The following is a 54,731-nucleotide window of genomic DNA, read 5'->3' as shown; positions in this document are numbered from 1 at the left end:
GGCGGAGGAGCTGGTGGCGCGGGCGGCGGTGTCCATCGACAACGCCCGCCGGTACACCCGTGAGCACAGCATGGCCGTCACCCTCCAGCGCAGCCTGCTGCCGCGGTCCCTGCCCGAGCAGGGCGCCCTGGAGATCGCCTACCGCTATCTGCCGGCCCAGGCCGGGGTCGGCGGCGACTGGTTCGACGTGCTGCCGCTGTCGGGGGCCCGGGTGGCGCTCGTCGTCGGGGACGTGGTGGGGCACGGGCTGCACGCGGCGGCGACGATGGGCCGGCTGCGGACGGCCGTGCACAATTTCTCGGCGCTCGACCTGCCGCCGGACGAACTCCTCGGCCTGCTGGACGAGCTGGTGGGGCGGCTCGACCAGGACGAGACCGCGGTGGCGGGCGGGGCCGTGGTGACGGGCGCGACCTGCCTGTACGCGATCTACGACCCGGTGTCCCGGCGGTGCACCCTGGCCCGGGCCGGCCATCCGCCGCCCGCGCTGGTGCGCCCGGACGGCACGGTGGAGTTCCCGGAGGTACCCGCGGGTCCGCCGCTGGGCCTGGGCGGGCTGCCGTTCGAGACGGCGGAGCTGGAGCTGGCGGAGGGCAGCCGGCTGGTGCTGTACACCGACGGTCTGGTGGAGGACCGGGAGCGGGACATCGACGAGGGGCTCGCCCTGCTGGGCGACGCCCTGCGCCGGACGCCGGACGCCTCCGCGGAGGAGACCTGCCGGGCGGTGCTGGACCGGCTGCCGGCCAGGCCGAGCGACGACGTGGCGCTGATCGTGGCCCGCACCCGGGTGCTGGACGGGGACCGGGTCGCGCAGTGGCAGGTGCCGACCGATCCGGCGGCGGTGGCGCGGGTGCGGTCCTCGGTGACCGGGCGGCTGGCCGACTGGGGCCTTCAGGAGCTGGCGTTCACGACGGAGCTGATCCTGAGCGAGCTGGTCACCAACGCCATCCGCTACGGGCGCGGCCCGATCGGGGTACGGCTGCTGCGCGACCGCACGCTGATCTGCGAGGTCTCCGACCGCAGCACCACCTCGCCGCATCTGCGGTACGCGGCGAGCACCGACGAGGGCGGCCGGGGCCTGTTCCTGGTCGCGCAGCTCGCCGAACGCTGGGGTACCCGGTACACCCCGCACGGCAAGGTGATCTGGGCGGAACAGCCGCTGCCGTGAGGCGCGGAGAGCTGTCCGGGCGGGGTCCCGGGGACGGCGAGGGCCCGGCGGACGACACCGCCGCCTCCACCGCGTTCGCCACGGCCGTGGCCGGCGCGTGGCCGCGCGGTGACCGCGTGCGGGTGCGGTCCGCCGGGCCCGTCCCGGGTTCCCCGGTACGCCCGGGCGAAGACGCCGTCAGCCGCCGCCGAGGCGGGAGCGCAGGAGCTGCTTGCCCAGTTCGGCGCCCTTGCGGCTGTCGGACTGGGCCTTGCGGAACAGCTCCGCGACCTCGTTGTCCTTGTCCCGTTCGGCGTCCTGGACGTACTGCTCCAGCCGCAGGGCGTTGCTCAGGCACGCCTCGACGTACCAGATGAGGTTGTAGTCCTTGTCCCGGGTGCCGGTGACGTCGCCGGTCTCGCTGGTGCTGGTCATGCGGGGTCTCCTCCCTCTGTCGAGACTCGGGGCGATTCCGCTGTGGGAGCCCCCGGGTACCCGTGCGGCCTGCGGGCACACCGGGCGATCCCGGCCGGGTGCCGTCACTCGTCGATCACGGCGCCGAAGCGGGACGCGTGCGCCGCGGCGCCGAGGTCGGCCGCGCCGTAGGACCAGGAGCCCTCGGCGAGCGGGCCGTCGCCGCTCGCCGGGAGCAGCCAGACGGCGCCGTCGCCGGCGTTCTCGCCGGGGGCGGCGGCCAGCAGTTCGGCGCGGCCGTCGCCGTCGGTGTCCACGAGGCGGACCTGCGTGCCCCAGGCGTCGTCGGCCTCGGCGGTGCCGGGGACGTGGGCGGTGTTCTGGTCGAAGGAGCGGGCGTTGGTGCCGGTGAGGCCGGTGCGGGAGCCGCGCAGCAGCCAGACGGCGCCGGCGTCGGCGACGGTGCCGACGTCCTCGCCGGGCGCGCCGACCGCCACGTCCGCGTAGCCGTCGCCGTCCACGTCGGCGGCGGACAGGTCGGCGCCCCACGCGTCGCCCTGTTCGGCGGTGCCGGGGACGCCCGGGGAGTTCTGCGACCACCACTGCGGGGCGGTGCCGGGGCCCTGGGTGCCGGCCGGGCCGTCCGCGCCGCCGTAGTAGACGCCGACCAGGCCGCCGGGGGCGTCCGCGTCGCCGCCGGTCTCGTCGGCGGCGCCGAGCTGGCCGAGGACGAGGTCGTCGTAGCCGTCGCCGTCGAGGTCGCCGGAGGCGGAGCCGAGACCGCCGTGCAGGTCGCGCCGGTAGGCGAGGCCCTCGGGGCCGCCCGCGTAGTACGCCGACCAGCCCTTGGTGTAGTCGTCGTCGGGGCTGTAGCCGGAGACGACCAGGTCGGCGAAGCCGTCGCGGTCGTAGTCGCCGGTGGTGACGTAGCCGGGCTGGAGCCGGTGACCGGTGGAGTGCGGGGCGCCGACCCGCCGCAGGACGCCCGCGTGCCAGGTGAACGCGGTGAGGCCGACGTTCTGGTCGACGGCCGCCAGCTGGTCGGAGTCGACGTCGCCGGTGAACCGGGCGGCGGCCACCGCGAGGCCGAAGCGGGCGCCGGCGGTGGGCCGGGCGGCGGTGACCGAGGCGTTCGGTCCGGCGCCGAGGCCCTGCTGCGAGCCGTACAGGACGGTGACCCGGCCGGCGTCGGCGACGGTGCCCTCGTCCTCGCCGGGCGCGCCGATCACCGCGTCGTCGTAGCCGTCGCCGTCCAGGTCGCCGGTGGCGACGGCCTGGCCGAAGTCGTCCCAGGACTCGGAGGTGCCGGGCACGCCCCGGGTGGACTGGCTGATGACCTTCACCCGCCCCCTGGGGACGGTGGTGGCGCTGCCGATGCCGTTCGGGGCGCCGTACTGCACGGTGACGTAGCCGGCGCCCTCCTTGCCGTCGACGGTGCCCTCGGGAACGCCGGTGAGCAGGTCGGTGTAGCCGTCGCCGTCGAAGTCGCTGTTGCGGTCGGCGGCCGAGGTACCGCCGGGGACGCCCGCGAACGCGGCCGCCGCGGCGAGGACGCCGGCCGAGGCCAGCAGCAGGAAGGAGGCCGCCGCGACGGCGGCGGAGCCCGCGGTGCGGCGCGTGTTGATGGTCATGTCCCTTACCCCCGGAGGTGAGTGATGGTCCGTCAGCCGAGTGGTCGGTGCCGGTGCAGGGTTCGACCCGGCGGGGGCGGGGGTGGTTGTGAGGCGCGGACCGGCTGTGACACGGCGGTGACAGCCGTTGCCGCGCCGGGACGAACGGCCGGTTCAGCCGAGCGCGCGGTCCAGGTTGAACGCGGCGCTGATCAGGGACAGATGGGTGAACGCCTGCGGGAAGTTGCCCTGTTGCTCGCCGGTGCGGCCGATCTCCTCGGCGTACAGGCCGAGGTGGTTGGCGTAGGTGAGCATCTTCTCGAAGGCCAGCCGCGCCTCGTCGAGCCGGCCGGCCCGGACCAGCGCCTCGACGTACCAGAACGAGCAGATGGAGAAGGTGCCCTCGTCGCCGCGGAGGCCGTCGGGGCTGACCTTGGGGTCGTAGCGGTAGACGAGGGAGTCGGAGACGAGGTCCTCGGTGAGGGCGTCCAGGGTGGACAGCCACTTGGGGTCGGTGGGGGCGATGAACTTGGCGAGGGGCATCATCAGCACGGAGGCGTCGAGGACGTCGGCGCCCTCGTACTGGACGAAGGCGCCCCGGCGTTCGGACCAGCCGCGGTCCATGATCCGCCGGTAGACGGCGTCCCGGGCCTGGCGCCAGCGGCGGTGGTCGGCGGGCAGGCCGCGGTGGTTGGCGAGGCGGATGGCCCGTTCGATGGCGACCCAGCACATCAGCCGCGAGTACAGGAAGGTCTTGCGTCCGCCGCGGGTCTCCCAGACGCCCTCGTCGGGCTGGTCCCAGTGATCGCACAGCCAGTCGACGAGGTGGCACAGGTCGTCCCACTGCCCGCTGGAGATGGGCTGGGCCCACTTGTCGTAGAGGTAGACGGAGTCGATCAGCGCGCCGTAGATGTCCAGCTGGAGCTGGTCGGCGGCGGCGTTGCCGACCCGGACCGGCGCGGAGCCGAGGTGTCCCTCCAGGTGGGGCAGCTCGCGTTCGGGCAGGTCGGCGCGGCCGTCGATGCCGTACATGACCTGAAGCGGGCCCGAGGCGGCGCCGTCGCCGGGGCTGATGTGCGTGGTCAGGAACCTCATGAAGGCCTCGGCCTCGCCACTGAACCCGAGCCGGAGCAGGGCGTAGACGGCGAAGGCGGCGTCGCGGACCCACACATAGCGGTAGTCCCAGTTGCGTTCGCCGCCGAGCTGCTCGGGCAGGCTGGTGGTGGGCGCGGCGACGATGGCGCCGGTGGGAGCGTAGGTGAGCAGTTTCAGGGTGAGCGCCGAGCGGTGCACCATCTCGCGCCAGCGGCCCCGGTAGCGGGACTGGTGCAGCCACCGGCGCCAGTAGGCCACGGTGGCGTTGAACTCGTGCTCCGCCTCGGCGTGGGCGCAGCCGCGGGGCGGCACCCGCGCGCCGAGCTGGTCGAGGGCGAACACCGCCGTCTCGCCCTCGCCCAGCTTGAACTCGGCCCACGCGTCCCGGCCGTCGCTCTCCATGCCGACGGTCGAGGTGAGCGCCAGGGACAGGGCGGGGGACTCGAAGAAGACCATGCCGTCCACGGTGCGCAGGGTGTGCGGGGCGGCGCCGTAGTCGAAGCGCGGGGCGATCAGGGCGCGGAAGGGGACGGTGCCGCGGACGCACACCACGCGCCGGATCAGCCGGTGCCGGGTCACCTCCAGGGTCTCGTCGCAGCCGACCGGCATGAAGTCCTGCACCTCGCCGACACCCTCGTCGGTGAAGAAGCGGGTGATCAGCACGTTGGTGTCGGGGAAGTAGAACTGCTTGGTGCGCGCGGGCACGGCGGCGGCCAGTTCGTAGCGTCCGCCGCGCTCGGCGTCGAGGATCGCCGCGAAGACGCTCGGGGAGTCGAAGGAGGGGCAGCAGTACCAGTCGATCGTGCCGTCGGTGCCGACCAGGGCGACGCTGCGCAGATCGCCGATGAGGCCGTGGTCGGCGATGGGCAGGTAGCGGGGCCGGGGCCCGGGGGTGTCCTCGGCGAACGGCGTCGCGGCCATCGGCGGCCTCCCGGTGAGCGATTGCGGTGCGTTGTCCCCGTCTGCGGGTGTCACGGGTGTCCGCCGGCGCCTTCCCGGCCGCCGGGTGCCTTCCCCGGCCGCGGGACGGGTCCCGGCCGATGTCGTCGTCCCGCACACGGGATGTTCTCCAGCTTAGGAGCGAGTGGTTTCGCGTGGCGCGGGAACGCGCTCCGCACCCGCTCCACGGCGTCCTCCGGATGCAGGGTGCGCCGGGGCGGGCAATGGTGAGAGTGTGCCCCGTTCGGAGGCACCGGCACGGATGCGGTCATCCGGACCGAGGAGGAGGCATCATGTCGGCATCCACACCCGAAGAGTCCCGTGCGTCGGACGACGTCTGCACCCCGGACGCCCTGCTCCACTCCGCGCCCCCCGGGGACGTCTCCCCGGAGGACCTGGTGATGGCGGCGGGCAGGGACGTCACACCGAAGACCCTCGACTGGGCGCGTCGCAAGCTGGAGTCGGAGGGCCCGGCGGCCATCGAGAGGCTGCTGCCCTAGGGCGGTCCGGGGTTTCGACGCGAGAGGGACGGGCCGGCGGGCCGGGTGCGAGTGGCGCCCGGCCCGCGCTGTCCGGCGAACCGGCGCCGCCGCAGACGGTCGCTTCCGTGGACAGGGGCGGAGATCGAAACGGGAGGGCGCCGGGTTCTCGGCACCGCTGCCGCAGGTGACGCGCCCGCGCGCGGAGGGCGGGGGTGGTGGCCGGGCTCCGCACGCACCTGCACCGGGACCACGCGGAGGCCACCGCCCCCGCCCGCGCCCTGCTTCCCGGCGCGCCGGTCCTGCGCCCCGGGTCACTCGGCGGCGACGACCACGAAAATCCCGGGCTGCTCAAGGCCGACGGCGAAGTCGGCGCGCGGAATCCGCCCCGGCGCACGATGGCGTCCGGGGGGACGACCACCATCGGGCCGCTCACCATCGCCGCCGTGCCCTCGGGCGACGACATCGGCGACCCGCAGGTCTCGTGGATCGTCGAGGCCGGCGGCAAGGGCGTGATCCACCTGGGCGGCAGCATGTTCCACGGCTACTGGTGGCGTGCCGCGCACCGGTACGGCCCGTTCGACGCCGTCCTGACCCCCTTCGCCGGACCGCCCTGTGCTTCCCGCACTGCGTGCCGCCGCGCCCGTGCCCCGGCGCCCTGGGCGTCCGGCAGGCAGCCGTGGCCGTGCGGCTGCTCGGGGCGGGGGCCGTACTGCCGGTCCACTGCGACGGCTTCCCCATCGACGGCGTCCACCACACGGAGCCCGCGGAGCTGTCCCGCCTTCTCGACGCGGCGGCCGACGGACGGTGACGTCCGCGCCGGACGGCCGGTGGGCTCAGGGTTCCCGCTCGACCACGTGGACCGCCGCCTCCTCGGCGCCCGCCGCTCCGCCGTCGATGCCGACGTCGCGGGCGACCTCTTCCTTGGTGGTGTCGGTGTGGGTGCCCTCGTCCGGGGCGACCAGGCGGCCCGCGCGGGAGGTGCCGGCCTCGGGGTCGAGGGGTTCGCCCTCGCCGCCGGGCAGGTCGCCGATCTCGTCGCCGGGCGGCGCCGTGACGTCCGGGACCTCCTGGCCGAGGCGTTCGTCCAGGGTCTCCCCCTCGTGCTGCTCGGCGGCGGTGGTGCCGTGCTTGGTGACGCCCAGGGGCCGCTCGGGCGGGGAGTAGCCCTCGTCGAGGATGTCGTCGTAGGTGCGCTCGCCGACCGCGTCCTGCAGGTCCAGCGGTCCGGCGTCCTCCTGTTCCTCGTTGCTGCCGGTCGGCTGGTAGGCGTCGTCCGCCATGGGGGTCTGCTCGGACTGCTGGTCGCTCATGGTCGCCTCCTGAGGATTTTCACGGGCTGTCCCGGTCCGCGTTTCCCCCGGCCGGAGCCTTAATCCCGTGGACATCCCGTCGGCATCCCGTCGGCCGTCGGTCCCGGCGGCCGGCCGCCTTGCCGGGCATCGGTCACGCCGCGCATCGGTCACGCCGGAGATCGGCCTCGCCGGCCCTGATCCGCTCCTGCCGCGTCGGGAGCCGCGGACGCGGTGCCGGGGCCGGGCGGGTGGGCCCGGCCCGAGCGGGGAGGAGGCGGAGCCGGATCAGGGGCGGCCGCCGGGGAGGAGGGTCCCGCGGGCACCCCCCACCCTGGCGCCATCCTTCCGTACTTGCAATTCATATGCAGGTAGTATGCAGGTAAAGGAGACCACCGGGCTTCCCCGTGGGGAGGGAAAGAGGACCGGGGAGAACTGTCGGCCGTCACAGGTCCTTGCGCCGCACCAGCACCCCGAGCACCAGCAGACCGGGCAGCAGCGGCAGCCAGACCGTGAGCAGCCGGTAGCCGAGCACCGCGGATGCCGCGCCGGCGCCGGGGGTGCCGGCGGCGGTCAGGGCGAGGGCCAGCGCGGCGTCCAGCGAGCCGAGCCCGCCCGGGGTGGGCAGCAGGGCGGCGGCGCTGCTCGCGGCGACGTACAGCAGCGCCACCTGGAGCGGGGCGAGCGGCAGGCCGACGGCCCGGGTGACGGCGATGAGGACCAGCGCGTGCAGCACGGCGAAGGCCAGGGAGCCGCCCCACAGGGCCGCCGCGCGGGCCGGGCGGGCGTGCAGGGCGCGGATGTCGGCGACGACGGTGGCGAGCACCCGCCGGCACCGCGACCACCAGGGCATGAGCAGCAACAGCACGAGCAGGACGGCCACACCCGCGGCGGCGGCGACCGTGACCGGGGACGGCCGGGGCAGCCGCAGCAGCCCGGGGCAGGCCGGGGCGAGCAGGGCGATCAGCGCCAGGCGGACGACGGCGCCTGCGGCGGCCTTGACGGCGAGCGCGCCGGCCGCACGCCCGGCGGGCAGCCCGCAGCGCATCAGGAAGCGCAGGTTCACCGCGCCCGCGCCGATCCCCGCGGGCAGCAGGTGGTTGGCGGCGGAGGCGGCGAACTGGGCGGCGAGCAGCCGGGGGCCGGGCAGCCGCCGCACGACGGCGCCCTGCTGGGCGAGCGCGGAGGCCGCCCAGGTGCCCACGGCCGCCACCGCGCCGGTCAGCAGCCAGCCGTGGTCGGCGACCGCCAGCCGCCCGGCCCCGCTCTCCACCGCGGGCCAGTGCCGGCGGGCCAGGTAGAGCGCGCCGAGGAGCACGGCGAGGCAGCCGACGGCGTGCCAGTAGGCGCGCCGTCGGCCGAGGGCGGTGGTGAGGCCGGCCGGCGAGGTCATGAGCCGGCGCCCGGGACGACGTAGTACAGCCGGACCGCGCCGACGGCCGCGGAGGTCCAGCCGCGGGCGTAGCCGGGCGGCGTGGCCCCGGGCGGCACCAGCGCGGCGACCGGGATCCGCCGGGCGGCGCGGGTGAGGGCGTCCCGGGTGGTGCCGGCGTTGGGTCCGGCGGTCGCGGCCGAGGCGCAGCCGGCGGCGAACGCGACCGGGATGGCCTCGTGCCCGGTGAGCAGGCAGGGCGGGCGGACGCCCCGGCGGTGCAGTTCCGCCACGGTGCGGGCCCATGCCTCGCGCGCGCTGACGGTGTGGTCGGTCGTCCGCACGGCCACGGCAGCCTGCGCCGCGAGGTGCGCGGCGAGTCCGGCACAGACCAGCCACCTGACCGGCGGGCGCCGGGTGGCCAGGAGTCGGGCGAGGGCGTCGGCGAGCGGCACGGCCAGCAGGGCGTAGGCGGGCAGCAGGAAGCGGGGCGCCGCGTAGCCGATCAGGAACAGATAGGGGAAGGCGGCGGTCGCCGCGCAGCCGAGCGGCAGCAGGGTGGCCGCCGGGCGCCGGGCGCGGAGGGCTACGGCCACGGCGAGCGCGGCGAGCAGGGGCAGGGCGAACCACCACAGGGTCAGCAGGGGGTGCGGCAGCGCGCCGGCGCACGGCCGGCACAGCGTCCGGCCGCCCAGGGCGCGCAGTTGGTCCACGACGGCGAGGTGCCAGCCGAGGCCGCCCTGGATCGCCGAGCCGTCGGCCAGCCGGCGGGTCAGGCCGCCGTAGCTCGTGTACGCCTCGACCACCCACTCGGCGGCGCCTGCGGCGAGCCCGGCCGACAGCGCGAGCAGCGGCCCCCGCCGACGGCGCACCAGACCGACGGCGCACAGGGGCAGGGCCGCCCAGACCGCGTCCACCGGTCGCATCCACGCCATCAGCGCCGCTCCGCCCGCCAGGCCCCACAGGGCCGCCCGGTCGGCGCGGGCGTGCGCGAAGCAGCCGACGGCGGCCAGGGCGCCGAGGGCGACCCAGAGGTTGGGCATGGCCTGCGGGCCGTAGAAGAGGGTCACCCACAGGGAGGCGAACAGGCCGCCGGCCAGGGCGAGGACGCGGACGGGGAACAGTCCGCGCCAGGCGCGCAGGGCCCAGAACAGGGCGAGGCCGGACAGCGGGGCGAGGTAGAGCCGCAGCAGCGCGGTGGACGACGACCAGGACGCCACGGGGGCGACCAGCAGCGAGACGCCGCGTGCGCGGGGGGCGCTGAAGAAGGCGGCAGGGGCGTGGCCGCTGACCTGGCTGACGTACACCGTCTCGTCCCAGCCGAGTCCCATGCCGGGCGGCACGAGCAGGAGTTGGGCCAGGGTGAAGGCGGCGGCGACGGCCGCGAGCGGCCAGGCGGTACGAGCGGGGCCGGAGCGCGCCCGGCGGGAGCGCGCGTGGCTCACCGCGTCGAGTGTCGCGTGCCCGCTGTCGGCCATGACCACCCCTCGCGTCCCTACGGGTCGTGGGGTCCACTGTCCCCCGCCGCCCCTCGGGCGCCGGGAGGCGGGCGGGGAAAACGCGACCGGACCGACGCGGATCACCCGGCCGTGCCCGGCGGGCAGGGCCATCCGGCCGACGGCCCTACGCGCCGCGCGGCGCGGGGAACCGCGCGATCAGCCGGGTACGACCCGCTCCCGGCGACCGGGGTACCCCTGCGGCGGTCTCCCGGGTCACCGCTGCGCACCCGCGTTCGGCGCCCGGTGCCGGGGCTGGGCGGGCGTGACCCGGCGCACCACCGGTGGTACGGGGCGGACGGCCGGCTCGTCGGTGGTGACCGTCAGCGCCTCGCCGTGGTGGCGGATCTTCAGCGGCTCGCCGTCCAGCAGCGCGTACGTCACCTTGTCCGCGCCGATCTCCACGCGCAGCCGGCGCCCCCGGAACCCGACGTGGAAGGCGAGGCGGCGCAGCCGTTCGGGCAGGCGGGGGGCGAACCGCAGCCCGTCGCCGTCGCGTCGCATGCCGCCGAACCCGGCGACCAGCGCCATCCAGGTGCCGGCGAGCGAGGCGATGTGCAGCCCGTCACGGGTGTTGTGCTCCAGGTCCTGGAGGTCCATCAGCGCCGCCTCGGTGGCGTAGGCGTAGGCGAGGTCCAGGTGCCCGGTCCGGGCGGCGACGACGGCCTGGCAGCAGGCGGACAGGGAGGAGTCGCGGACGGTCAGCGGCTCGTAGTAGGCGAAGTTCCGGGCGATCTGCTCCTCGCCGTACTCCTGCTCGAAGAAGTCGTCGCAGGTGTACATCGCCAGCACCAGGTCGGCCTGTTTGACGACCTGTTTGCGGTAGAGGTCGAAGTAGGGGAAGTGCAGCAGCAGCGGGTACTGGTCGGGACGGGTGGCGTCGAAGTCCCAGCGCTGGTAGCGGGTGAACCCGGCGTGCTGTTCGTGGACGCCGAGTTCGTCGTTGTAGGGGATGTGCAGGGCGTCGGCGGCGTCCCGCCAGGCCGCGCTCTCCTCCTCGTCCACGCCGAGCGCGCGGGCCCGGTCCGGGTGGCGTTCGGCCGCGTCGGCGGCGGCGCGCAGGTTCTGCCGGGCCATCAGGTTGGTGTAGGTGTTGTCGTCGGCGACCGCGCTGTACTCGTCGGGGCCGGTGACGCCGTCGAGGTGGAACACCCCGTGGGAGTCGTGGTGGCCGAGCGAGCGCCACAGCCGGGCGGTCTCCACCAGCAGCTCCAGGCCCGTCTCCCGTTCGAAGTCGGTGTCCTCGGTGGCGGCGACGTACCGGACGACGGCGTCGGCTATGCCGGCGTTGACGTGGAAGGCGGCGGTGCCGGCCGGCCAGTAGGCCGAGCCCTCCGGGCCGGCGATGGTCCGCCAGGGGAACGCGGCCCCGGCGAGCCCCAGTTGGGCCGCGCGTTCGCGGGCCTCGTCCAGGGTGTTGTACCGCCAGCGCAGCGCCTCGGCGACGGGCCGGGGCGCGGTGTGGGTGAGCACGGGCAGCACGAACATCTCGGTGTCCCAGAAGGCGTGCCCGTCGTAACCGGAGCCGGTCAGTCCCTTCGCCGGTATCGCGCGCCCCTCGGCGCGGGCCCCGGCCTGCAGGACGTGGAACAGCGCGAACCGGACGGCCTGCTGGATCTCCTCGTCGCCCTCCACCTCGACGTCGGCGCGGGCCCAGAAGTCGTCCAGGCGGGCCCGCTGCTCGGCCAGCAGCCCTTCCCAGCCGTCGTGCGCGGCGGCGGCGAGCGCGGCGTCGACCTGGTCCGCCATCGCGGGCAGCGACCGGGCGCCGGACCAGCCGTGCGCGACCAGCTTCTCCACCCGCAGGGTCTGTCCGGGCTCCAGCACCGAGGTGACGGTGAGCCGGGCCACGTCGATGCCGCTCTCGCTGCGGGTGGTGGTGCGTTCGGGACCGGTGACGACGTGGTCGGCGGCCACGGCGACCCTGAGGCCGCTGCGCCGGGTGCGGTGCACCAGCCGCAACCGGCCGCCGGAGGCGAAGTGGTCCTCCTGTTCCAGCGGAGACTTCAGGGCGCGGGCGGCACGGGGGTCGCCGTCGGGTTCGGGCAGGCTCTCGTTGGCGACCAGCTCCGACTGGATCACCACCCGGCTGCGGTCGCCGACGGCCTCCACCTCGTAGGCGACGGCGGCCACCGCGCGCTGGGTCAGCGACACCAGCCGGGTGGAGCGCACCCGGACCGTGGAGCCGGCCGGGGAGGTCCACTCGCAGGTCCGCTCCAGCACGCCCCGGCGCAGGTCCAGGACGCGTTCGTGGGCGACGAGCCGGCCGTAGCGCAGGTCGAACGGCTCGTCGTCCACCAGCAGCCGGATGACCTTGCCGTTGGTGACGTTGATGACGGTCTGCCCGGACTCCGGATAGCCGTAGCCGGCCTCCGCGTACGGCAGCGGGTGCACCTCGTGGACGCCGTTGAGGTAGCTGCCGGGCAGGCCGTGCGGTTCGCCCTCGTCGAGGTTGCCGCGCCAGCCGACGTGCCCGTTGGACAGCGCGAACACCGACTCGCTCTGGGCGAGCACGCCGAGGTCGAGGGTGGTCTCCCGGACGGTCCAGGGCTCGACGGCGTACGACCGGTCGGTGATCACCTTGCGCCTCCCAGCTCGGCGAGGTCCTTGACGACGATGTCGGCGCCGTGCGCGTACAGCGCGTCGGTCTGGCCCACCCGGTCCACGCCGACGACACAGCCGAAGCCACCGGCGCGGCCCGCGTCCATGCCGGCCAGCGCGTCCTCGAACACGGCCGCGCGGGACGCCTCGACGCCCAGGTCCCGGGCGGCGGCGAGGAAGGTGTCGGGGTTCGGCTTGCCCGGCAGGTTCCGCTCGGTCGCCACCACGCCGTCGATCCGCACGTCGAAGAAGTGCTCGGCGCCCACCGAGCGCAGCACGTCCCGGCAGTTGGCGCTGGAGGAGACGATCGCGGTGCGCAGGCCCGCGGCGCGGACGGCCTCCAGATAGCGCACGGTGCCCTCGTACGCCTCGACCCCGCCGGTGCGGATCTTCTCCAGCAGCAGCGCGTTCTTGCGGTTGCCGAGGCCGTGCACGGTGGGAGCGTCCGGCGGGTCGTCGGGCTCGCCCTCGGGCAGGTGGATGTCGCGGGAGGCGAGGAAGGCGCGGACGCCGTCGGCGCGGGGGCGGCCGTCCACGTACTCGTCGTAGTCGGCGTGGGCGTCGAACGGCCGTCCCCGCTCGCCGTCGTAGTCCCGCAGGAACGCGTCGAACGTCTCCTTCCAGGCCGCCGCGTGCACGACGGCCGTCTGGGTGACGACCCCGTCGAGGTCGAAGAGGCAGGCCTGGATGGTGTCGGGCAGACCGAGCTGAGTCATACCGAGGACTGTTCCCCGTCCGGGGCGCTCCAGTGGGTGGCGCACACCACATCCGGCCCGGACGGGTGGTGACACACTGTCCGGTGTGTCTGTGACCAGCGACCGTGTACCGCGCACCTTCGACGACCTCGTCGCCCGGGCCCGGGCCCTGCCCCAAGGCGGCCGGCGTGCCCTGCTGGGCATCGCGGGCAGCCCCGGGGCGGGCAAGACGACCCTCGCCGAGCGGCTGGTTTGGGCCCTGAACCGCGACGGCGCACCGTGGGCCGCGCGGGTGCCGATGGACGGGTTCCACCTCGCCGACGCCGAACTGCACCGGCTGGGCCGCCGGGACCGCAAGGGCGCCCCGGACACCTTCGACGCGGGCGGTTACGCGGCGCTGCTGCGGCGGCTGCGCGAGGAGCGCGGCGAGGTGGTGTACGCGCCGGGGTTCGAGCGGGTGCTGGAGCAGCCGCTGGCGGGCGCGATCCCGGTGCCGCCCGAGGCCCGGCTGATCGTGACCGAGGGCAACTACCTGCTGCTGACGGAGGGTTCGTGGGCGCGGGTGCGGCCGTGCCTGGACGAGGTGTGGTTCTGCGAGATCGACGAGGAGGAGCGGATCCGCCGGCTGGTCGCCCGGCACGAGGAGTTCGGCAAGGAGCGCGCGGCGGCCGTCGCCTGGGTGCGGGGCACGGACCAGCGCAACGCCGACCTGGTCGCGGCGACCCGGGACCGGGCGGACCTGGTGGTGCCGCCCGGCGCGCTGCCGTCCGGCGGCTGACGCCGTCGGCCGCCCCGTTCGTTTCCGTGGACTTCGCCGCCACCGGCTCGTTCCCGGAGACCTGCGAAAGGGCGAGGAGAGGGCCGCGCGTTCACCCGTCGCACACGCCCCGGCCGCCGGAGCCTTCCCACGGGGTCACCAACCGGCCTTAGACATGCACCCGTTCACCCCGCACTTCGCGACGGGATCGCACAACCGCGCACACCGGCACGGCCGTTCCCGGCGACCCTCCCGAGAGGCACACGCATGCCGTCACCCGCCGGGCCCCGCTTCCCCGCACCGAACCGGCGCCGGTTCCTCACCGCCTCGCTGGCCGCGTCGGCGGGGGTGCTCGCCGCACCGGCCGCCGCCTGGCTGCCGTCCGCCGACGCCAAGGCGGCGACCGCGCCGGCCGCGTTCGTGGACGACTACCGCAGCAACACCGCCGACCACCTGACGCCCGGGTCCAACGCCGTGGTCCGCGTCCTCGGCGGCTTCGCCGGGGTGTGGAAGACCGGCGCCGCGTGGGACTCGGGCACACCGCTGCGCCCCGGCATCCTCCGCGCCGACCTGCGCTACTGCGCGCGGATCACGGCCACGCGCACCGAGGCGCAGGCCAGGGAGGCCTTCGTCCACGACCGTCAGCACCAGAGCTACGCCCTGATCGCCGGCCTCGGCCCCCTGGCCGGCCCGTACCGGGCCGGCGCGCGGGCGGTCACCTCGATCACCGGCGCGCCCGACGGCACCCCGGCGACCACGGTGAGCGACGCGGTGCCGGCCGGCGCCCCGGCGGGCTCGGCCCTCGGGGCGGGCGCACACGACTCGGCGCTCGGCAAGGTGGCCGAACTGGTCGACACCCTGCGCGGCCCGTACGCCTCCGGCAACCCCGCCAAGTACGCCTACCAGTACCCGCGGCCGTGGCGGCTGACCGAGGACAGCGAGGCCGTGGACACCGGCCGGACGGACGAGTTCGGCTTCCCGGTGTACGACTCCCCCGTGACCGTGGCCCCGCAGCTGCTGCGCCAGCGCGGCACCTCCCCCGCCGACGACGGCGGCTTCCCCAGCGGCCACACCAACGCCTTCCACCTGGCGGCGCTGGCGTACGCGTACGCGGTGCCGGAGCGGTTCCAGGAGCTGGTGACGCGGGCGTTCGAGCTGAGCCACACCCGGATCGTGGCGGGTATGCACCACCCGGTCGACGTCATCGGGGGCCGGATCATGGCCACCGCGCTCGCCGCGGCGACGCTCGCCGACCCGGCCCACGCCGGGCTGAAGGCCGCCGCGCGGGCCCAGGCACTCGCCTACTTCACCGAGCGGACCGGCACCACCGCCGACACCCTGTACGCCTACGCGCACCCGGACGACGACCCGTACGCCGACCGGGCCGCGAACCGGCACGCGGTGCGCCACCGGCTGACGTACGTCCTGCCCCGCGAGGGCCGCGCGCTGCCCCCGGTCGTGCCCAAGGGCGCGGAGGTGCTGCTGGAGACCCGGCTGCCGTACCTCACCGCCGGCCAGCGCCGCGAGGTGCTGCGCACCACGGCGCTGCCCTCGGGGTACGCGCTGCTCGACGGGTTCGAGCAGTGGGGGCGGCTGGACCTGTTCGCGGCGGCGGACGGCTACGGCGCCTTCGACACCGGGGTCACCGTCACCCTGGACGCGGCGGCCGGCGGTTTCGCGGCGGCCGACAGCTGGCGCAACGCCATCGGCGGGCCGGGCGGGCTGACCAAGCGGGGCACGGGCGCGCTCACGCTGACCGGCCCCAACCGGTACACGGGCGGGACGGTGCTGGCCGAGGGCACGCTCACGGCCGGTTCCGGGGACGCGCTCGGCCATGGGGACGTGCGGGTGACGGGCGGCACGCTGCGGGTGCCCGGACGGCTGCGGGTGCGCGGCGCCTGGACGCAGGACGCCGGGACGCTGGAGGTCACGGCGCGGGCCGGCCGCACGGCACCGGTGACCGTCGGGCGGCGGGCCGTGCTCGGCGGCCGTGCGGTGCTGGCGCTGCGGCTGGACACCGAACGGCCCCCGGCGGCGGGCCGCACGCTGCCGGTCCTCGCCGCGCCCCGGCTGTCCGGACGGTTCGCCCGGATCGAGGTGGACTCCGACCGGCTGCGGGCCGTGCCCGTGTACACGGCGGAGGGGCTGTCGGTACGACTCGTGCGGCGGTGACGTCGCGCGGGGGCGGGAGCGATGCCCCGGCCCGGCGGTGGTCCGGGCCCCCGTCATCGCGCGGCCGGTGCCGTCGAGGGGACGGATGACGGCAGCCGGCGCGCACGCGCGGGACGGCGGCGCGAACGGGGGCACCCGGTACGCACGCGCGCGAGGGCGGGCGGGCGGCGGGGGCCGTCCGACCACCCGGTACCGGCGGCGGGGGGGCCGTCTCAACCCCCTGGTCACGGCGGTCGGTGAGCTATGTTGAGTGATCGTGGCAGACAAAGGAGGCCGACCGGTGCCCTCGCCGCAGCAGGCACGCGCACAGGCGTCAGCGATCACGTCCGGCAGGACCGCGCCCGAGGCCGAAGCCGCCCCGACCTCCCGGCTGCGGGACCTCTTCGACGGGCCGCGTCTGTCCCCCGGGCAGCGGCGGATCGCCCAGTACCTGATCGAGCACCTCACCGAGGCCGCCTTCCTGTCGATCACCGAGCTGGCCGACCGGGCCGGGGTCAGCCAGCCGTCCGTCACCCGCTTCGCCGCCGCCGTCGGCTTCAGCGGCTACCCGGCGCTGCGCGAACGGCTCCAGTCGATCGCGCTGAGCGGCCTCGCGGGCGGGCCCGGCGAGGAGGACCGGGCCAACGAACTGCAGGCCGCCGTGGACGCCGAGATCGAGAACCTGGAGAACCTGCGGCGCGACTTCGCCGACCCCGAGCGGGTCATCCGGGTCGGCCGCGCGCTGTCCCGCTCCACCCCGCTGACCGTGCTCGGGCTGCGCATCTCGGTGTCGCTCGCCGAGTACTTCGGCTACGCCGCCCGCCGGATCCACCCGGACGTACGGCTGGTGACCCGCGGCGGCAGCGTGGCCTACGACGCGCTGTTGCAGGCCCGGGAGGCGGGCGGCGGCTGGGTGCTGGCCTTCGCCATGCCCCGGCATTCCCAGGAGACCCTCCAGGCCGTCCGGGTGGCGCGCGACGCCGGTCTGAAGGTCGCCCTGGTGACCGATCTGGCGCTGGGGCCGCTGGCCGACGAGGCCGACGTCACCTTCGCCACCGGCACCGGTTCCCGCCTGGTGTTCGACTCCTACGCCGCCCCGGGGGTGCTGGCGGCGGCGCTGCTCCAGGCCATGACGGACGCCGATCCGGAGCGCACCCAGGCCCGGCTGGAGAAGTACGAGCAGCTGTCGGAGCAGCACCAGTTCTTCCTCCGGGACTGAACGGCGGCCCGGTCCGCGCGGCACGGCCGTTCCTTCCGTCCGCGCCGGGACAGTCGTGAAGATCTTGCGGTCATCCGCCCGTGGGACGGGGATGATTCACCGCATAAGGCGCGTGAATGTTTTCATACGTCTTGCAAAGCGATCGGCATATATAAATACTGCTCCGCGAACTCACCGCACGCACGCCCCCCACGGCCCCGAGAGAGGCGCACGCCGAGCCGCCGTTCCCCTCCCACGTCGGCGCCCGGGGTGTGCCGGGGCGCGTCGTCCGCGCGACGCGCCCGTGGTGGCCCCGGTCACCCCCTGGGCCGGGGCCGCCCCGCCCCCGTCGACCACCCTCCCGACGCCGCCCACCGGAAGCGATGATCATGTCCCTGACCAGCACGCGTATCAGCCCCGACTGGCCCTGTCAGGTCAAGACGCCGGGCAGCTACGACTGGGAGCGTTCGGCGGCCAAGTGGCTGCGCGAGCTGATCCCCGCGCGCTACGCCAGCTATCCGGCGCTCATCCGGCACCCCGTCCTGCTCGCCCGGCACGCGCAGATCCAGGTGCAGCAGGAGATCCGGGTCGCCCGGACCGCCCTGCAGACCGCGCGGACCGAGCTGCCGGTGCTCGGACTGCCCGAATCGGTGATCGAACACACGATCAAGCTGTACGCGGCCGAGGTACTCCAGCTCCAGCACATCGCGCGCAGCGTCCGCGCGGTCAGCGCGGCGCTGGCCGCCCGCGGCACCGGCCGCTGAATCCGCGCCCGCCCCCACCGGGCCGCTCATATGAAAGTCGCGGGAACCCGGACCCGGCAGACGAGTGATCCAGCGGGCCGACGTGTGCGATGCTCGTCGCGTGACGAGCGAGCCTCTGCTTCCGGGGGACCGCGGCACCTCTTCCGGGCCGGCGGCGCCGGCCGAGGTCGTGGCCCGGCTGCGCGCCGAGCTGGACCGGCTGCGGGACCAGGCCGCGACCTCGGCGATCCTGGAGCGGGCCAAGGGCGCTCTGATGGCCGTCACCGGCTGTGCGCCGGACGCCGCCCACGAGGAACTGCTCCGGCGGGCCAAGGACGGCAACCGCACGCTCGTCGAACAATGCTGGCTCACCCTCGGCGCGCTGCCGCCGTCCGGGGAACGGCCCGCCCACCCGGCGCCGGCGCCCGCGGCCGGGGCCGAAGAGGAGAGCGGGCCCGCCGGCGGCGGGGATCTCACGGAACCGCTGGGCGCGCTCGGCCGCGCCCTGGCCCACGTCGGCTCGCCCCAGGAACTGGCCGGCTGCCTGCTGGAACGGCTGGCGCCCGAGGTGGCCGCCGACGCGGTGCTGCTGTTCGAGCGGCTGCCCGGGGACGGGCTCGCCCTCGTCGGGCACGCCGGCGTCGAGCCCGCCCTCGCCGCCCAGTGGCGGCACGTCCCGCCGGTGACCGGCCTGCCCGCCCTGGAGACGCTGCGGTCCGGGCGCCCGTGCTGGCTGGAGCACCTCGCCGAGGACCGCGCCCGCTACCCGCTCATCGGGTCCCCGCCGGAACGCTGGCCGACCCGGGCCTGGCTGCCCGTGCCCGAGGGCGGCACCGCGCGCGTCGCCCTCGGAGTGCTGCGCCGGCGCGACGCGCGGTTCGCGCCGCGCGAGCGGGAGCTGCTGCGGGCCGTGGCCCGGCTCTGCGCGGGCCGGCTGCGCGCCTTCGACGGCCCGCGCACCGCCCCGGCCGGGGACGTCCCGCGGACCGTGCAGGCGGTGTTCGACGCGCTGCCGGGCCCCGCGGTGCTGCTGGCCCCGCTGCGTGCCGCCTCCGGGGAGGTCATGGACTACCGGATCACCGCCGCCACCCCGGAGGCGGCCGACGTGTTCGGCGCGACCGGCCCGGACATGGTCGGCAGGCACCTCCTGCGGAGCTACCCGTCGGTGGCGGGCGCGCCGCTGTGGCGGGGCTGTCTGCGGGCGCTGGAGACCGGGGAGCCGTACGAGAGCGAGCCGTTCGCCTACCGGGACACGGCCGGAGCGGCCCCCGGGACCACCACCTACACGGTGCGGGCGGCCCCGCTGGGCGAGGGCCTGGTGGTGACCTGGCTGCGGTACGACCCGGTGGACCGGCAGGAGCAGCGACTGGCCGACGTGCAGCGGCTGGGCAACCTCGGCTGGGCCAACTGGGACCTGGTCACCGGGGAGATCTCCTGGGCCGCGCAGACCTACACCGTGCTCGGCCGGCGGCCCGACCAGCCCCCGGTGCCGCTGGAACGGCTGCCCGACCTCGCCGTACCCGAGGACACGTGCCCGCTCGCCCGGGCGATCGGCGACCTCGTCTCGCGCGGGATCCCGCTCGACGTGCCGTTCCGGAGCGAGACGGCCGTGGGCGTGCGGCATCTGCGCCTGGTCGCGGAGGCGGTCACGGCGCCCGACGGCGTCCCGGTCGAGGTGCACGGCTTCGTCCAGGACCTGACCGCGCAGCGCAGCGCGGAACTCGCGCTGGTGGAGAGCGAGCGCGCGATGCTGCTCCAGCGCGGCATCCTCCAGGCCGAACGCGCCCTGGCGGCCCGGCTCCAGCACGCCCTGCTGCCGTTGCCCAGCAAGCCGGTGCGGCTGGCCGGGCTGCGCGTCGAGGTCGCCTACCTGCCCGCGCAGGCCGGCATCCACGTCGGCGGCGACTGGTTCAGCGCCATCGAACTGCCCGATTACGACGCGCTGTTCGTGGTCGGCGACGTGGCGGGGCACGGCATCGACGCCGTCGCCACCATGGCCCAGCTCAGGTTCACCGCGAAGGGAATGGTGAGCACCGGTTCCTCGCTCACCGGGGCACTGGCGCGGCTCAACCAGCTGTTGCTGCACTCCCGTGACGGCCAGACCACCGCCACCATGGTCCTGGCCCGCTACGACACCGGCCGGCGCCTGCTGACCTGGGCGCAGGCCGGGCATCTGCCGCCGGTGCTGGTGCGCCGGGGCGAGGTGCGCTTCCTCGACCGTCCCGGCGGCATACTGCTCGGCGCGACGGGCGCCCCCGTCTACGAGTCGCGGGAACTCGGGCTGGAGCCCGGGGACCGGCTGCTGCTGTACACCGACGGCCTGGTGGAGCGCCCCGGCGAGGGCCTCGACGCGGGCTTCGCACGGCTGGCGGAGGCGGTGCGGGCGCACGGCTGCGGCGAGTCCGGCTCGCTGGACGCGCTGCTCGCCGCGATGCTCCCGGACGAACGGCGGGACGACGTGTGCGTGCTGGACATCCGGATGCCGCAGGAGGAGATCCAGGACGCGGTGGCGAGCCCACGGGAGACGGACGGGTAGGGCGCGTCCGGCGGCGCGGGTGCCGGTGCCCGGCGGTCCCGGCCGGCACCGGGGACGGGCACGGCCCGCTCAGTCCGCCGGGTGGCCCGCCTCGATGCCGGTGGCGTCGGAGAGCCGCAGCAGCGGCCCCGGCCGGCCCTCACCCCATCCCACCGGGTCGAGTACGTGGCCGACGTGGTCGCCGCCGTCGACGCGGTGCACGACGGTGCCGACGAACCAGGCCGCCGCGCCCTCCAGGACGGCGGCGCCGGCGGGCCCCTCCCGCCAGTCGAGCCCCGCGAACTTGTCGACGTCGTCGTCGCCCGTCCGGCCGCCGAAGAGTTCCGCGAGGTCCCGCCGGTCACGGGTGAGCAGATGCACGGCGAGGTGCTGCGCGGCCCGGGCGACCCGGTAGGTGCGGTTGGCCTTGGACAGCCACACGACGAACCGGGGCGGCCGGATGGAGCACTGCGAGGCGAAACCGACCAGGCAGCCGGCCCGCTCCCCGTCCGCCACGGCGGTCACCACGCACATGTCGGGGTCCAGCCGGTCGAAGAAACCGTCCAGCTCCTCCGCGCCCGCCGCCCGGCCGCCGCCGTCCGCCGTGCCGTCCGCGTGCCCCGTGCCGCTCTCGTCCGCCATGCGCTCCGCTCCCGTCCGCTTCCGTCCGGCTCCGCGCCGCCCGGTGGGCTGACGCTCCCGCTCCGGTGTGCCCCGCCTGCCGTTCCTGAATCGTCGCCGAACCCGGTGCGGGACTCCAGTGGGCGACGCGTGTCGTTCCCGGGGCCGATCGCCTTCGTGCTAAAAGGCCCCTCATGACGTCTCCCTGGTCACGCCCTTGGACACGCCGGGCGTTCGTCGCCGCCGGCTGCGGCACCGCCGTCACCCTGGGCCTCGGCACCACCCGGGCGCTCACCCCGGCGGACGAGTTCGCGCCGCTGCGGGCGCGGTGGCGCGCCCTGGTCCTCGGCGAGGGCTTCGACCCGGCCGCCGAACCCTTCCGGTCCCGGCTCGCCCACCTGGGCGGCACGGCCGGCCGGTACCTCGCCGCCATGGCCCCGGCACCCGGCGCCCTCTGGCCCGACCTGGTGTACGCCGGCCGGGAGCCGGACACGGACCCCGCGGCGGACGAGTTGTCCTCCCACCTGAACACCAGTTACGCGCGGCTGGGCACGCTCGCGCAGGCCTACTGCCAGCCGGGCACCGGCCTGACCGGCGACCCGTTCCTGCGCGACGCGCTGCTGACCGGGCTCGGCCATCTCCACGACGACGTCTACCACGCGGGCCGGGCCCCGTACGGCAACTGGTACGCCTGGCGGATCGGCGTCCCGCAGGCGTTGCTGGACCTGTGCGTGCTGCTGTACGACGCGCTGCCCGCCGCACGGCTGGCCGGCTTCCTCAGCGCCGTGGACCACTTCGTGCCCGACTCGGCCGTGGCGAGCTACACCGGGACCAGCACCGGCGCCAACCGGGTGGACCTGTGCCGGGTGCTGGCGCTGCGCGGGGTGGTCGGGGGGAGCCCCGGCAAGGTGGCGCTGGCCCGGGACGCCCTCTCCCCCGTCTTCCGGTACGTCACCTCCGGCGACGGCCTCTACGCCGACGGCTCCTTCGTCCAGCACGGGTCGGTGCCGTACACCGGCTCCTACGGCGCGGTGCTGCTCGGCGGGCTCGGTCTGCTGTTCGCGCTGCTGGCGGGCTCCGCCTGGGAGGTGACGGACCCGGACCGGCGCAACCTGTTCGACGCGGTGGAGCGGGCCTGGGCACCGTTCTTGTACAACGGGCTGGTGATGGACGGTGTCGTGGGCCGGGCGATCAGCCGGGGGCGTGCGGCGGGCGCCCGCCTCCAGCAGGACGACCACACCCGCGGGCACGCGCTCCTGGCCTCGGTCGTGCTGCTGGGACGGGGCGCGAGCGCGGCCGAGAACGCGCGCTGGCGGGGCCTGGTGAAGGGCTGGACGTGCCGCGACCGCACCAGTCCGCCGCTCGCCGACCCCACGCTGGGCGTGCCGCAGCTGGCCCGGCTGAAGGACGTCCAGGACGACGCGTCGGTACCGGCGGTGCCCGAGCCGACCGGGCACCGGCTGTTCCCGTGCATGGCCCGGGCCACCCACCGGCGGCCCGGCTGGGCGGCCTCGCTGAGCATGGCCGACCGCGGGATCAGCCACTACGAGACGGGCGACGGCGAGAACCTGCGCGGCTGGCACACCGGTTCCGGAATGCTCTACTGGTGGGGCGACACGTTCGCCAACGACCAGTACGGCGACGCGTTCTGGCCCACCGTCGACCCGTACCGGCTGCCGGGTACGACCGTCTCCCGCAAGGCGCTGGCGGACGGGGCGGGCGGCGACTGGGGCGCGGCGAAGCCGGACGTGTGCCGGGTGGGCGGGGCGACGGACGGGCAGCGGGCCGCGGTCGGCCAGTATCTGAAGGGTCTTCAGTCCTCGCTGCGCGCCAAGAAGTCGTGGTTCTTCCTGGACGATGCCGTGGTGTGCCTGGGCGCGGGCATCACCTGCGCCGACGGCACCGCCGTGGAGACGACGGTGGACAACCGGCGCCTCGGTGCCGCGGGCGACGCCCCGTTCACGGTGGACGGCACGGCGCAGTCCACCGCCGTTCCGTGGTCGCGGACGCTCACCGGGGCGGGGTGGGCGCACCTCGGCGGGCACGGCGGGTACGTGTTCCCGGGTAGGACGTGTGTGCGGGCGCTGCGCGAGGCCCGCGACGGCAGTTGGAGCCTGATCGACAAGGGCGGCTCGACGACGGTCCTGACCCGCACCTATCTCACCCTGTACGTCGACCACGGCACCGACCCGGCGGACGCCTCGTACGCCTATGTACTGCTGCCGGGCGCGACGGCGCAGGCCACGCGGGCGCGGGCGGCGGACGCCGGATGGCTGGGCGTGCTCGCCAACACCCACCGGCAGCAGGGCGTCTCGGTGCCCTCGGCCGGGTTCACCGGGGTGAACTTCTGGTTCGGCGGAACGGCCGGGGCGCTCACCGCGAGCGATCCGTGCTGTGTGGTGATCGGCGAGAAGGGCGACGGTACGGCGGTGCTCGTGGTGAGCGACCCGATGCGCGTGCGCACGAGCCTGACGGTGACCTGGCGGCGGGCGGTCACCGCGGTGCTGTCCGCGCCGGCCGCCCTCGTCTCCTCGGCCACCGGGGCCGAGCTGACGCTGACGTTCGGGGACCTGTCCGGCACGGCGGGCGCCGGGCAGCCGGTCACGGTCGCGCTGGGCTAGGCCGCTTCGCGCGCGAAGCGGCTCAGGGACGCCGTGAACGCGGCGACGAAGCGGTCCCGGGCGCGTTCCGGCAGCGCGTCCAGGGACAGGCAGGGGTTCAGGTCCTCCGGTTCGACCAGCGGCAGGCCGCCGTCCGGCGCGCGGCAGGCGTCGACGCGCTGGATGCCGCAGCCGAGGGCGTTCCAGTCGCGGAGGGCACAGGGCCAGGCCGAAGTGGGCGCGCAGCCGGGAGGCCAGGAGGATGTCCTCGTCGCGGTAGCGGCGCCCGCGGGCCTGGTACGCCAGGTCGGTGACTCCTGGACGGGTGACGGCGCGACACTCAGTACCCTCATCCGTCCCTCGCACTGCACTGAGTGCCAGAAGACGCGTCCGGGTGCTACGTTCCCGTCCATGAGCTCCAGCAGCGCGGTGCCGGCCGCGAAGCCGCCGATCCGGGACGCCCTGGTGGCGGCGGCCTTCCGGCTCTTCCTGGAACGCGGGTACGAACAGACCACCGTGGACGACATCGTGGCCCTGGCCGGGGTGGGCAGGCGTTCGTTCTTCCGCTACTTCCCCTCCAAGGAGGACGTGGTCTTCCCCGACCACGAGGGCTGCCTGGCCGAGATGACCGCCTTCCTCGCGGCGAGCGGCCCGGAGCACGAGCCGGTGCGACGGGTGTGCGACGCGGCCCGGCTGGTGCTGCGGATGTACGCCGAGAACCCGGCCTTCTCCGTGCAGCGCTACCGCCTCACCCGCCGGGTGCCGGGCCTGCGCGCCTACGAACTGTCGGTGGTGTGGCGCTACGAGCGGGCGCTCGCCGAGTACCTGCGCGGGCGGTTCGCGGCGCGGCCCGACGGGACACTGCGCGCCGACGTGATCGCGGCCGCCGTCGTCGCGGCGCACAACAACGCCCTGCGCTCCTGGCTGCGGTCGGACGGCGTCGGCGACGCGGGCGCGGCGGTGGACCACGCGCTGGCCTATGTGCAGATGACGTACGCGCGGCCGACCGACCCCCCGGCCGTGTGGAGCGGTCCGGCCGGGCCCGGCGCGGACGCGGGGCCGGACGGGGACGTGGTGGTGCTGGTGTCCCGCCGGGACGCCCCGCTGTGGCGGGTGGTGCAGCAGTTGGAGACGGTCCTCGACCGTCCCTGACCCGGCCCTCCGGCGGGGTTCCGGGGCACGGCCGGGGCAATTCCGTGATACGGAGTGCCTTTACGAGTGACACTCAGTGCCATACCCTGTCGGCGTGCACGGCGGCACGGCAACCGTGCGCACGCGTGCCCTGTCCGCCCCCGGGTGCGCGGGATTCCGGCCGAGCGCAGGGAGTTGACCAGCGTGTTCCACCACTCAGCAAGCACCTCGCAGTCGGCGGCCGGTTCCGCGACGGGTGTTCTCGACCCCGCCGCCGACTCCCGGGACGCCCTCCTCTTCCAGCGCTGCACCTGGTGCGGCACCGCGATGTACCACCGGCTGCTGTGTCCGGTGTGCCAGGGCAGCGAACTGCGCACGGAGCGCAGCGAGGGGGTCGGCACGGTCCGCCACTCCACCGTGGTGCACCGCAACACCCCGGCGGCGCGCAATGTGTCGCTGGTGGAGATGACCGAGGGGTTCGTCGTGCGCGGCCGGGTCATGGGCCCGCCGGTCGGCATCCACAGCGGCGACCGGGTCCGGCTGTCCACCGCGAAGGACCCGGTGCGCGGGGAACCGGTCTTCCAGCTGACGGACGAGTACCGGGCCTGGACCTGACCGCCGTACGGGTCCCCTAGCGGCTCCACGGCGACGGGCCGGCGTCCCGTATTCCGCCCGCGCCCGCGCCCGGTGGGGCCGACGGCCCTTCCCCTCCTCCGGTGCCGGCCGCCCGGCGCTGCCGTCGGCCACCACCCGGGCGCGGGTCCGCGATGTGATCCATCACCGGCCGCGCACAGGCAACCCACAGCCTTCGCCTTCCCTCCTCCGGGGCGAGGGACGCCCCGGGACCACCGGGACGTCCGAGATCGGTGTTTCGAGGAGGAACAGTGGTCCGTGCCCGGCACATAGGGGTGATGGCCGCCGCGTTGCTCGCGGTGGCCGGGGTCTCCCCGGGAGCGGCGGTCGCCCGCCCCCAACCGGTGGACTCCCGGGGGGCGTCGGCCGCGCGTGACGCGGCGCCGCTGCCGCCGGGGTGGCGGCTGGCCGGGGGTGAGTCGGCGCCGCGACTGGAGTGGCGGTCTCGGCGCCCGGTGCCGATGGGTGACGCCCGGGTCGAATTCCGTTCCGGGGGGCGTTTGTTGGGCGTGCCCCGGCCGGAGGCGGACGGCCGCACCTTCCGACTGCCTCTCGACGAGCGGGGGTTGACGCGGCTGCGGGACGTCCCGCGGGGCGGGCCGGAGGTCTGGTCCGGCGGGCGGCGACTGGACGCACCGGCGGCGCGCGGCGGCGCGCCGGAAGCGCGCGGTGCCGCGCCGAAGGCGCGGCCGCCCGCCCCGCTCCCGGCGAACGCCGTGGACCCGGGCAAGCCCGGCGGTTACCGCACCCGGACCGGCGAGTACGCGCTGGACTCGGTGCGGCTGCCGGGCCTCCCGGCGCCGGTGGAGATGCGCGCGGTGGTCGTCGCACCGGTCGGCGCCGCCGGCAAGCGGCCCCTCGCGCTGTTCCTGCACGGCCGGCACGCCACCTGCTACCAGGGGCACGAGGAGGTCGGCCTGGACTGGCCCTGCGCGGCCGGCACCAAGCCGATACCCAGCCACCGCGGCTATCTGCGCGACCAGGAACTGCTCGCCTCCCAGGGCTATGTGACCGTGTCCATCGCCGCCAACGGCATCAACGGGCAGGACTTCGCGGCCGAGGACGGCGGCGCGCAGGCCCGCTCCTCGCTGGTGCGGCAGCACCTCGCCCGCTGGGCCGGCTGGTCCGAGCACCCCGGAAGCGCCCCGAAGGCGGTCCGCGAGGCGCCCCGCGCCGATCTGTCGAAGGTGCTGCTGGTCGGGCACTCCCGGGGCGGCGAGGGCGTCAACCGGGCCGTGCTGGACAGCCTCACGCCGCCGCCCGCCGCCCAGGACGGCTATCACGGGCCGGTGCGCTGGACCGTCCGGGGCACCGTCCTCGTCGGTCCGACCGTCTTCGGCCAGAACCCGGTGCCGGACGTGCCGTCGGTGACCCTCCTGCCGGGCTGCGACGGCGATGTCTCCGACCTCCAGGGCGAGGTGTACGTCGACGGCACGCGCGCGGTCGGCAACGGCACCGCGCTGCACAGTGCCGTGTACATGATCGGCGCCAACCACAACTTCTTCAACACGCAGTGGACGCCGGGCCAGGCCGCGGCACCGGCCGAGGACGACTTCTTCGACGAGCCGCGCCACCCCGACCCGGTGTGCGGCAAGGGGGCCGCGACCCGGCTGTCCGCCGACCGGCAGCACCGGGCCGGCAGCACGTACATCGCCGCCGCCGCACGGCTGTTCCTCGCCGGCGACGACCGGGTGCGGCCGCTGCTGGACGGCTCCGGGAAGCGGGCGCCGTCGGCGGACCCGGCGCGGGTGCTGAGCGATGCGGTGGGCGCCGGCCGCCGCGGCGGGTTCCTGCCGGACGGCGGGGTGTCGGTGACCGGCGGCACACTGTGCGCCGCGGTGGACCCGAGCCCGGCCCGCGGCTGCCTGGCCGCGGGCACCAAGGGGGCCTCGCCGCACTTCGCCCTGTGGGAGACCGACCGGGAGAGCGGCCGGCAGGCGGTCGCGCTGCGCTGGACCCGCGCCGGCACCCCGGCCCGGGTGACGCCGGGGAAGCCGGTGTCGCTGTCGGGTTCGACGGCGCTGGCGCTGCGGGTGTTCGTACCGCCGAACACGCGGGACACCCGGCTGGACGTGACCCTGACCGACGCCTCCGGCAAGAAGGCGACACTCGGCCGGGTCACGCTGGACGGGCTGCCCGGCAGCGGGCGAACCGCCTCCTACTGGGCGCGCGAGGTGCGGGTGCCGCTGTCGGCGGCCGGCCGTGCCGGACTGAAGCTGGGTTCGGTCAAGTCCCTGGAGCTGACATCGCGTTCGGCGTCCGGGCGGGCCTGGCTGATGGACGCGTGGGGCTGGCGGCCCGGGACGCCCGCGGTGCGCACGCAGGCGCTGCCGCGCGTGGACGTCGGCCGGACGACCGTGGACGAGGGGGACGCGGGCACGCGCACCTACCGGGTCCCGGTGCGGGTGACGGGCCCGGGCGGCAGTGGCCAGGTCCGGGTGTACGTCGTCGACCCGGCCACCGGGCGGGCCACGGACCGGCTGGTGACGGTGCGTCCGGGCGGCCATGAAGCCGATGTGCCGGTCGAGGTGCGGGGCAACACCCGGTACGGCACCGATGTGTCCCACGACGTGCTGGTCAAGGCGGTGCGCGGTGCGGTCGTCGGCTCCTACCGGGGCGGGCTCACCGTGCGCGACGACGACCCGGCGCCCACGACGACCCTCACCCCCGTCGCCGCGAAGGTGACCGAGGGGCAGCCGCTGAAGTGGCGGGTGTCGCTGTCGGAGCCGGTGGACGTGGACATGAGCGTCTGGTTCGGGGTCGCGCCGGCCACCGTCCCGCAACTGTCCACCAAGGACGTCCCGGCGCGCTGGCTGCGGGAGGAGACCGGGGAGAAGCCCGACCCCGAGCGGCCGCTGTCGAAGGTGGCCGGGCTCTCGCTGTGGGCGGACATCCCGGCGGGCCGCACCAGCGTGGACCTCACCGTGCCCACGGCCCCGGACGGGGACCGGGAGTCCGCCGAGTCGGTGCGGTTCCGGCAGCTCGACCCGCACACCGGCACGCCGCGGGCCGGCGGTCTGGAGGCGACGGGAACGGTGCTCGACGCGTCGTAGGACGCCGCCGCCCGGGTGGCCCTCACGGGCCGGGGGTCACCCGGATGCCGACCGTGCCGTCCAGGCCGCGCCGCAGCCGGCTGCCGAGCAGGGTGAGGCGGCCGAGGACGCCGTACTTGCCGGCGATCAGGCACCGGTAGCGGGCGGTGGTGCCCGCGTCGGCGATCCGGGCGGTGGCGGGCAGTTGGTCGCCGGTGGGGTTGCCGCGCCGGTCGCAGGGGCCGACGAGGACGTCCGGGCGGTGCCGGATCCGCTTGACCTTCCCGCTGCCGGCGGCGGTCCACACACCGAGGGCGTCTCCGTCACGGACCACCCACACCGGGGTGGCGACGGGGGTGCCGTTCCGGCGGTAGGTGGTCAGCAGCAGATAGGGGCCGGCGCCGAGCCGGGCGAGTCGTGTGGGGTCCATGCCCGCAGTCTCCCGCCCGCCGGGTCCGGGGTCCAGACGGCGAAGATCGAGCGGGACGTCCAGATCGCCTCCCGCGAGGTGGCGCAGCGGATCGCGCCGGAGTCCGGCTCGTCTCCGTGGACAACGCCCCGCCGGCCCTCGCGCCCGCGCGGGCCCTGCCGACCCGTGCGCCCGAGGGCCGTACCGGCCGTCCGGACGAGAACCCGCGCGATGCCGACGCGATCGTGCGCCGAACCGGGCGACAGCGGCGGCCCGCTGTTCGCCGGCGGCGTCGCGCTCGGTGCCACCCCGGGCGGCAACGGCGACTGCGCGACGGGCGGGACGACGTTCTTCCAGCCGGTGACCAAGGCGCTGTCGGCGCCGGGGGTCCGGCTGGTCACACCGGCGGCGGGCGCGGGCGGCGCCCAGGCGGGTTCCGAGCCCCCCGCGGGCGGTGCGACGGCTCCCGCGCCCCGGCCGCGCCGGTGGCGGGCCGTCGTACCCTCGCGGACCGCCTGCTGGACGCCCGGAACGCCGGGCCGGGGCCGCTGGTCATCGCGGGCGGTCTGGTCGCGCTGGCGGCGACCCGGTATCTGCGGGCCGAGCAGGACCGCGGGGCGTACCGGCGGGACTACTCGGCGAGCTGGGGCTGACCGGGCGGCGGGGCGACGACGAAAAGGGCACCCGTGTCGTCACGGGTGCCCTCGGCGGTACGGCACGGTGCCGCGCGGGGTCGGTCAGGCGGCCCGGCGCGCTCGCGGGGCCGCGGCGGCCCACTCCATCACGAGGCGCTGGTACTGCGCACGCTGCTCGGTGGTCAGTGTCCCGCCCGACCGGCGCCACAGCGCCCGGATCTCCTCGTTGACCTCCGCGGCCGATCGCTCGGAGGCGGTTGCAACAGTGGTGGACATGCTGTGAAGCATATGCCGACCGAGGTGAAGGCGTTGTGAGTAAGTACGCGCCATACGGACATTTCGGACCGTGTTGCTCATCACGTCACCGTGTCAAGCCCCAGCGGGAATGCGTTCGGGACGGCGGCCCCGCGCGGTCCGAGGGGTGACCGGGTGAGCTCTTGACGCGTAAATTCCCCCGTCGCGAAAGTGATCCATATGACTTTCTCCCTCGGCATCGTCGGCGCAGGACAGTTCTCCGGCCAGTTCGCCGCGCTCTTCGACGCCCATCCCGGGGTACGGGACGTCCATGTCACGGACGCCCTGCCCGAGCGCGCCGAGCGCCTCGTCACCGCGCGGGGCCTCGCGGGTACGTTCCCGTCGTACACGGCGATGCTGGAGTCACCGCTCGTCGACGCCGTCGCGATCTTCACCCGGCACTGGACCCACGGCCCCCTGGTCATGCAGGGACTGAACGCGGGCAAGCACGTGTACTCGGCCGTCCCCATGGCGGTCACCGCCGAGGAGGTCGCCGCGATCGTCGCCACGGTCCGCGCCACCGGGCTGACGTACATGATGGGCGAGACCAGCCACTACCACCCGGCGACCGTGCACGCCCGCGCCCGGATCGCCGAGGGCGCCTTCGGCCGGCTGTTCTACGCCGAGGGCGACTACGTCCACGACACGGACCTGGGCTTCTACGACGCCTACCGCCACGGCGGCGGCGAGAACCGGCGGGCGACCGCCGGCCATCCGCCGCCGCTGTACCCGACGCACTCGGTGGGCGGGGTGCTCGGGGCCTGGCGGACGCACGCGGTGAGCGTGTCGGCGATCGGCGTCCGCGACGACCGCGACGACGGCCTCTTCGACCGCTCGGCCGGCATGTTCGACGACGACATGTCCCACACCACCGCGCTGTTCGAGGTGGCGGGCGGCGGATCGTTCCGCACCAACGAGTTCCGGCGGGTCGGCTACCCCGCGCACCTGCGCGAGTCCCGGTTCCGGTTCTTCGGGACGGAAGCCAGCATGGAACAGCTCGCCACGGTGGCCCTGTGGCAGGACCGCGACGGCGTCGAGGACATCACCGAACTGCTCGAGCCGAAGCCCGGCCCCGCGGCCTCGGGCTCGGCGCCGGTGCACGACCGGTCCCGGCTGCCCCGTGAGTTCGACCGCCTGGCCAACGGGCACGAGGGCAGCCACCACTTCCTCGTGGACGACTTCGTCACCGCCGTGACCCGGCGCACCCTGCCCCCGGTGAACGCGTGGGTGGCCGCCCGCTACACCCTGCCGGGCATCGTCGCGCACGAGTCGGCACGGCAGGGCGGGGCGCGGCTGGACATCCCGGACTTCGGGGACGCCCCCGTGTCCTGACGGGATCGGACCGGGGCTCAGGTGCCCGGCTTGCGGCCGTAGACGAAGACGTCGTCGCCGTTCCTCAGCAGCGACCAGTACTTCTTGGCGTCCGTCTTCGTCATGTTGACGCAGCCGTGCGAGCCCGGCGGGTTCCACATGCTCAGGCCCACCGAGTGGAAGGCCTGGCCGCCGTCGAAGAACTGGCTGTAGGGCATCGGCACGTCGTAGAGGTTCGAGACGTGGTCGATGTCCCGCCAGTAGATCTTCTTCAGGCCGGTGCGCGTCTCGTAGTGGTCACGGCCGGTGCGCACCGGCACGGGGCCGTAGACCAGCTTCTTGCCGTCCTGGATCCAGCTGAGCTGGAGCGTGAGGTTCACACAGGCGATCCGGCCCTTGTTCACCGGGCACTTGCCGTCCTTGTTCGGCTTCTTCCCGACGGCCTTCTGCTTGTTCATCAGGTCCATCACGCCCCAGGTGACCGAACCGGCGTAGCCGATGTTGGGAGTGATGCCGTGCTTGTTCTGGAATGTCCGGATCGCCGTGCAGTCGGCGGCGGACTGCCTGCCGTCGACCGGCCGGCCCAGGAACTTCTCCACCTGCTTCTGGTGCGGCCCGGCGCTCGTGGTGCAGCTCGCGGCCTGCGCCGGTGCCGCGGTGAAGGCGAGCGCGAGCGGCGTCACCAGTCCCGTCACGCCCAGCGCTATGACGCCTCGTTTGCGTATGCCCCCCATGGCGGCCTCTCTCCTTCCGGTTCCCTGGTGGTTCGCCCGGTCCTCCCGGGCTCTCCCCAGCGCGATTCCCGCGGTGTCGGACTACTAGACCCGGCCGGGGAGGGCATGGTTGTGGTTCCGGTCAGGTTGTGACGAAACGGTGAAGTTCAGACCGTATCGCACGCCCGGAGCAGCTCCACCGCCCGGGTCAGGGTCTCCGGTGTGGCCGTGAACGGCAGCCGGAGGTGGCGGTCCAGCGTGGCGCGGTCGGTGGCGAAACGGGGGCCCGGGCCGAGGGCCAGGCCGCGTGCGGCCGCCCTCGCCGCGAGGTCGGCGGCGCGCGGTCCGGCGCCGCCCAGGCACAGCCACAGGCTCAGTCCGCCCGCCGGGACGGTGTACGTCCAGCCGGTGCCGGCGAGCAGCCCGGCGAGGTGGTCGCGCTGGGCGCGCAGCCTGGCCCGGCGGTCGGCGAGCAACGCCGGGAGCGGTGCGCCGAGGAGTTCGGCGGCGATGAGCTGTTCCAGGGGCGGCGGGGCGAGCCGGGCCTGGAGCGGACGCGGCAGCAGGTGCCGCACGAGGTCCGCGGTGGCCCGGATCCAGCCGACCCTGAGGCCGCTCCACAGGGTCTTGCTCGCGGAGCCGATCTGGATCACCCGCGCCCCGGCGAGGTGCGGCTCGGCGCCGGGCGGAGTTCTGAGGTCCATCTCGCGCAGGGTCTCGTCGGCGAGCACGGTCAGGCCGTGTCGGCCGGCGAGCGCGGCGACGGTCCGGCGGACGGCGGGGTCCATGTGGGCGCCGGTCGGGTTGTGGAAGTCGGGGACCAGGTACGCGAGTCGGGGGCGGTGGCGGCGCACGGCGGCGGTGAGGCGGGCGACGTCCCAGCCGTCCGCGGTGGAGACGGGGACGGGCAGCAGCCGGGCGCGGCGGGCGCGCAGCACGGCGAGGGCGCCGGGGGAGGCGGGGTTCTCCACCAGCACGGGCGCGGCGCGGTCGGTGTGCAGATGGTCCAGGAGCAGGGTGAGGGCGGCCTGGGCACCGGTGGTGACCAGGATCTGCTCGGGGCGGGTGGGGAGTCCGGCGCGGGTGTAGCGGTCGGCCAGCAGGGCGCGCAGCCGGGGCAGGCCGGCGGTGGCGGCGCCGGAGTCCACGAGCAGGGGCGCGGTCAGGTCGGCGGCGCGGGCGAGGGCGGCGCGGTAGGCGTCGTGGGGCGCCGCGGTCAGGGCGAGGGTGAGGTCGAGATCGGCGCCGGGGGCACCGCCCCGGTCGAGGGACCAGGGCGCGGTGCGTTCGGTGAGGAGGGCGGGCAGGCGTACGGCGCTGCCGCTGCCGTGCCGGGTGCGCAGCCAGCCGTCGGCGCGCAGCAGGCCGAGCGCGGCGACCACCGTGCCCCGGCTCAGCCGCAGGGCGCGGGCCAGTTCGCGTTCCGCCGGCAGCCGGGTGCCGACCGGGAGCCGGCCGTCGATCACGGCGTCCCTCACCGCGGCGGCCAGGGTCCGGGCGAGGGGGCCGGGCCGGTCGCGCCAGTCGCCGAGCGCGGCGACGAATCCAGTGTCCACGGGTCCAGTTTTACCGGTCCACTCGCGGTGAAGTGGACCAGGCAACGGGAGATCGCGGTGAAGGCCCCCGGCGGAGCGGAGCGGTCCAGGGGCCCGGGCCGCACCGCATACGGAGGTCGTCGCGTGCGGTGCGGCCGGACGCCCGGGCCGCGTGCCGACTTCGGTGACCGGCGTGCCGCCGAGCGGGTGCGGCGGGTGCGGACGGCTTGCACCTGACGTACCGTCAGGTGCCTCGGACGGCCGTGCGGAAGCCGGTGTGGACGGCGGTGAGGCCGCCGTCGACCACCAGCGTGGTCCCGGTGATCCAGGCGGCGTCGCGCGAGGCGAGGAAGGCGACGGCGGCGGCGATGTCCTCCGGTTCGCCGACCCGGCCCAGCGGGTACACGGCGCGGACGGCGTCGAGGGCGTCCTCGCGTCCCTCCCATGCCGAGGTGCGGACCGTGCCCGGTGCCACGAGGTTGACCCGGACGCCCCGGGGCGCCGCGTGCCCGGCGAGGGTCCGGGTGAGCGAGCCGAGGCCGGCCTTGGCGGCGCTGTAGGCGTGGTTGCCGAAGTCCTGCAGGCCGTTGACGGAGCCGATGTTCACGATCGCGCCGCGTCCGGAGGCGGCGAGGTGCGGCAGGGCGGCCCGGCAGCAGCGGTGGGTGCCGGTGAGGGTGACGTCCAGGTCACGCGCCCAGGCCTCGTCGGGGTCCTCCTCGTACAGCGGGACGTCCGGGCTGCAGTGGGCGGCGCAGTTGACGAGCACGTCGAGGGAGCCGAAGGCGGCGACGGCGCGGGACACGGCCGCCTCCACCGCGGCGCGGTCGGCCACGTCGCAGCCGAACGCCTCGGTGGTCAGGCCCGCTTGACGCAGGACGGCCGCGGTCCGTTCGGCCTCGGCCGGGTCCCGGTCGGTCACCAGGACCCGCCCGCCCTCCTCCGCGAGCCGCCGGGCGACGGCGGCGCCGATCCCCCGGGCGGCCCCGGTGACGAGAACTCCGTGCCCTGCGAAGCGCGTTGGATTGCTCATGGGCCGACGGTACGTCCCCGCGGGCGCGGATTCATGGGTGCGGCCCCGGGTTTCGTGGTGACGGCGGGGTGCCGGGGGTGGCCGATGACGCAGCCGGGTGTCACCGGTAGCCGGTGACGTTCGCCGGTTCGCCCGGGTCCTGCACCTCGGTCAGGTAGCGCCAGGCGTCCGGGCGGCTGCCGTCGAGATCGGTGAAGCCGTACACCTTCGCCAGGCCGCCGCTGGAGAGGGACTGCCCGTTGAACCGGGCCACGTCCGGGTCGGCGGCCAGCGCGGCGACGGCCCGGCCGGTGAAGCGCGGGGTCTCGGAGATGGCGAAGTGGGGTTCGCGTGCCAGCGCGTCGCGCCAGTTCTCCTCGCGCACGCCGAACGCGTCGAGCATGATCTCCGAGCGCATCCAGCCGGGCGTCAGCGCCACCGCCGTCGCGCCGCGCGGCCCGAGTTCGTGGCCGAGGGCGAAGGCCATGCGCAGCACGGACGCCTTGGCGAGGTCGTAGAAGAAGTTCACGCGATAGGTGTCGCGGTTGTACTCGGCGTTGCCGTCGGTGATCTCCACGACCAGGCCGCCGGGCCGGCGCAGCAGCAGCGGCAGCGCGTAGTGGCTCGTGACGGCGTGGGTCTCGACCGCGAGGCGGAGCAGCCGCAGCCCGTTGTCGAGGTCGTGCTCCCAGACGGGGGTGTCCCACGCGAACAGCTTCTCCCCGCCCCAGATGTCGTTGACGAGGACGTCGAGGCGGCCCCGTTCGTCCGCGATCCGGTCCACCAGGTGCCGTACGGCGGACCGGTCGAGGTGGTCGGCCGGTACGGCGATGCCCCGGCCGCCGGCCTCGGTGACGAGGTCGGCGGTGTCCTCGATGGTCTCGGGGCGGTCGTACTCGGAGCGGCGGGCGCGGGTGCTGCGGCCGGTGACGTACACGGTGGCGCCGGCCGCGCCGAGTTCCACGGCGATGCCCCGGCCCGCGCCCCGGGTCGCCCCGGCGACCAGCGCCACCTTGCCGTCCAGCGGTCCTGTCATGTCTGTCTCCCGTGTGCCGTGACTGCGGTTGCGTCACCCACCCTCACGGGAAAACCGGACACCCTCTGTCGGTGTTCGGGGACGGGCCCGCGGTCAGTGCCCGCGCTCGATCCACTCCTGGAGGTGGGGGGCCTCCGCGCCGATGGTGGTGGAGTCGCCGTGCCCGGTGAGGACCTCGGTCCCGGGCGGCAGGGCGAGGAGGCGGTCGCGGATGGAGTCGATGATGGTCGGGAAGTGCGAGAAGGAGCGTCCGGTGGCGCCCGGGCCGCCCTGGAAGAGGGTGTCGCCGGTGAACACGATGCCGAGTCCGGGGTCGTACAGGCAGACGGCGCCCGGGGCGTGTCCGGGGGTGTGCAGGACGGTGAGGTCGGCGCCGGCGGCCTCGATGACCTGGCCGTCGAGCAGGTGCCGGTCGGGTTCGCGGTGCGGGTGGGTCTGCTTCCACAGCGGCAGGTCGTCGGGGTGCAGCCAGATCGTGGCGCCGGTCAGCTCGGCGAGCGCCGGGGCCGCGTTGACGTGGTCGTTGTGGGCGTGGGTGCACACGATGGCGGTCAGGCGCCGGTCGCCGACGGCGTGGGCGATGGCCTCGGCGTTGTGGGCGGCGTCGATGACGATCACCTCCCGGTCGTCACCGACGAGCCACACGTTGTTCTCCACGTCCCAGGTGCCGCCGTCCAGGGTGAACTGGCCGCTGGTGACGAGGCGTTCGATACGCGCGGTCATCACAGCACCACCACCGAGCGCAGCACGTCGCCGTGGTGCATCCGCTCGAACGCCTGCTCCACCTGGTCGAGTTCGATGGTCTCGGTGACGAACGCGTCGAGCGGCAGGCGGCCTTGCAGGTGGAGGTCGATCAGCATGGGGAAGTCGCGGCTGGGCAGGCAGTCGCCGTACCAGCTCGACTTCAGGGCGCCGCCGCGGCCGAAGACGTCCAGCAGGGGCAGTTCGAGCTTCATGTCCGGGGTGGGGACGCCGACGAGGACGACGGTGCCGGCCAGGTCGCGGGCGTAGAACGCCTGCCGGTAGGTCTCGGGCCGGCCGACGGCCTCGATGACGACGTCGGCGCCGAAGCCCCCGGTCAGCTCGCGGACCGCCTCGACGGGGTCGGTCTCCTTGGAGTTGACGGTGTGGGTGGCGCCCAGGGAGCGCGCCGTCTCCAGTTTGCGGTCGTCGATGTCGACGGCGATGATCCGGCCCGCGCCGGCCAGGTTCGCCCCGGTGACGGCCGCGCCGCCGACACCGCCGCAGCCGATCACGGCGACCGAGTCGCCGCGGCCGACGTTCCCGGTGTTGATGGCGGCGCCGATGCCGGCCATCACCCCGCAGCCGAGCAGGCCCGCGACCGCCGGGGAGACGGCCGGGTCGACCTTGGTGCACTGGCCGGCCGCGACGAGGGTCTTCTCGGCGAAGGCGCCGATGCCGAGCGCCGGCGACAGTTCCTGGCCGGTCGCGGCGAGGGTCATCTTCTGCCGGGCGTTGTGGGTGTCGAAGCAGTACCAGGGCCGGCCGCGCAGGCAGGCCCGGCACTGCCCGCACACCGCGCGCCAGTTGAGGATGACGAAGTCCCCGGGGGCGACGTCGGTGACGCCCTCGCCGACCGACTCCACGACGCCGGCGGCCTCGTGGCCGAGCAGGAAGGGGAAGTCGTCGGAGATGCCGCCCTGCTTGTAGTGCAGATCGGTGTGGCAGACACCGCAGGCCTGGACGCGTACGACGGCCTCACCGGGCCCCGGGTCCGGCACCACGATCGTCTCGATCCGCACGGGCTCGTCCTTGCCCGGTGCGATCACGCCGCGTACTTCCTGCGCCATGGCCTGTCCCTTCATCGAATGCCTTCGCCGACGACCCTACGACGCGACCGAACGGTAGCGGGACGGATCACGCACATGATCGCGGATCCCGCCGGCCGCCGTCGGCCGCGACGCGGGCCGGGAGGTCGGCGGAGGCGGACGGGGACGGCGTTCACCGGCCCGAGCACGGGCGCCGCGGGAGCGATGACCTGCTCCAGCTGGTGCAGCTGGTTCAGTCGCGCAGGTGCTTCAGCTCCTGCACCTGGTCGCTGACCTTCGCCACCCGGTCCCGGTGCGGGGCCGGGATGCCACCGGCCGTGAGCGAGTCCAGCGCGGACAGGGCGCCGAGCTTTCCGATGACGGGCACGCCGGTGTTCGCCGCGTCCGCCTGGGCCGCGGCGCGGCCGGCGGCCAGACCGACGACGGCGGCGATACGTCGTGTGGAGATCATGCCCTCGGCAACGGCCCGGGGCCCGGGCCGGACACGGGCCGCGGGGCCGGCTCACCCGTGAGGTGGAGCGTACCGGCCGCGCTTGCCGGGGCCGCCGGGACGGAGGAGTCTCGTGAGGGGGACCCGTGCGGCCCGCTCGATGCCGGGCCGCGGGCGCCCGAAGGAGGTCACCATGGCCGGCACGACAGGCTCCGCCTTCGACACCGAGACACTGCGCCGGGGCATCGAGGGCGACACCGGCAACACGCTTCTGTCGCTCTACGCGGACGACGCGCGGATCCGCATCGTGGACCGCGACCACCAGCCCAGTCGTCCCACGGTGCTGCGCGGCCGGACGCAGATCGCCGAGCTGCTGGACGACGTCTACCACCGCGACATGACGCACCGGCTGGAGCGGTGCGTCATCCAGGGTGACCACGCCGCCTACACCGAGTCCTGCGAGTACGCGGACGGCACCCGGGTCCTGGCCGAGTCGATGCTCACGCTGCGGGACGGCAGGATCGCCGACCAGCTCGTCGTCCAGGCCTGGGACGACTAGACGACCGGGCCCGGCACCGGAGGAAGGGTGGTCCAAGGGGCGTACACACGCTCGGTTACGCTGTACGCGGGCCGTGACTGGCGCTGAGGTGGAGTACCACCGGGGAGCGGCCCGTGGAGGCAGCCGCGCGCCTGGGCGAGAAGAGTCGACCAGCCCAGGAGTGTGCAGCATGACCCAGACCCAGGCCGCCCGTCTGATGGACGGCACCGCGCTCGCCCGCCGCATCGTGCGGGAGACCGCGCACCGGGCCGCCGGCCTCACCGCGCGCACCGGCACCGCGCCGTGTCTCGCGACCGTGCTGGTCGGCGAGGACCCGGCGTCCGTGACCTACGTCCGCATGAAGCAGAACCGCTGCCGCGAGGCCGGCATCACCTCCCGGCACATCGCGCTGCCGGCCACCACCACGACGGACGGACTCGTCGGCACGCTCCGGGAGTTGTCGGCCGACCCGGACGTGCACGGCATCCTGCTCCAGCATCCGGTGGGCGACCACGTCGACGAGCGGGCCGCGTTCGAGGCGATCGCGCCGGAGAAGGACGTGGACGGTGTCACGTTCGCCTCGTTCGCCACGATGAGCTTCGGGCTGCCGGGCTTCGTCTCCTGCACGCCGGGCGGCATCGTGCGGCTGCTGGACGAGTACGGCGTCGACCCGGCCGGGAAGCGGGCCGTGGTGGTGGGCCGCAGCGCGATCCTCGGCAAGCCGGTGGGCATGCTGCTGCTGGCGCGGGACGCGACCGTGACGTACTGCCACTCGCGCACCCGGGACCTGTCGGCGGCGGTCCGCGAGGCCGACATCGTCGTGGCCGCGGTGGGCCGGCCGCGGCTGATCCGCGGGCAGGACGTCAAGCCGGGCGCGGTCGTGATCGACGCGGGCTACAACCCGGGGAACGTGGGCGACGTCGACTTCGACTCGGCCGTGGAGCGGGCCTCGCTGATCACGCCGGTGCCGGGCGGCGTCGGCCCGATGACGATCGCCACGCTCCTGGAGCAGACGGTGACGGCCGCCGCCCGGCAGCTCGGGGCGTAGGGGCGGCGGCACGCGTCCGGCGCCGTACTCGGTGACGGCCCGGGTGAGGAGCCGGGGCCGGCGGACGGCCGGGGCACCGAGGGTCCCCGGGCCGGGGGCGGTACCGGGGCGCGCGTCGGGCAGCGGCGCCCGCCGAGTTCCCTCGCCGCCGTCCCCGCAGCCGGTCCCGGGCCGCCCGGGGCCGGGTGCCGGTCGCCGGGCCCGCGTCCGGTGGCCTGTCACGTTCCGGCCCGCGCCCCGCCGGCGGCCGTGACGCGGACGGCGTCGTCGGCCGCCCGCCGACGCGGACGGACGGTCGCCCCGAAGCCGGTGCGGGAACGCGTACCGGACAATCACGCGGGCGCACGGGTGCCGGAGCGGCGGGAGCGGTCATACTGGCCGTCGTGCGCGTTGCGATCATGACGGCGGGGTCCCGGGGCGACGCGGCCCCCTACACCGGGCTCGGGCACCGGCTGGCGCTGGCCGGGCACGAGGTCACGCTGGTCACCCACGGCCGCTTCGAGCCGCTGGTGGCGGGGTCGGGGGTGCGGTTCCACGCGCTGCCGGTGGATCCGCGGGCGGAACTGGAGTCACCGCGCGGCCGGGGCCTGCACCGCAGCGCCGGCGGGCCCGGAAAGTTGCTGCGGGTGGTGGAGCTGGCCCGGCGTCTGGTGGGACGGATGACCGAGGACCTGCTCGACGCGGCGCGGGACAGCGAGGTGCTGCTGCTGTCCGCCTCGGTGGCACCGCTCGGGCACACGCTCGCCGAGGGGCTGCGGCTGCCCAGCCTGGGCGTGTATCTGCAACCCCTCGCGGCCACACGGGAGTTCGCCCCGCCGGTGCTCGGCGGGGGCGCCTGGGGCGGGACGGTGAACCGGCTCGCCGGACAGGGGGTGGGTCTGGCCGTGGAGCATGTCTTCTCCGGTACCGTGCCGGCCCTGCGCACGCGGCTCGGCCTGCCGCCGCTGGGCACCGGTGCCGCGCGACGGTGCCGGGAGCGACGGCACTGGCCGGTGCACCACGGCTTCAGCCCGGTGGTGGTGCCCCGGCCCGCCGACTGGCGGGCCGGCCTGGAGGTGGGCGGCTACTGGTGGCCGTACGACACCGACCGGGAACTCCCCGAGGAGGTGCGGAAGTTCATCGAGGCCGGGCCGCCGCCGGTGTTCGTCGGGCTGGGCAGCGCCACCGTGCCGGACGCCGGGCGGCTGAGTGGGCGGGTGGTGGCGGCGCTGCGGCGGGCCGGGCTGCGCGGGGTGATCCAGCGCGGCTGGGGCGGGCTGGCGGCCACCGGAGACGACATGCTGACCGTCGGCGAGGTGCCGCACTCGCTGCTGTTCCCGAGGATGGCCGCCGTGGTCCATCACGCGGGCGCGGGCACCACGGCGGCGGGGCTGCGCGCCGGGGTGCCGGCGGTTCCGGTGCCGGTGCAGTTCGACGCGGGGTTCTGGTCCGCCCGGCTGGTGGCGCTGGGGGCCGCCCCGGCCGTCGTACCGCTGCGCCGGCTGAGCGTGGACGCGCTGGCCTCGGCGCTGGCCCGGGCCACCCGGGACCCGGGGTTCCGGCGCCGCGCCGAGTCCCTGGGCGCCCGGATCCGGGACGAGGACGGCACGGCCCCGGTGCTGGCCGCCCTGGACCGGCTCGGCGGCTGAACCGGGCCCCGGGCGTCAGCCGGTGGTCAGCACCATGCGGAAGCGGGCGGCGCCGGAGAGCATCTTCTCGTAGGCCTCCCCGGCCCGCTCCAGCGGCACCGTCTCGGTCATCGGGCGGATGCCGTGCAGGGCGCTGAAGGCCATGGCGTCCTCGATGTCCCGCGCGGTGCCCGAGGGGTGTCCGCGGACGACCCGCCCGCTCATGATCAGCTGCACCGGGCTGATGCCCAGCGGCTCGGGGGTGGCGCCGATGACGGTCAGTTCGCCGCGCGGGGCCAGCCCGTCCACGGTCGCCGTGATGGCCTCGGAGCTGCCGGCGGTGGCCAGGACGGCCTTCGCCCCGCCGAGGGAGCCCAGTGCCTCGGCGACCGGGGCCGGTGCCGTGCTGTCGACGTAGTGGTGGGCGCCGAGCCGCCTGGCGAAGTCGGCCTTCTCGGCGCCCCGGGCGATCGCCACGGTCTCGAAGCCCATCGCCACCGCGTACTGCACGCCGAGGTGGCCGAGGCCCCCGAGGCCGAGCACCGCGACCAGGTCGCCCGGCCCGGCCGGACCGCGCCGCAGCCCGTTGTACGTGGTCACGCCCGCGCAGGCCAGGGGCCCGGCGTCGGCCGCGGCGAGCACGTCGGGGATCCGGGCCAGGGCGTCGACGGGTACGGTCGTCCGCGCGCCGAAGCCGCCGTCGTAGGCCCAGCCGGGGACCTTCAGGGCGGTGCACACGACGAAGTCGCCCCGGCGGCAGGGCCGGCAGTGACCGCAGCTGCCGCCGAACCAGCCGACGGCCACCCGGTCGCCGACGCTCCAGCCGCGCTCCCCGGCGCCCTCGCCCAGTTCCTCGATCCGCCCGGCGATCTCGTGCCCGGGAACCTCGGGGAAGGTGACGCCCGGCAGTGCGCCGCCGACGAAGAGGGCGTCGCTGTGGCAGATCCCGCACGCCTCCACGGCGATCCGCACGCGGCCCGCTCCCGGCGGCCGGATCTCCCGGTCGGCGAGTTCGAAGGTGCCATCGGACGCGGTCACCTGGGCGACTCGGTAGGTACTCATGGCGCTCTCCGGGAAACGGGGCGACGGCCTTCATCCCCAGCAGACCAGCTCCGGCCCGATCACGCGCGCCGAGCCGGTCCGCACCCCCGCCGGCCTGCGCGTCGCCGTCTCGCCGGGTCCGGGGCGCCGGCCCGCCCGCCCGCGCCCGCGCCGTTCTCAGCCGGGTCCGGGCCGCCAGCCCTCCGGCCGGAGCATGCCCAGCAGCAGCCGGACCAGTTCGTCCACCACCTCGTCCAGCGTGGCGTCCACCCAGCCGGCCGTCCAGTCGTGCAGCAGCCCGTTGACGCCGCCGATGAAGGCCGTGGCCGCGAGGCGGTAGTCGCGCGGTGCCGCCTCCCCGCGGGCCACGGCCGCGTCCGCCTCGGCGCGGATGAGGTCGACCCAGCGGGCGCGGCGGGCCAGGCGCTGCTCCTCCAGGCGGGGGCTGACGCCGATGATCTCCATGAAGGCGATGCGGATGCGGCGCGGGTCGGAGGTGATGTCGCGGGCGTAGGCCCGGAAGAGGGCGGTGGCGCGGTCGGCCAGGGGCAGGCCGTCCGCGTCGGCGAGCGCGTCCAGGACGGCCTGTTCGGCCCAGCCGTTGACCTGGAGGTGCAGCGCGGCCAGGACGTCCTCCAGGGTGCGGAACTCCTCGTAGAACTGGCGGGTGGACAGGCCGGCGGCCTGACTGAGGGCGGCGACGGTGGTGCCGCGGTAGCCGGGGGTGCCGCCGAACAGCCGCAGCGCCGCGTCGAGGAAGCGGCGCCGCCGCTCGGCCTGCCGTTCCTCGGCGGACCGGCCGCCGTAGCGTCCCGTCGGCGCTCTGAGCCTGCCGCCCAACGCGTCCCCCTCCGTCGTCCCGCCGGTCCTCCAATCTTGTCGTGCACGCATCTTGTCGAGAAGGCCGGCCCTTCCTTACTTTTCAGTAAGTTCACTGTGAATGCGGCCGTGTTCAGATCCCCGGACTTCCCCCCGACCTCCCCCGAGGAAAGAGAGCCGTCATGGCTGCCTCCAGAACCAGGCACCTGTGCTCCATGGCCGTCGCCCTCGCCCTGGCCGTCGCCGGGCCGGCGACCGCCGCCTCCGCGCGTTCCGCCGCCCCCGACGGCCTGCGCGAGGTGCTGTTCGTCGGCAACAACTGGGACGGCACCGCCGATGTCATCCGCTCCTCCGGCGACTACGCGAAGATCGGCCGGATCGGCGTCGTCCCGGACAAGGCCGCGCGGATGGCGGAGATCAACGCGGATCCGATCAAGTGGATCTACTTCCAGGCGATCCGCAACAGCGTCGGCGAGGGGCACGACCAGTTCGCCGACGACATGTACTCCACCCCGGACGGCCGGTCCGTGGTGGTGTCCCGGCCGAGCTTCGCGGACGTGGTCTCCATCGACCTGGCCACCGGAGCCGTCGAATGGCGCTTCCCGGTGGCCGGTTACCGCGCCGACCACATGGCGGTCTCCCCCGACGGCACCCGGGTGGCGGTCTCCGCCTCCACCGCCGACACCGTGCATGTGCTCGACATCGCCACCGGCCGGCAGCTGGGGTCGTTCAAGACCGGCGCCAAGCCGCACGAGAACGTCTTCACCAAGGACGGCAAGTACCTCTGGAACATGTCCATCGGCGACGTCAACACCGACCTGGACGGGCCCGGCTGGGACTGGACCAAGGGCGACCGGCGCATCACGGTCGTGGACGCGACGACATTCCGGCAGGTCAAGGTCATCGACATGCGGCAGCGGCTGGACGCGTTCGGGCTGAAGGACTTCTCCGACGCGGTCCGCCCGGCCGCGTTCTCCCCCGACGAGTCCAAGCTCTACTTCCAGGTGTCGTTCTTCAACGGCTTCTTCGAGTACGACGTCGCCACCGACGAGATCACCCGGATGAAGACGCTGCCGAAGAACCCGGCGACCAGCGAGGACCGCACCACCTGGGTCAACGACTCGCGCCACCACGGCATCTCGATGAACCCCCAGGGCACCAGGCTGTGCGTCGCGGGCACCATGGACGACTACGCGACCGTGGTCGACCGGGTCTCGCTCCAGGAGGGGCCGCTGGTGCCGGCCGCCAAGCCGTACTGGGCGACGGTCAGCGGGGACGGCAAGGACTGTGTCGTCTCCGAGAGCGGCGCCGACCAGGTGACGGCGATCGACTTCGCCACCGGGCGGAAGGTGGCCTCGGTCCCCGTCGGCGACCACCCGCAGCGCGTCCGGCTGGGCCGTGTGCCGGCCGACTGGACGGGGCCGAGCGGCAGTTGACGCGTCCTCAGAACGTGGCCTCCGGGGGTGCCCCACTCACTCCCGGAGGCCACACCGCGCGAGTCGGCCGACGGTCGGCTCGGCCGGCCGGCGGCCGGCTCACTCCCCCGTCCGCCGCATGACGTTCGGCAGGTACTCCTTCCGGTTCAGCGGGTTGTGGCCGGTGCGCGGGCGTTCGGTGACGATGCCGTGGGTCACCGGGGCGTAGTGGTCGAAGGCCGTCTCCAGTTCGCCCTCGCCCCGGGTGAGCCCCGGCAGCCGCCGCTCCAGGGCGTGCACCCGGGCGGCCGGGCGCTGTGCCGGGGCGGCACCGGCGTCCCGCTCGGCGGGCGAGCGGGGTGATGCGTCCGCGCGGGGAACGCCGGGAGCCGTGCGGCGCCCGCTGCTCGGGGTCCCCCGTCACCCGTGCGTGCGGGTGCTGGTCTGGTCGGGCCGGCCGTCCGCGTGCAGGAGGGCGTGCGCCGGGTGCCCTCGTAGCGGAAACCGGCGCGCTCCGCGACGCGGCGGGACGCGGGGCTGGCCGTGGCGCGCAGCCGCATCCGGTGCAGGCCCGGGTCGTCCAGGGCCCGCCGGGCCAGTCGGCGGACCACCGTGACGGCGAGGCCGGCGCCGCGGGGCAGCAGCCCGTGGGGGACTTCGGCGCCGCCGCCCGCGAGGTCGACGTCGCCCGGCACGACGAGCCCGACGGCCGGGGCGTCCGGCCTCGCGAGGGCCCGCACCGCGCCGGTCCCGGCCCGCCACCGCTCGCGCATCCGGGCGATCCGGTCGCGGGCCTGTCAGGTTCCGGCCACGGTGAACAGGTTCCGCTTCCGGATGGCGGGGCCCTGCCCGGCGGCGAGCAGCGCGTCGGCCGTCATATGGCCGTGTCCGCGGGGTGCGACGTCGGGTATGCCGGCGCTGGAGATCGTTCCGGCATCGTCGCACAGGTGACCGCTACCGCCGGGGCAGCCGGTGCAGGGTCACGTCCGTGAGCGCCCCGTCGGCCGCCGTCGCCGTCAGGTAGGTGCAGTGCGGCTGGCTGCGGCGGTCGGTCGGGGAGCCGGGGTTGAGCAGGCGCAGGCCGCCGGGGGCGGTGGTGTCCCAGGGGATGTGGCTGTGCCCGAAGACCAGGACGTCCAGGTCGGGGAAGCGGGCCGCGCAGCGGGCCTCGCGCCCTTGGGCGAGGCCGGTCTCGTGGACCACGCCGAAGCGCAGGCCGCCCAGTTCGGCGTAGGCCACCTCGGGCAGCCGGGCGCGCAGCTCGGGGCCGTCGTTGTTGCCGTACACGCCGATCAGCCGGCGGCTGCGGCTCTCCAGCAGGTCCAGGGTGGCGGTGTCGACCCAGTCTCCGGCGTGCAGGACGACGTCCGCGTGCGGGAGTTCGGCGAGCAGCTGCTCCGGGAGCCGCTTGGCCCGCTTGGGCAAGTGGGTGTCGGACATGAGCAGAAGGCGCACGCCGCCAGTCTAGACCGCTCGTCCGGTGAGGCGGCGCACGCCGAAGGTGGTGCCGAGCACGGCGGCGCCGGCGCCGAGGGCGGTGGCGGCGGGGTGCCGGAGCAGGGTCTCCTGCCAGGAGCGGGCGTGCGAGGTGTCGTCGAAGGCGCCGTGCGCGCCCTGGTCGTCGGCGGGGGTGCGGTCGACCGGTTCGAAGAGGTTGTCCAGGTGGGCCGGCGGGACGCTGTCGGTCTGCTGGGAGTCGAAGCCGGTGCGGGCGAGGTAGCGGTCCAGCAGCGCCGGGGCGAGCCGGTTGGCCCAGAGGGTGGCGACGGTGGAGGCGCCGACGTAGTACTGCTTGCGGCGGGGGTGGTCGGCCGCGTACAGCACGCCCCGGGCGGCCACCTCGGGCTGGTAGATCGGCGGGACCGGCATGGGGTGCTTGGCCAGCCGGGAGCGCACCCACTGGAACTGGGGGGTGTTGACGGCGGGCATCTGGGCGATGGTGACGTGCACGTTGCTGCCGCGGTGCAGCAGTTCGGTGCGCAGGGAGGAGGTGAATCCGTTGATGGCGTGCTTGGCCCCGCAGTACGCCGACTGCAGCGGTATGGACCGCTCGCCGAGCGCGGAGCCGACCTGCACGATCGTGCCCCGGTCGCGGGGCAGCATGCGCTTCAGGGCGGAGCGGGTGCCGTTGACGAAGCCGAGGTAGGTGACCTGGGTGACCCGCTCGAACTCCTCGGCGGTGATCTCCTCGAACGGCGCGAACACCGTGGAGAACGCGCAGTTGATCCAGATGTCGATGGGCCCGAACGCCCGCTCCGCGGCCTCGGCGGCGGCCTCCAGCTGCGCCGCGTCGGACGCGTCGGCCACGTGTGTCAGGGGCCGTCCGCCGAGCGCCGCGACCTCGTCGGCCGCCATCTCCAGGCCGCCCTCGCCGCGCGCGACCAGGACGACGTCGGCGCCGCGCCGGGCGTACAGGCGGGCGGTGGCACGGCCGATGCCGGCGCTGGCGCCGGTGATGACGACGGTGGGGGGCATGGTTTCTCCTTTTCGAAGGTGCTCGGTGACGCGGCGCGGTCCGTCTCACTCCACCCGGTACGGCGCCGCGCGCTCCCGGGCGAGCATGAGGCCGAGTCCGGGTTCCCCGCCGGCGCCCGGGGTGACGCTGCCGCCGCACGGGTCGAGGGCGCCGTCGAACAGGAGGCGTTCGATGCGGACATGGTCGTGGAACCACTCCAGGTGGCGCAGATTGGGCACGGCGGCGGCAGCGTGCGCGTGGGCGTGCGGCGCGCAGTGCCCGGAGACGTCGAGCCCGCGCGCCTGGGCGAGCGCGGCGGCGCGCAGCCAGACGGTGATGCCGCCGCACCGGGTGACGTCGGCCTGGAGGCAGTCGACGGCCCCGGCGGCCAGCATGTGTCCGAAGTACGCCAGGGTGTAGCCGTATTCACCGGCGGCGACGTCGAGGGGGATCCGGTCCCGGATGCCGGCGAGGACGGTGAGGTGGTCGGAGGAGACGGGTTCCTCGAACCAGGTGACGCCCTGGTCGGCGAGCGCGGCCGCGACCCGTACCGCCTGGCCGCCGGTGTAGCCGCCGTTGGCGTCCACGTACAGCTCGGCCGTCTCGCCGATGGCCGCCCGCGCGCGGGCGACGCGTTCGAGGTCGCGGTCCTGCCGGGCGCCCCACGACTCCCCGATCTTGATCTTGACGCGGGGGATGCCCTGTTTCTCGGTCCAGCCGCGCAGCTGGCGTTCCTGCCGGGCGGCGTCGTAGGTGGTGAAGCCGCCGCTGCCGTAGACGGGCACCTCGGTGCGGGCGGCGCCGAGCAGGTGGACGAGGGGGAGGCCGAGCAGACGTGCCTTGAGGTCCCACAGGGCGATGTCGACGGCGGCGATCGCCTGGGCGGCCAGGCCGGGCAGCCCGGCGTTGCGCACGGCCCGGCACATCCGCTCGTTGGCGCGCGGCACGTCGTACGCGGACAGGCCGGTGACGGTGCCGGCGAGCAGTTCGCGGACGAGGGGGGCGGTGGCCGCGGGCGCGTAGGTGTAGCCGAGCCCGGTGGTGGCGCCGGAGCGGGCGGTGACCAGGACGAGGGTCGTCTTGTCCCAGGCGAGGGTGCCGTCCGCCTCGGGGGCGTCGGTGGGCACGGTGTAGACGGCCGTGTCGACCGCGTCCACGGCCGGCTGGTCGCTCATGGTCGCCTCCGGGACCGGCGCAGCCCGCTCACCGCGGCGGCGGTGCCCGCGGCGAGGGCGGCCACGCAGGCGGTGGTCGCCCAGCCCGCCCCGCGGGACGGTTCGCCGGGGCGGTCGGCCAGGCGTTCGGGGCGGTCGCCGGGCAGGTCGCCGTCCAGGGCGAGCGCGAGGACCTCGGCGAGGTGCAGCGCACGCCGGCCGGTGCCGCCCTGTTCGATCTGGGTGCGGCAGCTGAAACCGTCGGCGACGACCAGGCTGTCCGGCGCGGCGGCGCGCACGGCGGGCAGGACGCCCAGTTCGCCGACGGCCATGGACACCTCGTGGTGGCCGCGTTCGAAGCCGAAGTTGCCGGCCAGGCCGCAGCAGCCCTCGTCGAGCACCTCGGCGTCGAGGCGGGCGCGGCGCATCAGTTCGCGGTCGGCGTCGAACTTCGTCACGGCGTGCTGGTGGCAGTGGGTCTGCACGGTGGCCCGCCGGGCCAGTCGCGGCGGCTGCCAGTCCCCGGGGGCGTGGTGGACGAGGTGTTCGGCGAAGGTGCGCACCTGGCCGGCCAGCCGCTGGACGTCCTGGTCGTCGGGCATCAGCTCGACGGCGTCGGCGCGGAGGGCGGCCGTGCAGGAGGGTTCCAGGCCGATGACCGGCGTACCGGCCTCCAGGTAGGGCCGCAGCACGGCGAGGGTGCGGGTCAGCACCTTCTTGGCGGTGGCGAGTTGGCCGGTGGAGATCCAGGTCAGTCCGCAGCACGCCGGTTCGGTGGGGACGGCGACGTGGAAGCCGGCGTCCTCGAGGACACGGACGGCGGACCGGGCGATGGCGGGGTGGAAGTAGGTGCTGAAGGTGTCCGGCCACAGGACGACCGTGCGCGGGTCGGCGGGATCCGGTTCCGGCCGGTCGCGGGCCCGCCACCACTGGAGGAAGGACTCCTCGGCGAACACCGGTGCCCGGCGGGCCGCGTCGATGCCGGCGAGCCGCTTGCCGAGGCCGGCCAGTCCGGGGGCGTGCAGCGCGGAGTTCACCAGCCGGGGGGCGGTGCGGGTGAGCCGGGCCCACAGCGGGAGCCAGCCCATGGAGTAGTGGGCCATGGGGCGCTTGCGGCCCGCGTAGTGGTGGGAGAGGAACTCGGCCTTGAGGGTGGCCATGTCGACGCCGGTCGGGCAGTCGGACTTGCAGCCCTTGCAGGCCAGGCAGAGGTCGAGGGCGTCGTGGACGGCGGTGGAGCGCCAGCCGTCCTCGACCACGGAGTCCGGGTGCCCGCCGAGCATCTCGAACAGCAGCCGGGCCCGGCCGCGGGTGGAGTGCTCCTCCTCCATGGTGGCGCGGTAGGAGGGGCACATGACGCCGCCGGAGTGGCCGCGGCAGTTGCCGATGCCGACGCAGCGCATCACCGCCCGGTTGAAGGAGTGTTCGTCCTCGGGGAAGCCGAAGTGGGTGGCGGGGGTGGCGGGCCGCCAGGTGGGGCCGAGCCGCAGTTGCCCGTCGACCGGGTGGGGGTGGACGATCTTGCCCGGGTTCATCCGGTCGCCGGGGTCGAAGAGCGCCTTCAGCTCGCCGAACGCGGTCACGAGCCGCGGCCCGAACATCCGGGTGAGCAGTTCGCCCCGGGACTGGCCGTCCCCGTGCTCGCCGGACAGCGAGCCGCCGTAGGAGGCGACGAGGTCGGCGGCGCGCTCCAGGAACCGCCGGAAGCGCGCCACGCCCTCGGCGGTGCGCAGGCCGAAGGGGATGCGGGTGTGGACGCAGCCCTGCCCGAAGTGGCCGTACAGGGACGGGCGGCCGTAGTCGAACTCGGCGAACAGGCCCTTCAGGTCGCGCAGATAGTCGCCGAGCCGTTCGGGCGGTACGGCGGAGTCCTCCCAGCCCTCCCAGGTCTCCCGGTCGTCCGGCGGGCGGGCGGTCACGCCGAGTCCGGCCTCGCGGGCCCTGAGCATCTTCTGCTCGCGCTCCGGGTCGTCGGAGAAGGCGACGCCGCGGTCCTTCTCGTCGCGGCCGAGGGCGTGCAGCAGGGCGTGCGCCTGTTCGTCGACGGCCTCCTGGCTGTCGCCGCTGTACTGCACCATCAGCCAGCTGTCGCCCTCGGGCAGCACGGCGAGCGACTCCAGGTAGGCGCCCTCCTCGCGCATCAGCTGGGCCATCCGGTCGTCCAGGGCCTCCAGCTGGGTGGGGTCGCCGTGCTCCAGCAGGCGGGGTACGTCGTCGGCGGCGGCGCAGATGTCGTCGTAGCCGAGGACGAGCAGCGACTGGTACGCCGGCACGGGCACGAGGTCGAGTTCGGCGCGCAGGACGGTGACGAGGGTGCCCTCGCTGCCGACGAGCGCCTTGGCCAGGTCGAAGCCGTTCTCGGGCAGCAGGGAGTCCAGGTTGTAGCCGGAGACGCGGCGCGGGATGTCCGGGTAGCCGCGGCGGATGTCGGCCAGGTACTCGGTGGCGATGCGGTCCAGGCCGGCGTAGATCTCGGCGAGCCGGCCGCCGCCGGTGATGATCCGCTCCCGCTCGTCGGGCGGAGTGGGGCCGACCCAGGCGCGCTGCCCGTCGTAGGTGAGGATCTCCAGGCGGCGGACGTTGTCGACGGTCTTGCCGTAGGCCTGGGCGGAGGCTCCGCAGGAGTTGTTGCCGATCATGCCGCCGAGCGCGCAGTGGCTGTGGGTGGCCGGCTTGGGGCCGAACTGGAGCTTGTACCGGGCCAGCCGGCGGTTGAGTTCGTCCAGGACGATGCCGGGTTCCACCACGCAGGTGCGCCGGTCGGGGTCGACGGAGAGCAACCCGGTGCAGTACTTGGTCCAGTCGATCACCACGGCGGTGTTGGTCGTCTGGCCCGCGAGTCCGGTGCCGCCGCCCCGGGAGAGGACGGGGGTGTCGAAACGCGCGCACACCGACACGGCGCGGGCGGCCGCCTCCACGGTGCGGGGCACGACGACGCCGATCGGGGTCTGCCGGTAGTTGGAAGCGTCCGTGGAATAGGCTCCGCGGCTGCCCGTGTCGAAGCGGACCTCGCCGTCCACCTCGGCGTGGAGAGCCGCCTCCAGGCCGGACCTGTCCGCAGGGGTCATCTGCGCTCCTTGGATTCACCGACGTACTGCCCTGTCCGAGGCCGGGCGAGTACCCCCGCAAATAGACAGGCAAAACTGAACAGTTTGAGCTGGACAGTCTCGGCTGCCGGTCGTAGTCTGGCGTCCATGGCCGACATCTCCGACTCCGCCGCCCGCTCCGCGCGTGATCTGCGCGTGGTCTTCAGCAGGCTGCGGCGCCGCATCCGGGAGGTGGCGCAGGACGCCGACCTCAGCCCCTCGCAGGAGTCGGCGCTCACCCTGGTCGGCAAGCACGGCGCGGCCACGGCCAGCGCGCTCGCCGCCGCCGAGGGGGTGCGGCCGCAGTCCATGGCCACCACGCTCACCGCGCTGGAGCGGCACGGGCTCATCCGCCGGGCCCCCGACCCCGACGACGGCCGCCGCCAGCTGGTCACGCTGACCGACGCCGGCCGGGCCCGCGTCGAGGGCAACCGGCAGGTCCGCGAGGAGTGGCTGGCCCGCGCCTTCCAGGACCGCTACACCGAGGAGGAGCGGCGCACGGTTCTCGCGGCGCTGGAGCTGCTGGACCGGCTGTCCGCGCCGTAGCCCCCGGACCCCGCCACCCGCACCGGGCCACCGGCCCCTGCCCCGCCGCGCGCGGCCGCGGCCGCGGCCGTTCCCGCCCCGGTGGTCCTCGCCCCCGTGCCCGGCGCACGCCCGGCCGTGTCCGTGCCGGGTGACCTCACGCCGCGGCCGGCCACGACCGCCGGGGCGCCCCCGGCCGGCTCACCCCGGGAACCGGAAGCCCCGGGGACCGGAAACCACCGGGGACCGGAAACCACCGAAACACCAGGAACACCGAAAGGCCCGACCCGCCCATGTCGCTCAGCACGCTCGACCCCCGTACCGCCCTCGTCGCGATAGACCTCCAGAACGGCATCGTGGCGATGCCCACGCAGCCGTACCCGGGCCCGGTGGTGGTCTCCCGCACGGCGGAACTCGCCGGCGCCTTCCGCTCCCACGGCCTGCCCGTGGTCCTGGTCCGGGTCTCCTTCGCCGCCGACGGGGCGGACGCCGTCCCCGGCCGTGCCGAACGCGGGCCCCGCGGACTCGCCTTCCCCGAGGGCTGGGACGTCGTCGTGGACGAGCTGTCCGGCCACCCCGGCGACATCCGGGTCACCAAGCACAACTGGAGCGCCTTCCACGGCACCGACCTGGACGTGCAGCTGCGCCGCCGGGGCATCACGCAGATCGTGCTGGCCGGGATCGCCACCAGCATCGGCGTGGAGTCCACCGCCCGCGACGCCTACGCGCACGGCTACCACGTCACCCTCGCCACCGACGCCATGGCCGACGCCGACGGCGAGGCGCACGCCAACAGCGTGGAGCGGATCTTCCCGCGCCTCGGCGAGACCGGCACGGCCGCCGAGATCGCGGAGCTGCTCGACAAGACCCGCGTCTGATCCCCGGGGCCGGGCAACCGGACTCCTCAGTCCTCGCCGCGCACGACGGTGTCCTCGGCGTCCGGGCCCCGGCGTCGCGGCGCGGCCGGGTCCGGGAGCGCCGGCAGGCAGGTGCGCACCCCCCTCTCCCGCCGCCGGGCCTGGGCCCAGCCGGTCTCCGCGTAGGGTATGGCCGGTTTCGTCTCCGCGTGCGCGGTCATGCCGTCCCGCTTCCTTCCGTGTCTCCCCGGATGCCCCGGGCGCGCACCGCGCCCGCGGGCCCCTTCCGCACCGGGTCAGGTCCGGCCGCCGCCACCGCCGCCGAACGACCCGCTGGACCCCGGCGACCAGCGCGGACGACTCTGGTCGGCGGCGCGCTTGGTGCCGACGTTGCCGAGCTGGTGCGGGGTGAGGCGGTCACTCCCCTCGGCGGCCCGGGGCATCTCGTCGGGCTCCCGGACCTCGAGGGTCTCGCCCACCGGACCCCCCGGCGGCATCTGGGGCTGCTCCTCCGGGCGCGGCGGCGCGGGCTCGCGCTCGCGCACCTTCGCGCCCAGCCGGAAGGCCCAGATGATGCCCGCGACGAGGGCCACTCCGGCGATCAGGATCAGGACGTATCCGAAGGTCTGGGCGCCCGTGGCCGCTTGGTACATGGCAGTGTTCATGACCGTCGGGTACCCGGAGCCGGGCCGCGGATGCCTGGCCCGGGGCCCCTACGGCGCTCAGTCCTCCCCGCTGGCCGCCGCGCGTTCCACCTCCGCCTCGACCTCGGCGCGGGGCCGGCCCGTGTCCCGGGCGTACTCGCTCACCGCCGTCTGCACATCGCGGGCGAGGTCACGCCAGGCCCGCAGGGCGGTCTCGTAGGTGCCCGCCTGGACGCCCGTCAGCCGCCGCTCGGCCGGCGGACCGTAGGCCTCCCGCAGTTCCTGGACCTGAATCTGGGCGGCGTCGGCCGCGCGCTGTTTCGCGACCAGTTCTTCGAAGGTGTGCGACACGCCAACCGACCTTAGGCAGCTTCGGCCCTCCCGCCCAGAGCGACCTGCGGAAGTGGCCGGACCCGCACCCGTGTGGCGGGTCCGGCCGCCGGCGTTTCCGTCGGGTCAGGACTCCTGCGCGGCCTTCCGCTGGAACCGGGCGAAGATCCAGGCGCTGTCCGTCTCCCCCTCGGGGACGTTGAAGCCGGTCGTCGTCTGGGTGTCCTTCAGCCTTCTGAAGCCGGTGATCTCCACGTCGTACTCGACGTTGTCGACGTACACCTTCTCGGGCACGTGGAATTCCTGCAATTGGACGATGTCGTTCGGATTCGGGCCTTGGTTGGGTGTCTCGTTGTGACGGAAACGCACATTGATGTCGCGGTCGAAGTTCCCGTTCTCGAAGTGCACCCTGATGGTGAGGTACACCCAGAACTGTGACTGGTCCGCGAGGAAGACCGGATAGTTGTAGTGCGTGAACTGGCCAATCGGGAATTCGCGGCCGTTGAGGATCGCCTCCATGGGATGGCCTTCGAAGTCGTAGCCGCTCACATTGCCGCCGGAGGCGGGCTGCCCCCATCTGATCTTGCCGGTGTTCACTCCCGTGAGACCCGGAAGGTTCGCACTGGTCCCCGTGAACGTGCCGCTGGTCTCGATGAGCCCCACTGCGGGATTCCCCTTTCCCTGGGCTTCGCCGAACGAGTTCGCTGCCGTATTGCTCCCGGTTTCCGGGAACAGGTCGTCGCCACTCTATGAGCCCGGGCCGGGGGCGACGAAACGAGAAATCAGGACAAAGGAAAAACCTTCCGTTCCGCCTACCCCGGCTCGCCGGCGCCCACCGTCCCGCCCGTCCCCCCGGTCGGGATGACCAGCAGCTTGGTGACCGAGCCGTCGTCGCCGACGACGTCCCGGACGTGGCGGAAGCCGAGGCGGCGGCACATGGCCAGGCTGGCGGTGTTCCCGGCGCCCACCATGCCGTACGCCTCGGTGAGCCCGAGGTTGTCGGCGGCGTGCCGAAGCAGGCCGCGGACCACCTCGCCGCCCAGGCCGCGCCCCCAGTAGCGGGGGACGAGGGCGGTGACGAGTTCGTGGCCGTCGACGTTGCCGGTCGGCTTGACCTCGGCGTGGCCGACGTAGTGGCCCTGGTGCCACAGGCCCCACACGTCGAACCGGCGCTGCGGGTAGACGTCGGAGAGGATGGCGCGGAACAGCTCGCGGATCTGCGGTTCGGGCACGAGGTCCTGCCCCATCCAGCGGCACACCTCCTCGTCGCGCAGCAGGGTGACGAAGACGTCCTCGTGCTCGGGCCGGTAGGGGAGGAAGTCCAGGCGTTCGGTGCGCAGGACGGGGGTCATGGCGGCCTCCTCGGGAGTGCTGCGGTGCGGTGGGGCCGAGGGCGGTGGGGCGCCGGGGCGGCGGCTCGTGGGGGGAGGGGGCGGGGGGGGGGGGGGGGGGGGGGGGGGGGGGGGGGGGGGGGGGGGGGGGGGGGGGGGGGGGGGGGGGGGGGGGGGGGGGGGGGGAGGGGGGAGGGG

The 54,731-nt window shown here is 75.0% G+C and carries 49 protein-coding genes, 4 pseudogenes and 1 riboswitch (1 of these 54 running past the window's edge); of the genes and pseudogenes, 22 read left to right on the top strand and 31 right to left on the bottom strand.

Translation table 11 applies throughout. The features are described 5' to 3' along the window. A protein-coding gene (locus ACZ4W9_RS19095) for a SpoIIE family protein phosphatase (protein WP_467937126.1) crosses the window boundary here: on the top strand, positions 1-1,165 show its final stretch. 1,574 nt of this gene lie to the left of the window's left edge; 1,165 of the gene's 2,739 nt are visible here — the last part of the coding sequence; its start codon lies beyond the left edge, outside the window; it ends in the stop codon at positions 1,163-1,165. Between the two features lie 177 nt (positions 1,166-1,342). Here ACZ4W9_RS19095 and ACZ4W9_RS19090 read toward each other — a convergent pair whose 3' ends face one another. The 3 genes from ACZ4W9_RS19090 to ACZ4W9_RS19080 all read right to left on the bottom strand — a co-directional run bounded on the left by ACZ4W9_RS19090 (position 1,343) and on the right by ACZ4W9_RS19080 (position 5,184). Further along, positions 1,343-1,579 (bottom strand): hypothetical protein, encoded by a 237-nt coding sequence (locus tag ACZ4W9_RS19090; RefSeq protein ID WP_467937124.1) that lies wholly within the window; start codon positions 1,577-1,579, stop codon positions 1,343-1,345. 104 nt (positions 1,580-1,683) lie between these two features. Continuing rightward, positions 1,684-3,189 (bottom strand): FG-GAP repeat protein, encoded by a 1,506-nt coding sequence (locus tag ACZ4W9_RS19085; protein WP_467937122.1) that lies wholly within the window; start codon positions 3,187-3,189, stop codon positions 1,684-1,686. 153 nt (positions 3,190-3,342) lie between these two features. Then, a complete protein-coding gene (locus ACZ4W9_RS19080) occupies positions 3,343-5,184 on the bottom strand; it encodes a glycoside hydrolase family 15 protein (RefSeq protein WP_467937120.1) in 1,842 nt (613 codons plus the stop codon). A gap of 311 nt (positions 5,185-5,495) precedes the next feature. Here ACZ4W9_RS19080 and ACZ4W9_RS19075 point away from each other — a divergent pair, with 311 nt between their 5' ends. The 3 genes and pseudogenes from ACZ4W9_RS19075 to ACZ4W9_RS19065 all read left to right on the top strand — a co-directional run bounded on the left by ACZ4W9_RS19075 (position 5,496) and on the right by ACZ4W9_RS19065 (position 6,492). Next, on the top strand, positions 5,496-5,702 hold the full coding sequence (locus ACZ4W9_RS19075) for a hypothetical protein (protein WP_467937118.1): 207 nt from the start codon (positions 5,496-5,498) through the stop codon (positions 5,700-5,702). Between the two features lie 194 nt (positions 5,703-5,896). After that, positions 5,897-6,220: pseudogene (locus tag ACZ4W9_RS19070) on the top strand (MBL fold metallo-hydrolase); the annotation flags it as partial. 92 nt (positions 6,221-6,312) lie between these two features. Beyond that, positions 6,313-6,492 (top strand): hypothetical protein, encoded by a 180-nt coding sequence (locus ACZ4W9_RS19065; protein ID WP_467937116.1) that lies wholly within the window; start codon positions 6,313-6,315, stop codon positions 6,490-6,492. 25 nt (positions 6,493-6,517) lie between these two features. On the opposite strand, the gene ACZ4W9_RS19060 is transcribed toward ACZ4W9_RS19065, so the two are convergent. The 5 genes from ACZ4W9_RS19060 to ACZ4W9_RS19040 form a co-directional block, all read right to left on the bottom strand. Further along, complete coding sequence (locus ACZ4W9_RS19060; protein WP_467937114.1) at positions 6,518-6,994, bottom strand: DUF5709 domain-containing protein; 477 nt, start codon at positions 6,992-6,994, stop codon at positions 6,518-6,520. Between the two features lie 424 nt (positions 6,995-7,418). Next, positions 7,419-8,366, bottom strand: coding sequence for a lysylphosphatidylglycerol synthase domain-containing protein (locus ACZ4W9_RS19055; protein WP_467937112.1), 948 nt, complete (start codon positions 8,364-8,366; stop codon positions 7,419-7,421). Further along, complete coding sequence (locus ACZ4W9_RS19050) at positions 8,363-9,823, bottom strand: hypothetical protein (RefSeq protein ID WP_467937110.1); 1,461 nt, start codon at positions 9,821-9,823, stop codon at positions 8,363-8,365. Before ACZ4W9_RS19050 ends, ACZ4W9_RS19055 begins: the two co-directional genes overlap by 4 nt. A 234-nt stretch (positions 9,824-10,057) precedes the next feature. After that, positions 10,058-12,421 carry a glycoside hydrolase family 65 protein gene (locus ACZ4W9_RS19045; RefSeq protein ID WP_467937108.1) on the bottom strand — a complete coding sequence of 788 codons (2,364 nt, stop codon included), beginning with the start codon at positions 12,419-12,421 and terminating at the stop codon, positions 10,058-10,060. Then, positions 12,418-13,158 (bottom strand): HAD family hydrolase, encoded by a 741-nt coding sequence (locus tag ACZ4W9_RS19040; RefSeq protein ID WP_467937106.1) that lies wholly within the window; start codon positions 13,156-13,158, stop codon positions 12,418-12,420. The genes ACZ4W9_RS19045 and ACZ4W9_RS19040 overlap by 4 nt, the downstream gene beginning before the upstream one ends. 85 nt (positions 13,159-13,243) lie before the next feature. On the opposite strand from ACZ4W9_RS19040, the gene ACZ4W9_RS19035 reads away from it, so the two are divergent. The 5 genes from ACZ4W9_RS19035 to ACZ4W9_RS19015 all read left to right on the top strand — a co-directional run bounded on the left by ACZ4W9_RS19035 (position 13,244) and on the right by ACZ4W9_RS19015 (position 20,522). Then, positions 13,244-13,915 carry a nucleoside/nucleotide kinase family protein gene (locus tag ACZ4W9_RS19035; protein ID WP_467937104.1) on the top strand — a complete coding sequence of 224 codons (672 nt, stop codon included), beginning with the start codon at positions 13,244-13,246 and terminating at the stop codon, positions 13,913-13,915. A 246-nt stretch (positions 13,916-14,161) separates the two neighbouring features. Then, the gene (locus ACZ4W9_RS19030) at positions 14,162-16,066 is read left to right on the top strand and encodes a phosphatase PAP2 family protein (protein ID WP_467937102.1); all 1,905 of its coding nucleotides are present in this window, start codon (positions 14,162-14,164) and stop codon (positions 16,064-16,066) included. A 280-nt stretch (positions 16,067-16,346) separates the two neighbouring features. Next, positions 16,347-17,264 carry a MurR/RpiR family transcriptional regulator gene (locus ACZ4W9_RS19025; RefSeq protein WP_467937100.1) on the top strand — a complete coding sequence of 306 codons (918 nt, stop codon included), beginning with the start codon at positions 16,347-16,349 and terminating at the stop codon, positions 17,262-17,264. 362 nt (positions 17,265-17,626) lie between these two features. After that, entirely contained in the window at positions 17,627-18,007 is a 381-nt protein-coding gene (locus ACZ4W9_RS19020; RefSeq protein ID WP_467937098.1) for a hypothetical protein, read from the top strand. Positions 18,008-18,107: 100 nt separating this feature from the next. Further along, on the top strand, positions 18,108-20,522 hold the full coding sequence (locus ACZ4W9_RS19015; protein WP_467937095.1) for a GAF domain-containing SpoIIE family protein phosphatase: 2,415 nt from the start codon (positions 18,108-18,110) through the stop codon (positions 20,520-20,522). A 69-nt stretch (positions 20,523-20,591) separates the two neighbouring features. Here ACZ4W9_RS19015 and ACZ4W9_RS19010 read toward each other — a convergent pair whose 3' ends face one another. Beyond that, positions 20,592-21,143: a flavin reductase family protein gene (locus tag ACZ4W9_RS19010; RefSeq protein ID WP_467937093.1), complete on the bottom strand. Its 552-nt coding sequence runs from the start codon at positions 21,141-21,143 to the stop codon at positions 20,592-20,594. A gap of 173 nt (positions 21,144-21,316) precedes the next feature. On the opposite strand from ACZ4W9_RS19010, the gene ACZ4W9_RS19005 reads away from it, so the two are divergent. Then, positions 21,317-23,743: a polysaccharide lyase 8 family protein gene (locus ACZ4W9_RS19005; protein ID WP_467937091.1), complete on the top strand. Its 2,427-nt coding sequence runs from the start codon at positions 21,317-21,319 to the stop codon at positions 23,741-23,743. Here ACZ4W9_RS19005 and ACZ4W9_RS19000 read toward each other — a convergent pair. Then, positions 23,740-23,931 (bottom strand): annotated as a pseudogene (locus ACZ4W9_RS19000) (hypothetical protein); the annotation flags it as partial. The gene ACZ4W9_RS19005 and the pseudogene ACZ4W9_RS19000 sit on opposite strands and share 4 nt — an antisense overlap. Before the next feature lie 202 nt (positions 23,932-24,133). Here ACZ4W9_RS19000 and ACZ4W9_RS18995 point away from each other — a divergent pair. The 3 genes from ACZ4W9_RS18995 (at position 24,134) to ACZ4W9_RS18985 (ending at position 28,539) form a co-directional block, all read left to right on the top strand. Then, positions 24,134-24,874 carry a TetR family transcriptional regulator gene (locus ACZ4W9_RS18995; protein WP_467937089.1) on the top strand — a complete coding sequence of 247 codons (741 nt, stop codon included), beginning with the start codon at positions 24,134-24,136 and terminating at the stop codon, positions 24,872-24,874. 183 nt (positions 24,875-25,057) lie between these two features. Further along, positions 25,058-25,468, top strand: a complete 411-nt coding sequence (locus tag ACZ4W9_RS18990; RefSeq protein WP_467937087.1) for a Zn-ribbon domain-containing OB-fold protein — start codon at positions 25,058-25,060, stop codon at positions 25,466-25,468. A gap of 296 nt (positions 25,469-25,764) precedes the next feature. Continuing rightward, entirely contained in the window at positions 25,765-28,539 is a 2,775-nt protein-coding gene (locus tag ACZ4W9_RS18985; protein WP_467937287.1) for a hypothetical protein, read from the top strand. Between the two features lie 22 nt (positions 28,540-28,561). On the opposite strand, the gene ACZ4W9_RS18980 is transcribed toward ACZ4W9_RS18985, so the two are convergent. Next, positions 28,562-28,948 carry a PPOX class F420-dependent oxidoreductase gene (locus ACZ4W9_RS18980; protein WP_467937085.1) on the bottom strand — a complete coding sequence of 129 codons (387 nt, stop codon included), beginning with the start codon at positions 28,946-28,948 and terminating at the stop codon, positions 28,562-28,564. 210 nt (positions 28,949-29,158) lie between these two features. On the opposite strand from ACZ4W9_RS18980, the pseudogene ACZ4W9_RS18975 reads away from it, so the two are divergent. Continuing rightward, positions 29,159-29,242, top strand: a pseudogene (locus ACZ4W9_RS18975) (hypothetical protein); the annotation flags it as partial. 170 nt (positions 29,243-29,412) lie between these two features. Continuing rightward, positions 29,413-29,580, top strand: a complete 168-nt coding sequence (locus ACZ4W9_RS18970) for a hypothetical protein (protein ID WP_467937083.1) — start codon at positions 29,413-29,415, stop codon at positions 29,578-29,580. Between the two features lie 84 nt (positions 29,581-29,664). Here ACZ4W9_RS18970 and ACZ4W9_RS18965 read toward each other — a convergent pair whose 3' ends face one another. Then, complete coding sequence (locus ACZ4W9_RS18965) at positions 29,665-29,850, bottom strand: hypothetical protein (protein ID WP_467937081.1); 186 nt, start codon at positions 29,848-29,850, stop codon at positions 29,665-29,667. A gap of 186 nt (positions 29,851-30,036) precedes the next feature. On the opposite strand from ACZ4W9_RS18965, the gene ACZ4W9_RS18960 reads away from it, so the two are divergent. After that, complete coding sequence (locus ACZ4W9_RS18960; protein WP_467937079.1) at positions 30,037-31,188, top strand: Gfo/Idh/MocA family protein; 1,152 nt, start codon at positions 30,037-30,039, stop codon at positions 31,186-31,188. Between the two features lie 17 nt (positions 31,189-31,205). Here ACZ4W9_RS18960 and ACZ4W9_RS18955 read toward each other — a convergent pair whose 3' ends face one another. The 7 genes from ACZ4W9_RS18955 to ACZ4W9_RS18925 all read right to left on the bottom strand — a co-directional run bounded on the left by ACZ4W9_RS18955 (position 31,206) and on the right by ACZ4W9_RS18925 (position 37,704). After that, positions 31,206-31,901 carry a L,D-transpeptidase family protein gene (locus ACZ4W9_RS18955; protein ID WP_467937077.1) on the bottom strand — a complete coding sequence of 232 codons (696 nt, stop codon included), beginning with the start codon at positions 31,899-31,901 and terminating at the stop codon, positions 31,206-31,208. A gap of 146 nt (positions 31,902-32,047) precedes the next feature. Beyond that, positions 32,048-33,436 (bottom strand): aminotransferase-like domain-containing protein, encoded by a 1,389-nt coding sequence (locus ACZ4W9_RS18950; RefSeq protein ID WP_467937075.1) that lies wholly within the window; start codon positions 33,434-33,436, stop codon positions 32,048-32,050. Between the two features lie 223 nt (positions 33,437-33,659). Beyond that, positions 33,660-34,448 carry an SDR family NAD(P)-dependent oxidoreductase gene (locus tag ACZ4W9_RS18945; RefSeq protein WP_467937073.1) on the bottom strand — a complete coding sequence of 263 codons (789 nt, stop codon included), beginning with the start codon at positions 34,446-34,448 and terminating at the stop codon, positions 33,660-33,662. A 100-nt stretch (positions 34,449-34,548) separates the two neighbouring features. Further along, on the bottom strand, positions 34,549-35,463 hold the full coding sequence (locus ACZ4W9_RS18940) for an SDR family oxidoreductase (protein WP_467937071.1): 915 nt from the start codon (positions 35,461-35,463) through the stop codon (positions 34,549-34,551). Between the two features lie 93 nt (positions 35,464-35,556). Then, complete coding sequence (locus tag ACZ4W9_RS18935) at positions 35,557-36,186, bottom strand: MBL fold metallo-hydrolase (protein WP_467937069.1); 630 nt, start codon at positions 36,184-36,186, stop codon at positions 35,557-35,559. After that, complete coding sequence (locus ACZ4W9_RS18930) at positions 36,186-37,274, bottom strand: S-(hydroxymethyl)mycothiol dehydrogenase (protein WP_467937067.1); 1,089 nt, start codon at positions 37,272-37,274, stop codon at positions 36,186-36,188. Before ACZ4W9_RS18930 ends, ACZ4W9_RS18935 begins: the two co-directional genes overlap by 1 nt. Positions 37,275-37,485: 211 nt before the next feature. Beyond that, positions 37,486-37,704 carry a hypothetical protein gene (locus tag ACZ4W9_RS18925; RefSeq protein WP_467937065.1) on the bottom strand — a complete coding sequence of 73 codons (219 nt, stop codon included), beginning with the start codon at positions 37,702-37,704 and terminating at the stop codon, positions 37,486-37,488. Between the two features lie 172 nt (positions 37,705-37,876). Between ACZ4W9_RS18925 and ACZ4W9_RS18920 the strand changes: the two genes are divergently transcribed. The 3 genes from ACZ4W9_RS18920 to ACZ4W9_RS18910 all read left to right on the top strand — a co-directional run bounded on the left by ACZ4W9_RS18920 (position 37,877) and on the right by ACZ4W9_RS18910 (position 40,897). Next, positions 37,877-38,242, top strand: coding sequence for a nuclear transport factor 2 family protein (locus tag ACZ4W9_RS18920; RefSeq protein ID WP_467937063.1), 366 nt, complete (start codon positions 37,877-37,879; stop codon positions 38,240-38,242). Positions 38,243-38,305: 63 nt separating this feature from the next. After that, positions 38,306-38,386, top strand: a riboswitch (ZMP/ZTP riboswitch). A 25-nt stretch (positions 38,387-38,411) separates the two neighbouring features. Continuing rightward, positions 38,412-39,269 (top strand): bifunctional 5,10-methylenetetrahydrofolate dehydrogenase/5,10-methenyltetrahydrofolate cyclohydrolase, encoded by an 858-nt coding sequence (locus tag ACZ4W9_RS18915; RefSeq protein WP_467937061.1) that lies wholly within the window; start codon positions 38,412-38,414, stop codon positions 39,267-39,269. A gap of 398 nt (positions 39,270-39,667) precedes the next feature. Then, a complete protein-coding gene (locus tag ACZ4W9_RS18910) occupies positions 39,668-40,897 on the top strand; it encodes a glycosyltransferase (RefSeq protein WP_467937284.1) in 1,230 nt (409 codons plus the stop codon). Between the two features lie 15 nt (positions 40,898-40,912). Here ACZ4W9_RS18910 and ACZ4W9_RS18905 read toward each other — a convergent pair whose 3' ends face one another. Together ACZ4W9_RS18905 and ACZ4W9_RS18900 are read right to left on the bottom strand one after the other, a co-directional pair. Next, positions 40,913-41,938, bottom strand: a complete 1,026-nt coding sequence (locus ACZ4W9_RS18905) for an alcohol dehydrogenase catalytic domain-containing protein (protein WP_467937060.1) — start codon at positions 41,936-41,938, stop codon at positions 40,913-40,915. 156 nt (positions 41,939-42,094) lie between these two features. Next, entirely contained in the window at positions 42,095-42,757 is a 663-nt protein-coding gene (locus ACZ4W9_RS18900; RefSeq protein ID WP_467937058.1) for a TetR/AcrR family transcriptional regulator, read from the bottom strand. Between the two features lie 161 nt (positions 42,758-42,918). Between ACZ4W9_RS18900 and ACZ4W9_RS18895 the strand changes: the two genes are divergently transcribed. Beyond that, the gene (locus ACZ4W9_RS18895) at positions 42,919-44,172 is read left to right on the top strand and encodes a YncE family protein (RefSeq protein WP_467937056.1); all 1,254 of its coding nucleotides are present in this window, start codon (positions 42,919-42,921) and stop codon (positions 44,170-44,172) included. A gap of 99 nt (positions 44,173-44,271) precedes the next feature. On the opposite strand, the pseudogene ACZ4W9_RS18890 reads toward ACZ4W9_RS18895, so the two are convergent. The 5 genes and pseudogenes from ACZ4W9_RS18890 to ACZ4W9_RS18870 all read right to left on the bottom strand — a co-directional run. Continuing rightward, positions 44,272-44,463 (bottom strand): annotated as a pseudogene (locus ACZ4W9_RS18890) (hypothetical protein); the annotation flags it as partial. A 642-nt stretch (positions 44,464-45,105) separates the two neighbouring features. Further along, positions 45,106-45,606: a metallophosphoesterase family protein gene (locus ACZ4W9_RS18885; protein WP_467937054.1), complete on the bottom strand. Its 501-nt coding sequence runs from the start codon at positions 45,604-45,606 to the stop codon at positions 45,106-45,108. 9 nt (positions 45,607-45,615) lie between these two features. Next, entirely contained in the window at positions 45,616-46,626 is a 1,011-nt protein-coding gene (locus tag ACZ4W9_RS18880) for an SDR family oxidoreductase (protein WP_467937052.1), read from the bottom strand. Positions 46,627-46,671: 45 nt separating this feature from the next. Next, positions 46,672-47,781, bottom strand: a complete 1,110-nt coding sequence (locus ACZ4W9_RS18875; protein WP_467937050.1) for an enolase C-terminal domain-like protein — start codon at positions 47,779-47,781, stop codon at positions 46,672-46,674. Continuing rightward, positions 47,778-50,828, bottom strand: a complete 3,051-nt coding sequence (locus ACZ4W9_RS18870; protein ID WP_467937048.1) for an FAD-binding and (Fe-S)-binding domain-containing protein — start codon at positions 50,826-50,828, stop codon at positions 47,778-47,780. The genes ACZ4W9_RS18875 and ACZ4W9_RS18870 overlap by 4 nt, the downstream gene beginning before the upstream one ends. Positions 50,829-50,954: 126 nt before the next feature. Here ACZ4W9_RS18870 and ACZ4W9_RS18865 point away from each other — a divergent pair, with 126 nt between their 5' ends. Continuing rightward, the gene (locus ACZ4W9_RS18865) at positions 50,955-51,392 is read left to right on the top strand and encodes a MarR family winged helix-turn-helix transcriptional regulator (RefSeq protein ID WP_467937046.1); all 438 of its coding nucleotides are present in this window, start codon (positions 50,955-50,957) and stop codon (positions 51,390-51,392) included. 272 nt (positions 51,393-51,664) lie between these two features. Next, positions 51,665-52,249, top strand: a complete 585-nt coding sequence (locus tag ACZ4W9_RS18860) for an isochorismatase family protein (protein ID WP_467937044.1) — start codon at positions 51,665-51,667, stop codon at positions 52,247-52,249. 26 nt (positions 52,250-52,275) lie between these two features. Here ACZ4W9_RS18860 and ACZ4W9_RS18855 read toward each other — a convergent pair whose 3' ends face one another. The 5 genes from ACZ4W9_RS18855 to ACZ4W9_RS18835 all read right to left on the bottom strand — a co-directional run bounded on the left by ACZ4W9_RS18855 (position 52,276) and on the right by ACZ4W9_RS18835 (position 54,554). Next, on the bottom strand, positions 52,276-52,449 hold the full coding sequence (locus tag ACZ4W9_RS18855) for a hypothetical protein (protein ID WP_467937042.1): 174 nt from the start codon (positions 52,447-52,449) through the stop codon (positions 52,276-52,278). A gap of 75 nt (positions 52,450-52,524) precedes the next feature. Further along, positions 52,525-52,893, bottom strand: coding sequence for a DUF6479 family protein (locus tag ACZ4W9_RS18850; RefSeq protein ID WP_467937040.1), 369 nt, complete (start codon positions 52,891-52,893; stop codon positions 52,525-52,527). Positions 52,894-52,950: 57 nt separating this feature from the next. Next, positions 52,951-53,223, bottom strand: a complete 273-nt coding sequence (locus ACZ4W9_RS18845; RefSeq protein WP_467937038.1) for a hypothetical protein — start codon at positions 53,221-53,223, stop codon at positions 52,951-52,953. A 105-nt stretch (positions 53,224-53,328) separates the two neighbouring features. Continuing rightward, entirely contained in the window at positions 53,329-53,865 is a 537-nt protein-coding gene (locus tag ACZ4W9_RS18840; RefSeq protein ID WP_467937036.1) for a choice-of-anchor K domain-containing protein, read from the bottom strand. Between the two features lie 149 nt (positions 53,866-54,014). Further along, positions 54,015-54,554, bottom strand: coding sequence for a GNAT family N-acetyltransferase (locus ACZ4W9_RS18835; protein WP_467937034.1), 540 nt, complete (start codon positions 54,552-54,554; stop codon positions 54,015-54,017). Positions 54,555-54,731 lie beyond the last annotated feature (177 nt).

It is taken from the genome of Streptomyces sp. NPDC029296, from assembly GCF_055569255.1.
This window is presented reverse-complemented; position numbering and strand designations above follow the sequence as displayed.

Excerpts from the sequence above, each read along its gene's own strand:
- ACZ4W9_RS19090 (WP_467937124.1), bottom strand. The coding sequence starts at position 1,579 with ATGACCAGCACCAGCGAGACCGGCGACGTCACCGGCACCCGGGACAAG.
- ACZ4W9_RS19085 (WP_467937122.1), bottom strand. The coding sequence starts at position 3,189 with ATGACCATCAACACGCGCCGCACCGCGGGCTCCGCCGCCGTCGCGGCG.
- ACZ4W9_RS19080 (WP_467937120.1), bottom strand. The coding sequence starts at position 5,184 with ATGGCCGCGACGCCGTTCGCCGAGGACACCCCCGGGCCCCGGCCCCGC.
- ACZ4W9_RS19075 (WP_467937118.1), top strand. The coding sequence starts at position 5,496 with ATGTCGGCATCCACACCCGAAGAGTCCCGTGCGTCGGACGACGTCTGC.
- ACZ4W9_RS19060 (WP_467937114.1), bottom strand. The coding sequence starts at position 6,994 with ATGAGCGACCAGCAGTCCGAGCAGACCCCCATGGCGGACGACGCCTAC.
- ACZ4W9_RS19055 (WP_467937112.1), bottom strand. The coding sequence starts at position 8,366 with ATGACCTCGCCGGCCGGCCTCACCACCGCCCTCGGCCGACGGCGCGCC.
- ACZ4W9_RS19050 (WP_467937110.1), bottom strand. The coding sequence starts at position 9,823 with ATGGCCGACAGCGGGCACGCGACACTCGACGCGGTGAGCCACGCGCGC.
- ACZ4W9_RS19040 (WP_467937106.1), bottom strand. The coding sequence starts at position 13,158 with ATGACTCAGCTCGGTCTGCCCGACACCATCCAGGCCTGCCTCTTCGAC.
- ACZ4W9_RS19030 (WP_467937102.1), top strand. The coding sequence starts at position 14,162 with ATGCCGTCACCCGCCGGGCCCCGCTTCCCCGCACCGAACCGGCGCCGG.
- ACZ4W9_RS19020 (WP_467937098.1), top strand. The coding sequence starts at position 17,627 with ATGATCATGTCCCTGACCAGCACGCGTATCAGCCCCGACTGGCCCTGT.
- ACZ4W9_RS19010 (WP_467937093.1), bottom strand. The coding sequence starts at position 21,143 with ATGGCGGACGAGAGCGGCACGGGGCACGCGGACGGCACGGCGGACGGC.
- ACZ4W9_RS19005 (WP_467937091.1), top strand. The coding sequence starts at position 21,317 with ATGACGTCTCCCTGGTCACGCCCTTGGACACGCCGGGCGTTCGTCGCC.
- ACZ4W9_RS18995 (WP_467937089.1), top strand. The coding sequence starts at position 24,134 with ATGAGCTCCAGCAGCGCGGTGCCGGCCGCGAAGCCGCCGATCCGGGAC.
- ACZ4W9_RS18985 (WP_467937287.1), top strand. The coding sequence starts at position 25,765 with ATGGCCGCCGCGTTGCTCGCGGTGGCCGGGGTCTCCCCGGGAGCGGCG.
- ACZ4W9_RS18980 (WP_467937085.1), bottom strand. The coding sequence starts at position 28,948 with ATGGACCCCACACGACTCGCCCGGCTCGGCGCCGGCCCCTATCTGCTG.
- ACZ4W9_RS18965 (WP_467937081.1), bottom strand. The coding sequence starts at position 29,850 with ATGCTTCACAGCATGTCCACCACTGTTGCAACCGCCTCCGAGCGATCG.
- ACZ4W9_RS18960 (WP_467937079.1), top strand. The coding sequence starts at position 30,037 with ATGACTTTCTCCCTCGGCATCGTCGGCGCAGGACAGTTCTCCGGCCAG.
- ACZ4W9_RS18955 (WP_467937077.1), bottom strand. The coding sequence starts at position 31,901 with ATGGGGGGCATACGCAAACGAGGCGTCATAGCGCTGGGCGTGACGGGA.
- ACZ4W9_RS18945 (WP_467937073.1), bottom strand. The coding sequence starts at position 34,448 with ATGAGCAATCCAACGCGCTTCGCAGGGCACGGAGTTCTCGTCACCGGG.
- ACZ4W9_RS18940 (WP_467937071.1), bottom strand. The coding sequence starts at position 35,463 with ATGACAGGACCGCTGGACGGCAAGGTGGCGCTGGTCGCCGGGGCGACC.
- ACZ4W9_RS18935 (WP_467937069.1), bottom strand. The coding sequence starts at position 36,186 with ATGACCGCGCGTATCGAACGCCTCGTCACCAGCGGCCAGTTCACCCTG.
- ACZ4W9_RS18930 (WP_467937067.1), bottom strand. The coding sequence starts at position 37,274 with ATGGCGCAGGAAGTACGCGGCGTGATCGCACCGGGCAAGGACGAGCCC.
- ACZ4W9_RS18925 (WP_467937065.1), bottom strand. The coding sequence starts at position 37,704 with ATGATCTCCACACGACGTATCGCCGCCGTCGTCGGTCTGGCCGCCGGC.
- ACZ4W9_RS18920 (WP_467937063.1), top strand. The coding sequence starts at position 37,877 with ATGGCCGGCACGACAGGCTCCGCCTTCGACACCGAGACACTGCGCCGG.
- ACZ4W9_RS18915 (WP_467937061.1), top strand. The coding sequence starts at position 38,412 with ATGACCCAGACCCAGGCCGCCCGTCTGATGGACGGCACCGCGCTCGCC.
- ACZ4W9_RS18910 (WP_467937284.1), top strand. The coding sequence starts at position 39,668 with ATGACGGCGGGGTCCCGGGGCGACGCGGCCCCCTACACCGGGCTCGGG.
- ACZ4W9_RS18905 (WP_467937060.1), bottom strand. The coding sequence starts at position 41,938 with ATGAGTACCTACCGAGTCGCCCAGGTGACCGCGTCCGATGGCACCTTC.
- ACZ4W9_RS18895 (WP_467937056.1), top strand. The coding sequence starts at position 42,919 with ATGGCTGCCTCCAGAACCAGGCACCTGTGCTCCATGGCCGTCGCCCTC.
- ACZ4W9_RS18880 (WP_467937052.1), bottom strand. The coding sequence starts at position 46,626 with ATGCCCCCCACCGTCGTCATCACCGGCGCCAGCGCCGGCATCGGCCGT.
- ACZ4W9_RS18875 (WP_467937050.1), bottom strand. The coding sequence starts at position 47,781 with ATGAGCGACCAGCCGGCCGTGGACGCGGTCGACACGGCCGTCTACACC.
- ACZ4W9_RS18870 (WP_467937048.1), bottom strand. The coding sequence starts at position 50,828 with ATGACCCCTGCGGACAGGTCCGGCCTGGAGGCGGCTCTCCACGCCGAG.
- ACZ4W9_RS18865 (WP_467937046.1), top strand. The coding sequence starts at position 50,955 with ATGGCCGACATCTCCGACTCCGCCGCCCGCTCCGCGCGTGATCTGCGC.
- ACZ4W9_RS18860 (WP_467937044.1), top strand. The coding sequence starts at position 51,665 with ATGTCGCTCAGCACGCTCGACCCCCGTACCGCCCTCGTCGCGATAGAC.
- ACZ4W9_RS18855 (WP_467937042.1), bottom strand. The coding sequence starts at position 52,449 with ATGACCGCGCACGCGGAGACGAAACCGGCCATACCCTACGCGGAGACC.
- ACZ4W9_RS18850 (WP_467937040.1), bottom strand. The coding sequence starts at position 52,893 with ATGAACACTGCCATGTACCAAGCGGCCACGGGCGCCCAGACCTTCGGA.
- ACZ4W9_RS18835 (WP_467937034.1), bottom strand. The coding sequence starts at position 54,554 with ATGACCCCCGTCCTGCGCACCGAACGCCTGGACTTCCTCCCCTACCGG.